This window comes from Caballeronia sp. LZ065, assembly GCF_031450975.1.
Lineage (GTDB): Bacteria > Pseudomonadota > Gammaproteobacteria > Burkholderiales > Burkholderiaceae > Caballeronia.
Map to the genome: position 1 here is coordinate 1,508,072 of NZ_JARUXV010000004.1, position 53,554 is coordinate 1,561,625.

The window sequence follows — 53,554 nt, forward strand, 5'->3', positions numbered from 1 at the left end:
TTCGCGTAACCCGACAGATCGACGTTGCCTTCCGGCGCGCTCGCGATATAGCTGTACAGCGCGACATCGGCGATGGTCGGATGCGCGCTGCCGATGTCCGCGATCCAGTCGCGCTGGGCCAATTGCCCATCGATGACGCCGAGAATCGAATGGGCGCGCGCGATGACTTCTTCCGCGTTGAATTTCGCGCCGAAGACGGTCACGAGCCGCGCGGCGGCGGGTCCGAAGGCAATCTGTCCCGCCGCGACCGACAGCCAGCGCTGGACGGCGGCTTCCTTGGCGGGATCGTGCGGCAGCCAGTTCGTATCGACCGACTTGCGGGCGAGATAGACGAGGATGGCGTTCGAATCGGCGATGACGTGCTTGCCGTCGACCAGAACAGGAACTTGGCCGAAGGCATTCAGCTTGAGGAATTCCGGCGTCTTGTGAGCGCCCTTCGCGAGATCGACGACTTCTTCCTCGTGCTCGATCGCGAGCAGGTTGATCATGAGGCGCGCACGGTGCGCATGCCCGGACAACGGAAAGGTGTAGAGCTTCACGGCAAGATCCCCTGGGTTGATTGTCGGCCGCGTGGCGGGTGCGGCCGGTGAATCAAGTATGGGTTCTTGCCTTCACGGGGAGAATGGGGCGGAAAATCAAATCACTCTTCTCGAAACGAGAATGGTGATGATTGGATCACTCGAAGACTCACCATTTAACCAAGTCAGTTCGACGCCGGCACATTCGCCTTGTTGCCCGCCAGCGGCGAGCCATAGCCGCCGCTGTTGGCGTTGTTCGGCAGGCCGTTGACGAGCTGCGCGCGGGGGTCGGACGGATTGAGGTTGAGCTCGCCGGCCTGTGCATTTCCGTGGGACGGGTATTGGCTGCCTAGCGGCGCATTCGGCATGAGCTTCGTGCTGTTCTGCGGCGCGTACATGTCGGTTTCCGGGCTCGGATGAAGCTGGGCGAACGTGGCGGGCGCCGCCAGGGTTGCGGCAAGTGCAAAGGTGAGGGAAGTACAACGCGGAATACTCACTTTCATGACAGGCTCCTGAGAGGATGGGCCATACAGAAATTCAGTGTAGTCCCGCGGGCGCGGGCAATTCCGCATCACCCTACCGCCGACCAGTCCAGCCTTTGTTCCTTATTTCTTCTTGTGTTTCTTGAACTTGGCCTTGCGTTGCGATTGCTCGTCGATGATCCGCACGCGATGCTTGTCCTTCATCTTCTTCCACTGCTTGCACTCGTCCTTCGTGCGCATGCAACCGACGCAGAAGCCGGTCTTGTCATCGAACTTGCAGATGCCGATACAGGGTGATTCGACTGCCATGATGTCCTTGTATGTCGTTTTGCAGAGTTTGGTAGACGGCGGCCAGACCGTCGCACGGTCTTGACGCAAGCACGACGCGCTCCCGCATGTCCTCACCGTTGCAACGAATGCAGTAAAATCCGGCTCCCGCATCGTCTCACCTCAAGCGCGGTCGAGCAGCGCCCGGCGGCACGCGCCTTGCTTTTGTCCACGGAGCCGGGCATCGATGCCGGCCGCGCCCCGCCACGCGGTGCCCCTCAGCCTATTTCAAGAAGCGAGCCGACTCCATGCCGCAAGCTCCCGGCCCGCGCCGGCCACCCGCCAAAATCCTGCCGCCCGAGGCGCCCGGCGTGCGCGCGCTAGCCTCGCTGATTACGGGCGTCGTCGTCATTTGCGCGCTGTATTTCGGGCGCGCGGTGATGATCCCGATCATTCTCGCCATCCTGCTGAGCTTTCTGCTCGCCCCGTTCGTCGATTTCCTGCGCCGCCTGCGTTTCGGTCAAGTGCCTTCGGTGATCGTCGCGGTGGTGGTCGCGCTGTCGGTGTTGACGGCTGTGGGCGCGTTGATCGGCGCGCAGGTGGCGCAACTCGCCGGCGATCTGCCGAAATACCAGGTCGCCGTCGAGCGCAAGGTCGACGCCGTCCAGCGCGTCACGGTAGGCCGCGCCGACGAGTTCCTCGGCCGCGCCTCGCGCGCGCTGAAGCGGATTTCGCCCGCTCGCGAGCAGGAACAGAAGAACGAAGACAACCCGGCGGCGTCGCCCATCGACCAGCCGATGCCGGTCGAAGTTCACGAACCGACGCCGACTCCGCTCGAACTCGCGCAGCGCTTTCTCTCGCCGGTCATCAGCCCGCTGGAAACCACCGGCATCGTGCTGGTGGTCGCGATATTCATCCTGTTGCAGCGCGAGGATCTGCGCGACCGCCTGATCCGCCTGTTCGGCTCGCGCGACCTGCATCGCGCCACCACCGCCATGGACGAGGCTGCGCGCCGCCTGTCGCGCTATTTCCTCGCGCAGCTCGGCATCAACATGGGCGTGGGCATCGTGATTTCCATCGGGCTTGCGGTCATCGGCGTGCCGGGCGCGCTGCTGTTCGGCGTGATGACCGCGCTGTTGCGCTTCGTGCCGTATGTCGGGACGTGGATCGCGGCGATCGTCGCCGTGGTCTTCGCGGCGGCCGTCGGCCCCGGCTGGGCGATGCTCGTCTGGACCATTGTGCTGTTCGGCGTGACGGACATCGTCGCGGGGCAGGTGGTGGAGCCGCTGCTCTACGGGCACAGCACCGGACTGTCGCCGTTCGCGGTGATCGTCGCGGCAATTTTCTGGAGCTGGATCTGGGGGCCGATTGGCCTCGTGCTCTCGACGCCGCTCACCCTCTGCCTCGTGATTCTCGGCCGTCACGTGGACCGGCTGGAATTTCTCGACGTGCTGTTCGGCGACCGGCCCGCGCTCACGCCCGCCGAGAACTTCTATCAGCGCCTGCTGGCGAACGATCCCGACGAGGCGCTGGTCCAGGCCGAGACGCTGCTGAAGGAGCGCTCGCTGATCGCGTACTACGACGAAGTGGCGCTGGAAGGGCTGCGCTACGCGCACAACGACGTGCTGCGCGGCGTGGTGACGGCGGACCAGTTGCGGCGTATCAACGAGTCGGCGCTCGACATTATCGAAGGTCTTGAAGACGCCGCCGATACCGCCGTGACCGCGATTCCAAAGGAAGAGCTGCCCGCGAGCTTCGAATCCCCCGACGACAGGCCCGCGCTCCGGCCGGAAAGGCCGCCCGCGCGCTTCGATGCGCAGAAGGAAGGGCACACGGCGTCGGTGCTGTGCATCGCGGGCCGCAGCGAACTCGACGATCTCGCCGCGACCATCGCCGTGCAGTTGTTCCGCAAGCACGGCCTGTATGCCGATCTCGCCGGCTACGAGCGCTTCTCGCGCGGCCGCTTCGGCGAAGTGGACCTGTCGGGCGTGACGATCATCTGCGTGGTGTCGTTCGACGCAGCCGAATCGCCGCCGTATCTGCGCAACCTGCTGCGCCGGCTGCATCAGCGCGCGCCCGTGGCGGAGCTGATCGTCGGGCTGGTGTTTCCGGATCGCGAGCTGCAGGGCGAGGTGCTGGTGCGCACGAGTTCGGCGGCGGTGTCATTCCGGCAACTGGTGGAGGCGTGCGTGGCGGCCGCGCGCCGTCAAACCACCGATGGCGCGCCGTGGTCCGGCCTGCGCGGCGCGGACGGCGAAGCCGCGCTCAACGGTCCGCCCGCGCCCGGCGACGCCCGCGAGGACGTACCCGAACTGCGCAACGCGTGATGCCGCTCAGCGATTGCCGTCGAAGAGATCGTTGAGCATGGTGTCGAAGGCGGCTTGCGCGTCTTCGAGTTCCTGAAGCGCGGCGTCAAAGGTTTGCAGCGCCATTTGCGACGGCCGGCCGTCGCCTTCGGGTGGAAACTGGGTTTGCAGCGCCAGGAAGGCGGATTGCACTTGGCGCGTGGCGTTGACGATACGTTCCATCGCTCGCGCTTCTTCCGCGCGATTGTTCTCTGCGGTCATCGGAGACACTCCTCGTGGGTCTTGCTTCAGCAATGCTCCGATAGTACCAAGCCATGCGGGTTTCGCGTTCCCGTCGCAGCGCCTTCCGCTCAGACCCGGGCGACAGTGAAGAGCCGCACGGCTTCGTCGAGCACCACGGCGCGCTCCGCGAGCCGCTGGGCGGTGGCCGCCGCCTGCTCGACGAGCGCCGCGTTCTGCTGGGTTGAATCGTCGAGATGCGCGACGGCCTGATTCACCTGCGCAATGCCGTCCGCCTGCTCGCCGCTGGCCTTCGCCACTTCCATGATGATGGTCGACACGCGGTTCACCGCTTCGTCGATGGCGCGCATCTGGCTCGTCGTGCGCGTGACGAGACTCGTGCCTTCCGCGATCTGCGCGACGCTCGTCGCCACCACGCCCTCGATTTCCTTCGCCGACGCCGCGCAGCGCTGCGCGAGATTGCGCACTTCGGTCGCCACGACCGCGAACGAGCGGCCCGCCTCGCCCGCGCGCGCCGCCTCGACGGCCGCGTTCAGCGCAAGGATGTTGGTCTGGAAGGCAATGCCATCGATCACGTCGGTGATATCCGCGATGCGCCGCGACGCCACCGTGATGCCGGCCATCGTCTGCTCGACCTGGCTCGCGATGCGTCCGCCGTCGTCGGCCGCGGCCTGCGCTTCACGGACGAGTTCCAGCGCGCGCACGGTGGCGTCGGCGTTGCCTTGTACGGTCGTGGTGAGCTGGTCCATCGTCGCGGCGGTCTGTTCGAGCGATGCCGCCTGCATCTCCGTGCGGCGGGACAGATCCGTGTTGCCGCTCGAAATCTCGTTGGCGGCGTCGAGCACGCCGGCAATCTGCCCGCGCACATCGAACACGATGGCCGCGAGATTCGCCTTCAACTGACCGAGCGCGCGTTGCACGTCGCCGAGATCGTCGTGGCGGGCATCGGGCATGTCGACGGTCAGATCGCCGGCCGCCATGCGCGCGGCGAAGCCAGACATCGTGCGGACCGGCGCATCCACTTGTCGCGACAAGGCGAGCCAGCCCGCCAGGCCGACCAATGCGCCCGCTCCGAGCGCGCACCAGAAGGGCAGCGGCGGCGCGCCGCGCCAGCCGGCCAGCGCGGCGAGCAGCATCGCGACGGGCACGGCCACGAAGCCCAGCCCCAGCCGCGCGCGGACCGGCAGGTTCGTAAGCGCCGCGAGTTGTCCCGCGAAGCCGTTTCTCACGAGAGCGCCACGCACCAGCCGATGCGACGCGTCGCCAGTCTTCAGTCGTGCATACAGCGTGGCGGCTTCGCGCACTTCGTCGCGCGTCGGCTTCACGCGCACCGACAGATACCCGACCACCTTGCCGTGCTCCATCACCGGCGTGACGTTCGCGCGCACCCAGTAGTGATCGCCGTCCTTGCGGCGGTTCTTGACCAGCGCGGTCCACGGACGGCCGGCGCGGATGGTCGCCCAGAGATCGGCGAACGCTTCACGAGGCATGTCGGGATGGCGAATCAGATTGTGCGGCTGGCCAATCAGCTCTTCGCGCGAAAAGCCGGAGACTGAGACAAAGGCGGGATTGCAGTACTGGATGTTGCCGGAGAGGTCGGTGGCGGAGACGAGCATCTCCGAGGCGGGAAATTCGAACGCTTGCTGGGTAACGGGTTGGTTGTTGCGCATGATGTCCTTGCTTCGTTCTCGATGCGCGCCGTTCAGCGAGAACAGCGCGCCGTGAATTACAAGGATATAACGGCTATATCCCCACATTCTTGAGGGATATCCGAGCAAAACGCTCAAGTGTGGCGAGCTTTGTGCCGATAACGCGCGCCCGCCGCTGTGCGCTTTTTATTGCGCGCTCCAGCCGCCGTCGATTTGCAGCGCCGAACCGCGCATCTCGCTGGCGGCATCGGAACAGAGGAACACGGCCATGTCGCCGATCTGCTGCGCCGTCACGAATTGCGCCGACGGCTGCTTGTCGCCGAGCAGCTTGGTGCGGGCGGCATCGGCGGAGAGCGACTCGCGGGCGGCGAGATCGTCGATTTGTTTCTGCACCAGCGGCGTCAGCACGAAACCCGGGCAGATGGCGTTGACCGTCACGCCGCTGCGCGCGTTTTCGAGCGCGGCCACCTTGGTCAGGCCGAGAATGCCGTGCTTCGCGGCCACATAGGCCGACTTGCCCGCCGAGCCCACCAGCCCGTGCACCGACGCAATGTTGATCACACGGCCCCAGTTGCGCGTACGCATCTGCGGCAGCGCGACGCGCATCGTGTGGAACGCCGAACTCAGGTTGATCGCGATGATGGCGTCCCAGCGGTCCACCGGAAACTCGTCGATGGTCGCCACGTGCTGGATGCCCGCGTTGTTCACGAGAATGTCGACTGCGCCGAACGTGTCGTTCGCGAAGGCGATCATCGCTTCGATCTCGTCCGGCTTGGTCATGTCCGCCGGGTGATGCACGGCTTTCGCGCCGGCTGCCTCGATCTGCTTGAGCGCGCCTTCGACATCGCCGAAGCCGTTGAGCACGAGGTTCGCACCGGCGCGGGCGAACGCCGTCGCGATGCCGAGACCGATGCCGCTCGTCGAGCCGGTGACCAGCGCCGTCTTGCCGGCGAGCGAAGTGTTCGATGCGATTTGAGTCATACGCGGTGAATTTCCTTCGGTTGAATGTGAGCGTCCGCGAAAGTGTGGGGCGTGGCGCGCGCGACGTGAATTGGGGGTTGCCGTGGGTAAGACCGGCGGCAACCCCGACGTGTCAGACGAGGCCCGTCAGGTAGTAGACCGTGATGACGAAGAACACGGCGAGCGTCTTGATGATCGTCACGGCGAAGATGTCGCGATACGACTCGCGGTGCGTGAGCCCGGTCACCGCCAGCAGCGTGATGACCGCGCCGTTGTGCGGCAGGGTGTCCATGCCGCCGGACGCCATCGCGACCACGCGGTGCAGCACTTCGAGCGGAATGTGCGCGGCCTGCGCGCCGGCGATGAACGTGTCGGACATCGCGGCCAGCGCGATGCTCATGCCGCCCGACGCCGACCCCGTGATGCCCGCGAGCGCGCTCACCGAAATCGCCGCGTTGACGAGCGGATTCGGGATGCTCTTGAGCGCATCGGACACGACGAGAAAGCCCGGCAACGCCGCGATCACGCCGCCGAAGCCGTATTCGGACGCCGTGTTCATGGCAGCGAGCAGCGCACCCGCGACCGCCGCGCGCGTGCCCACGGCGAAACGCTCTTTCACCCGCCCGAACGCGGTCAGCAGCACGAGCACGATGCCGAGCAGCAGCGCGCCTTCCACGGCCCAGATCGCGACGACGGTCTTGACCGCCGTCGTGACGGGCGCGTGGATGCCGGGCAGCACTTCAGGCGCGACGGTGTAGCTCGCGCCGTACCACGTGGGAATCCACTTGGTCAGCGCGAAGTTGGCCACGCCGACGAGGATCAGCGGCGCGACGGCCAGAATCGGATTGGGCAGCGAGGTCGACTCGACGCGTTCCGGTTCGTTCACGAGCGACGTGCCGTAGCCTTCGCCCTTGGCCATCGCCGAGCGGCGGCGCCATTCGAGGAAGGTCAGGCCCACGACGATGATGAACACCGAGCCGATCACGCCGAGCCAAGGTGCGGCCCAGCCGGTCGTCTTGAAGAAGGTGGTCGGGATGATGTTCTGGATCTGCGGCGTGCCGGGCAGCGAGTCCATCGTGAAGGAGAAGGCGCCGAGCGCGATGGCGCCGGGCATCAGGCGCTTCGGGATATTGCTCTGGCGATACATCTCCGCCGCGAACGGATAGACCGCGAACACGACGACGAACAGCGACACGCCGCCATAGGTGAGCAACGCGCACACGGCGACGATCACCGCATTGACGCGCGACCTGCCGATATAGCGGATCGCCGCGGCGACGATCGACTCGGAGAAGCCCGACAACTCGATCACCTTGCCGAACACGGCGCCGAGCAGGAACACGGGGAAGTAGAGCTTCACGAAGCCGACCATCTTCTCCATGAAGATGCCGGAGAACACGGGTGCGACGGCGGCGGGATCGGTGAGCAGGACGGCCGCGAGCGCGGCAATCGGGGCGAACAGGATGACGCTGTAGCCGCGATAGGCGGCAAGCATCAGGAACGCCAGGGCGGCGAGCACGATGAGGAACGACATTGAGTCTCCGTGAATGGATTGTTCTTGAACGTCCCATGCGCCTTTTCTGGAAGCGCCGGAGGCCGTTTTGACGCGGGTGACGCGCCGCGCGGGCAAATGCAGCTTTCGTGCCAGATCAGACGCAGCAAGGCGGGACGCGCTTCCAGCAAGCATGATCGCGCGATATTTCAGGGCGATGTCTCCGAACCGGGACGAATCGAAAGCTGCAAGTTTCCCTTCGACCCGGCTTCAGCCGTCGAAAACTAGTGTCAATGCGGATTGCGCGTCAGTCTCCGAATTGAGATAGTCAGTCTCGAAAACGAGATGAGGAGACATGCACGGCATGCGCAACGACTGGACCAACGTCCCTGCGGACTATAGCGCCGTGATGCGTCGCGCGATGGAATCGCTGTTCAAGACCTTCGAGAACCTGAGCGAAGGCACCTTCATCGTCGATGCGGACGCGCGCGTCGTGTGGATCAACAAGCGCTATGCGGCGCGCTTCGGTTTCGAGGATCCGCTGGATGCCATCGGGCTCGACTGCGAGAGCGTGATCCCCAACAGCCTGATGCGCGAAGTGGTCGCGACCGGCAAGCCGATCCTGCTCGACGTGCTCGAAACTGATCGCGAGCCGCTCGTCGTCACCCGTCTGCCGCTCAAGGACGAGGCGGGTACGACCATCGGCGGCATTGGCTTCGCGCTCTTCGACGAAATGAAGGCGCTCACGCCGCTCTTCGCGCACTATGCGCGCGTGCAGCAGGAACTGATCGCGACGCGGCAGTCGCTCGCGCAGGCAAGGCGGGCGAAGTACACGTTTTCAAGCTTCGTCGGGACGAGTCCGGCGAGCCTCGAAGTGAAGCGACAGGCGCGGCGCGCAGCGCTGGTCGATTCGCCCGTGTTGCTGCTCGGCGAAACCGGCACCGGCAAGGAACTGCTCGCACACGCGATCCACGGCGCGTCGACGCGCGCAGGCAAGCCGCTCGTCACGGTGAACGTCGCGGCGATTCCGGACACGCTGCTCGAAGTGGAATTCTTCGGCGCGGCGGCCGGCGCCTATACGGGCGCGGAGCGGCGCGGGCGCATCGGCAAGTTCGAACTGGCCGACGGCGGCACGCTCTTTCTCGACGAAATCGGCGACATGCCGCTGCCGCTTCAGGGCAAGCTCTTGCGCGTGCTGCAGGACAAGGAGTTCGAGCCGCTCGGCTCGAACCGTATCGTGCGAGCGGATGTGCGCATCATCGCGGCAACCTCGGCGGATTTGCCCGCGCTCGTTGCGGCGGGGCGCTTTCGCGCGGACCTGTTTTATCGTCTGAATGTATTGACCATTCACGCACCGCCGCTGCGCGAGCGGCTCGACGATATCGAAGCGCTCGCCTATGCCATTCTCGAAGACCTCTCGGCGGATACGCGTCCGGGACACGTCGGCCACTTCGTGCTGCACAAGGACGGCTTGCGGCTGCTCGAGGCGTACCCGTGGCCCGGCAACGTGCGCGAGTTGCGCAATACGCTCGAACGGGCGCTGATGCTGTCGGAGTCGCAACACATCGACGCGCACACGCTGAGCACCTTCATCGATGCCAACCGCGTGGTGCTCGCGGCGCAGTCCGAGCCCGCCGTGCCGGACAACCCGGAACCGCCGCTCCTGTCTCATGCAGACGCCATGGCGGATTTCGAGCGGCGCTATCTCTCGGATGCGCTGCGCGCGAGCGGCGGACGCGTGGCGGATGCGGCGGAGCGCATCGGCATCGGGCGCGCGACGCTCTATAAAAAGATTTCGGCGCTGGGCATTGCTGTCTGAGGCTTGCCGCGCACAACAACAGGGGCGCGAAAGCTCCGCGTGGCATACTCGCGAAATCGAAAATAACGACCAAGAATCAAAGGGGTAAGGGATGAAGATCGGCACGGCAATCGGCCTTTCAGTCATGCTCGCGGGCAGCGCGTGGGCGCTCGCCGGATGCAGCAGCGCGCCGCCGCTGTTTTCCGCCGATGGACGTCCCACGCAGCAGATCCAGTGTCCCGGCTACGGCGGCTGGCGCAACTGCACCGACAACGCGAAGGCGCTCTGCCCGAGCGGCTACGATGTCCTCGATCAATCCACCGACAACAATCAGAACACGCTGCTCGTCGCCTGCAAGGCGAGCCAGTAATCCTTCTCGGTTCAATCGTGCTGCGTCTCGCGCAGCATCGTGAGGTCGTAGCCGAGCGCCTGCGTGCGCGTCAGAAGCAGGCGGCGCAGTTCCGCCGATGGCTTCGCGTCTCGCGTGAGAATCCACAGATAGCGTCCGCTCGGCTCGCCGACGATCGACCATGAATAGTCGTCGGCATGATCGAGGATCCAGTAGTCGCCGACGTAGAACGGCCCGAAGAACGACACCTTCAGCTTGGTCCCGTTCGAGCCTGGAACGACCTTCGCCCGTCCCTCGGCGGAACGATAGGGGCCGTCGAGGCCGCCTTGTCGACAGCCATTGATGACCGACACGAGCCCGTCTTCGCGCCGTGCGTAGTTCGCCGTGACCGCTTCGCAATTGCGCTCGAAGCGGTTCTCATAGCGCGCGAACTCGTGCCAGTGACCGAGATAGCGATCGAGATCGACGGCCTTCGACGGTTCCGGAACGTGCTCGTTGCCCTTTTTGCGCGACCCGTTCGATGCACACGCGGTCAGTGCGCCTATTCCGCCGATCAGCACGAGCGCCGTAGCGCCCCAAGCCAGGGCTTTCTTCATTGTCATGTCGCGTCAACGTGTGAGGAGTGTCCGAAAACAGCGTTGCAGCAAGCTTCGTTCCGAATAGGAGCGCTCCCGAAGATTCTCACCTTTGGCGCGATCCATGCCGGCATGCGCGGTATCGTGCGGGTCCGGCAGAGCCTGAATACGCCTGAAAGTGCCCGAAAAAGGCGGATTCAGGGAGCTCGCACGACGGCGGCGGCTCACCTTTCGCGACGTCCCGAATTCCCTCACCTCAAACCGGCTGGAGGATCCGGCGCACGTCACTTCGCCTTTCTGACCGATGGCGAATCGTCGCGACGCACGGCGGCGTCTAAAACTTCTCGCTCAATTTAATGCGTTCTGAAACAGAGACTTGCAAGGCGCACTTAAACACGCAAATCAGCTTGCGCGAATGTTTCGATATCCATAAGGATGGGGCTGGAGTGAGTCGCCCCTGCCTCCGTCGGCTCACCGTTGCCCGCCTCCCGCAACGTCTCACCTTTCTGACTCGCGGTATCCTCTCGCACCTTCCCGGACACGCTCGTCACCGCCTTGCTCAAGCCGCTCTTCACCATCATCCTGCCCGTCTTCGGTCTGATCTTCGCCGGCTACGCGTGTCGCAAACTCAACAAGCTTGGCCCGTCGGCGGCTTCGGAACTCAATCGCTTCGTCGTCTATCTCGCCCTGCCTGCGCTCCTCTTCGACATCATGGCAAGGACGCCGTGGACCTCGCTCGACCAGCCGGCGTTCATCGCTGCTTTCGGCATCGGCTCGGCGGTCATCTTCATCGCGACACTCGTCGTCCGCCTGCTTCAGGCGCGGCCACTCGCGGACGCCAGCATCGACGGACTCAACGCGGCATATCCGAACAGCGGCTTCATCGGTTTGCCGCTCTGTCTGCTGGCGTTCGGCGACGCGAGTCTTGCACCCGCTGTCATCGCGATGATCATGACGGTGTGCGTGTTGTTCGCCATCGCGATCGTGCTGATTGAACTGGGGCTTCAGAGCGAGAAGCATCCGTGGGCAACGCTCGTCAGCGTCGCGAAGTCGCTCGCGAAGAATCCCTTGCTGATCGCGCCGCTGGCGGGCGCGCTGGTGAGTGGTGCCGGCGTGCATGTGCCGCAGGGCGTCGAGGCGTTGCTGAAGCTGCTGGGCAACGCGGCCAGTCCGTGTGCGCTCGTGGCGCTTGGCCTGTTTCTCGGTGCGAAGACCGGCGCGCACGACAAGCGGACCATCGGCGCGCTCGTGCTGCTCAAGCTGATTGCGCAGCCGTTGCTGACCTGGTGGCTGGCCTTTCATCTGTTCGATCTGCCGCCGCTATTGGCCAAGACCGCCGTGATCCTGAGCGCCTTGCCGACCGGCACGGGTCCGTTCATGCTGGCTGAGTTCTATCGGCGGGAGGGCGGCGTGACGTCGAACACGATTCTCGTCTCGACCGCCTGCTCGCTCGTCACCGTGACCGCCTGTCTGACGATGCTGCTTTGAGCCGCTGCCGCCGCGCGGGCAAAAAAACGCCCGGCGCGGGAGCGTCGGGCGAAACCACCTTCTGTTCGATGGTGGAGGAGGGAGGGCTCAGACGGGCTTCCTCTGAATGCGTGGCGCGAGCGTTCAGCGCGTGGTGTGGCCGTTGTCGGCATCGGCGCGCAGTTGCTGCGCATGGCGTTCCTGGTACGGTCGCAGTTGCGGATAGCTCAGTGCGTTGACGGCGTCGAGATCGCCGGCGCTGCGTGCGCTCGCCAGTTCCGCCTTGACTTCAGCCCGCGTCTTGCCGGCAAAAGCCGATTGCGCGAAGGCCGGAGCCGCGGCGAGCAGCGCAGACAGCAGCACACCGCCGATCAACGTAACTTTGGCGTTATTCATGTCAACTCTCCTGAATCCGTTTCTGCGCCGGGGTGACGCTTGAGGAAAAGTCTAGAAGGAAACCTATTGGACAAAAATACCGATTGAGCCAACACATTGTTGTCGAATGCGATTGAATGGCTGATGCCCCATTGTTGCGACAACCGTAATGATTAGCCAATCCCCTGAGATTTTGTATGTAGAAGCTTCACAGATGCGCTCGAATGCGCGACTTGTCGCGAAATTGATTCGGCGTATCAAATGAAGCGGTTTTTTGTCACATTGATTGCATCGGTGGCGTCATTCGCCGCAGCAGACGCCGCTTTTATCCTTCGATCGCAGCGGCACGTGGTCAGCGTCCAGAACAGCGCTGCACGGCGCTCGCCAGCCGGTGAGCGGCTTGAATCGCGCAATTGAATCCGCAGTTGATTCGTTTGCGCGAGGTGCTTTGTTTCGTTTGCGTATCAAAACTAAACATGCTGTAGGCCTGCGTTCAACTTATCCACAGTTTCTGTGGATAAAGATGGGGATAGAGGGGCGCGAACCGCGTCGCAGTGCGGTCCGGGCTGGATTGCTCAATTCCTCGCAAAAATAGGCGCGCGACGAAATCCAGGCGTTTTCAGCTTTCATGCGATCCGCCTATCATGGGCACGCGCGTGTCGACCTCAACCTCGACCGCGAATGCGGACCGCTTTATCGTCCGTGTCACCCACCTTTGCATTCTTTGACGGGGAGATCTCATGGCCTTGAAGATCGCGGTGATCGTAGGAAGCCTGCGGCGCGAATCGTTCAACAAGCAGCTGGCGCACGCACTCGTATCACTCGCACCGGACGATTTCTCATTCGAGTTTCTCGATATCGGCAGCCTGCCGCTGTACAGCCAGGACTACGACAGCGACTACCCTGAGCCGGCGCGCGCATTCAAGCAGAGGATCGCGGAGGCTGACGGGCTGTTGATCGTCACGCCCGAGTACAACCGCTCGATGCCGGGCGTGCTCAAGAACGCGCTCGACTGGGGCTCGCGGCCGTGGGGCCAGAGCGTGTGGGGCGGCAAGCCGGGCGCGATCATCGGGACCTCGGTGGGAGCGATCGGCACGGCGATCGCGCAATCGCACCTGCGCGGCGTGTGCGCTTACCTCGATATCGCGCTGATGAATCAGCCGGAGATGTACATCAAGCACGATGACAAGCGCATCGATGCCAGCGGGAAGATCGTCGCGGACGACACGCGCCAGTATCTGCAAGCCTTCGTGGACAAGTACGTCGCGTGGGTGCGAGAGCGCGTGGCGGCCTGATAGCGGACTACCGCCGTCCGCTCGGCGATGGAAAAAAAAGCGGCCCGCGCGAGCGGGCCGATTCTGTTTGGGCGAACCGTGCTTCAGACGTGATGATGTCCCGTCACGCGATCCCAGCCATGACGCACGGCAGCCTTGAAGCGCTCCCACGTATGGCCTTCCGGATGACGGCCTTCCCAGTCGCGCTGCATCTCGTATTCCATCTGATCGTCCCACGCGCGGCTGCGGAACCGGTCGTCATTGCCGAGCATCGCGCCATAGCGGTACGCGCCCTGATAGTCCTCATAGGGCTCGCCGGTCGCCATATATTTCGCGTCGTAGTCCGCGCGGAAATCCTCCTCGTATTCCATGTACTCGTTCGGCACGGCTGAAGGCGCTGCCGATCCGCCCGGACCGACCGGGCCGGCGGCCTGCGTTCCGGCGGAAGCGATCACCGGGTCCGGCGACGACCCCACTGCGCGCGCCGTGGACGCCTGATACGGCGCGGCCGGTTCGTCGAGCGGGCTCAGCGGCTCGACCGAGCGCCATTCCGATCCTGTGTCCGTGCGCACGCCCGGCACCGGTTCGCGTTGCGTCATCGATTCGTCCAGCGCGGCACGTTCCGGAGGAACGGCTCCGGTCGTGCGCAGCGGATCGCGGCCGGCGAGGGCATCGCGCTCGGACAGCGAGTCGCTTCGCAGTCCGCCCGTGGTTCCGGTCAGCGGATCGCGCGCGCTGCTCATCGACGGACTTTGCGTTTGTGACCGCACCTCACGCCCGAGCAGCGGATCGTCGGCGGGATCGCTGATGTAATCACGCGGCGCCAGCGCGGCGGCGTCGCGACGCGTCAGCGGGTCGCCCAAAGGATCAGCGAGCGGGTCCAGAAGCGGTTCCGCGGCCACGTCGGAAGCATCGGTGCGCGGATAAGCGCGGGCGCCCGACCAGGTCATGCTCGGATCATTCACCGGCTCGCGGCCCGGCACGGCGCTGCCGCGTCCGAGGCCCAGTTCGTCGAGCACCGAGTGATCGCGCTCGTCCTCGGCGCGCAACGGCGCATCCGCCGCGCCGTGTTCGAGCGTGGTCCAGCGGGCGGCGCGTTCGTCGATGTCGATGGCACCCTGGTCCGTCAATGTGGCGCGCGCGATATCGGCCTGCTCGACGCTGGGCGTATCCACTGCCACCAACACCGCACCACGCCGCACGGCCTCCGAGTAATGCGCCACTTCGGGCGGCTGATCGCGGCCGCCGAACAGCATGCTGAAAAAGCGCTCGATGCTCGCCAGCATGCCGGGCTGCTGATGGGTTTCGGCGTCGGGCATGTCGGAGGGCGCGGCGGCATCGTCGCGTTTCGGGTTGGCCTGAAGTTCGATATCCGCGCGCGCGAAGCCTGCGGTCATGAGCGCCGAGCGTGCATCCTCGGCCTGCGCGTAGGTGTCGAAAACTCCGATAACGGTATGTCGCATGTGCGCCTCCTGAGGATGGGCGAAAGGTCGTACCGGCGGAAGAGTGCCGCCGCACATGGACGAGTTCACGCAACTCGCGTGCCGGATGCCTGCACCCGTTGGACGGCCGCGCGGACGCTCGGCAGCGGGCGCGGCTTTTACAACATCGTGTGCAAAAAGCCGGCTTTCGGAGACGTGGATTAACGGTCGATGGAACGCGCGTCGCGTTCGGCAGCGGAGGAGAGATCCACGCCCTGCGTGCGTGCGAGGATCGCGCGCAGCAGCGAGTCCAGCAAGGCGATGTCGAAGGGCTTCGACAGCACGCGCGCCCCCACTTGCCGCGCGCGGTCCAGTTCCTCGGCGTAACCGGTGACGAGAATCACCGGAAGATGCGGCTCGAAGTGCTGCAAGCGTTCCGCCAGATCGATGCCGTTCAGCTTCCCCGGCATATGGATGTCGGACAGCACGACATCGAATGGAAAGTCCGCGGGCGCCTGCTTGCGCGCGGCTTCGAGCACCGTCACGGCGGTATCGGCGTTGAAGACGTAAGTGACCTGGTGGCCCATCATCGTGAGCAGCGCCTCCGTGCCGGCCGCGACCTCCTCGTTGTCCTCGACCAGCAGCACGCGCAAGCCCTCCGCTTCCCCGGTGGCCGTCGCCTGTCCGGCAACCGGCGCGCCCTGCGCGGCCGGCGCGGCGCGCGGCAGGAACAGGCGCACGGAAGTGCCCGCGCCGATCGCGCTGTCGATCGTCGCAAGCCCGCCCGCGCGTTCGCAGAACGCAAAGACCTGTGGCAGTCCAAGCCCCGTGCCCATGCCCTTCGGCTTGGTGGTGAAGAGCGGCTCGAACGCGCGCGCGAGCACCTCGGCGCTCATGCCGACGCCGGTGTCCTCCAGCGCAAGCCGCGTGAAGTCGCCAGTGATCGGAAAGCCGTCTTCATGGCGGAACTGCACGTTGTCGGCGCGCACGGTGAAGGTGCCGCCGTTCGGCATGGCATCGCGCGCATTCACCGCGACGTTGATGAGCGCCAGCTCCAGTTCGGCCGGATCGACGCGCACAGGCCACACGTCCGGCGCGACATCGACGCTCAACGCCACCTTCGCGCCGAGCGAGGCGCGCAGCAACTCGCGCACCGACGGCACCCATTTACCGAGGCCGATCGTCTCGCTGCGCAGCGGCTGCTTGCGCGCGACGCCGAGCAACTGCCGCGTGAGCGACTGGCCGCTCTTCAGCGCCCGTTCCATCGCCGTAAGTTCGCGGTCGAGTCCGGGTGCGCCGCGCCGCCGCGCAATCTGCACGTTGGTGGAGACGATCATCAGCAGATTATTGAAGTCATGCGCCACGCTGCCGACGAGATTGCCGAGCGCTTCCATCTTGCGCGCCTGACGGTAGGCGGATTCGATCGAGCGGCGCATCGACGCTTCCGCCTGCCAGCGTTCCCAGGCTTCCTCCTCGATGGCGAGACGCCGCAGCGATTGGGCGATCACGCCCCACAGGACGATGCAAGGCGCGAAGATCGACAGCGCGAGCACGCTGAGATGGCGGTACCAGTCGGACCAGATCGTCGCGATGGGAAAGCCGCTCGACACGTAGAGCGGATAGTTGCCGATCCGGCGGAACGCGACGATCTTCAACTGGTTGTCGAGTCCCGACACCATCCGCACGACGCCGCTGCGAAGTCCGGCGCGATAGGCGTCGCGCAGCGGCGAGGCGGGCGCGAGCGACATGCGGCCGGGCGGCCGGGGCGGATACCACGCGAGCACTTCGCCGTCGATGCGCGCGAGGCCGAGCGACACGCTCGGATTTTCGCCGATCAGCTCGCGATAGAAGTCGGAGAAGTAGGCGGGGCGCAGCGCGATCGACACCATGCCGTCGAACTTGCCCGCCGGCGTGGTGCGGGCGACGGCCGTATTGAAGACCTGTTCGCCCGCGACGCGTCCCGTCATCACGCGCGAGATCTGCGCGAGCTGCTGGCCCGCGCGCAGGCTGGTGAAGTCGTCGCGGGTCGCGACGGATATGTCGGGCGTGGGAAACGTGCGGCTGGTCGCGAGCAGGGCGCCGTCGGCCCCGAACACCGACGCCGCGGCCACTTGCGGATAAGCCCCCGCGATCCCCTTCAGGCGCTGATGCAGGACCGCGCTATCGCGGCGAATGGCGCCGGCGTCGAGGTCGTCGAGCAGATCGACGATGCGCGCATTGAGCGTGACATTGAGGTCGAACACCTTGAGCGCATGCTCTTCGGCGACGCGGGCGCTACGGGCAACGAGTTCGGATGCGTTGGCGACGCGCTCGTGATAGCTGGTCCACGCGATGACCGCGACATAGATGCACGGCAGGACGATCGCGGCGATCAGCAGCGCGTAAAGCGTCATGCGCTGCGCGCTGAAGTTGCGCTCAGGAACCGCCGGCAGCGGCGATTCGTCCTGCCGCATGTCAGCGGCAGGTCCGGCGTCGGACTCGTCACGTTGCAGCGTCATTTTTGGCAGCGAGTTGGAAACTTTACCCGGGCAAATTGCTTCCGGGCGTCGTGCAAACGGGCGGAACGGCCGTCACACCGTCGTTTCGACGGTCCAACCGCAACGAGCACGCACGAAACATGCCGACGAGACCCTGCGCAAGAATCCGCCAGGTGCCAGAGCCCATGGATCAGCAGGCAAGTTAGCGAGATTATGGGCAGCGCAAACGTACACAAAAGTGACAACTTAACGTTACTCGCCACTGTCTGAGATGAATCATCTCATGAAAATGAAACTTGTATCGATTAAATCCTCGCCGTGGCCTTCAACGAGTTGCTTTGACATTCTGATAGTCAGACAATGTAATCCTCCGATGTATTCGCCGTCAGAGCGTCTCGGAGAACAAGCAGCCTCGCGGCGCGTACGGGGGAAGCAAAGGGCTCGAAAAGGCACAAGCCGGGCGAGCCACGCGACCAGACGAGGGACAAAAGGCCACGGTCCGTCCATCAGCCGGACCATGCAGGGGGGCAGGCAACATGACGCCGTTCGAGACCCACACCGCCGCGCGCCCCATGCACATGGCCGCTGCGCCGCGCACGCCCGCAGGCTGGCGCGCTTACGTCCACATGCGCCGCGCCTGGCTCATCGCCGACGACCTCTCCCGCCGACAGCGTTCCTCCGGCCGCCGGGCCAAGGCCTGCGCACCGGTCGATCCATGAAGTGCCTTCTTAAAGATCGCCCCGTGGATGCCGTAATGAACTGCGAGTGCATGCCGTGTCGGTCGACATGAATGTCCTCAGCCCGAAACCGCCCAACCATTCCGCCGCCCATGCCGTTGCCGATTGTCATTGCCGATGATTCCCTGCTCGCGCGCAAGGTGCTGACACGCGCGCTGCCGCCGGACTGGGACGTCGAGATTTCCTACGCCACCAATGGGCGGGAGGCGCTCGAGCACTATCGGGCGGGCCGCGCGTCAGTGATGTTCCTGGACCTGACGATGCCCGACATGACCGGCTATCAGGTGCTCGATGCCTTGCAGCACGAGGATCTGAATACCTTCGTGATCGTCGTCTCCGCCGACGTGCAGCCGCTCGCCCAGGAGCGGGTTCGCGCGCTTGGCGCGATCGCCTTCCTGCCGAAGCCGGTGACGCCCGAGGCGCTGCGTCCCGTTTTGAAGGAGTACGGTATCCATGGCTGACACCGCCCTGAATGAAGCCCTGAATGAAGCCCTGAACGAAGCCCTGAACGAAGATCAGCGCGACGCGCTGCAGGAAGTCGCCAACATGGCGATGGGCCAGGCCGCGACGCGCCTCTCGAAGCTGCTCGGCACCTTCATCGAGCTCTCGGTGCCGCGCGTGCGCGTGGTGAGCGTGGCCGAGGCGTCCGCCGCGCTGAGCGAGATGACCGGCATCACGGATACGGTCACGGCGGTGCGCCAGGGCTTTCGCTCCGACATCAAGGGCGAGGCCATCGTGCTCTGCAAGAGCGCCAGCGTGGAGCAATTGTGCGCGCTCGTCGACGATCCCTACACGCAGTCCACCTACGAGGCGACCACCCGCACCGAGCTCGTCTTCGATGTGGCGACCGTGCTGATGGGTGCGTGCGTGTCGTGCATCCTCGACCAACTGGGGCGTTCGCCCATCTTTTCGCCGCCGGGCATGCTTGGCGAAGACATCGGGCTGGACGAGGTCTTTCAGCCCGCGATGCTCGCGTGGAAAACCGCGCTGCTGCTCGAAGTGAATTTCGCGCTGGAAGATCACAGCTTCCGCGCTCATCTCGTGATGCTGATGGCCGAAGACGCCATCGCGCATATGAACGAAGCGCTCGACGCGCTTCTTTCCAGTCTCTGAACGCGCCAGGATCCGGGCATGAACGAATTGCGCCACGTGCTGAGTGAACTGGTGATCGAGCGCGTGGGTTTCGGCATTTTCGTGCTGGACCGCGATCTCAACGTGCTGATGTGGAACCGCTTCATGGCGGATCACAGCGGCAAGACGGCCGAGCAGGTGATCGGCAAGTCGATCTTCCTGAGCTTTCCCGAGCTGCCGCGCGTGTGGTTCACGCGCAAGGTGGAGAGCGTGTTCCAGCTGGGCAGTTTCACGTTCAGCTCGTGGGAACAGCGGCCGTATCTGTTCAAGTTCGATCACGACCGGCCCATCACGGGCGGGGTCGACTACATGCAGCAGGACTGCACCTTCATGCCGCTCACGCACGAGCGCGAGGTGCGCGCGGTCTGCGTGACGATCTCCGACGCCACCCACGCGAGCATGATGCAGCGCGCCCGCGACGAAGCCGTGGCCAAGCTGCAGGAGTTCGCCGACCGCGACGGCCTCACGGGCATCGCGAACCGGCGTTATTTCGAACTGCGCCTCGCTGATGAATTCCAGCGCTGGCAACGCTACGGCGGCGAACTGGCGATGCTGCTGTTCGACCTCGACCACTTCAAGCGCATCAACGACGAGCTGGGCCATCTCGTCGGCGATACCGTGCTGCGCGTGATGGCGGAGCGCGTCGCCCGGAGCGTGCGCGTGCAGGACGTGTTCGGGCGTTTCGGCGGTGAAGAGTTCGCACTGCTGCTGCCGTGCACGAACTTCGAGGACGCGATGATCGTCGCGGAGAAAGTGCGCCGTGCGATCGGCGAGACGCCCGTGGACGTGCAGGGCGCGCGCGTGCCGGTCACGGCGAGCGTCGGCGTGGCGCGTGCTCGCGCGGGCGTGACGTCGTCCTACGAGGCGCTGATCAACGAGGCCGACGCGGCGCTTTACACGGCCAAGCGGGAAGGACGCAACCGCGCGATCGGGTTCGCCTGACGGGCCGCGGTTCGCCGCAGCGCCCGACGGGCGCGGCCCGGGCGCAATCGTCAAAACTATTGATATACTCTGAGCCGCTTTCCGGCGCAGTCGCAGCCGGTTCGCGCCGGCCTTCCTTTTCGATCAGCCCCCGGTATCACACAAGCGCCAGGTTGTTCCGCGCGCATCGGGCTGTTTCCGAAGCCGGCGCACGATCCCTAAATTTGCCCGTGGGGGCGCCACAGCGGAGTCCGTCTTGGCCGTTTCCAACATCGTCGCTGAAGAACCCGCGCCCGACGCCGCCAAGGCATCGTCGGGCAGCTCGTTCTATCTGGCGATGCGCATCCTTCCCGCCCGTCAGCGGGACGCGATGTACCAGATCTACGCCTTCTGCCGCGCGGTCGACGACATCGCCGACGAAGGCACCCTGCCGCGCCGCGAACGCGCGCTCGCGCTCGACCGCTGGCGCGAAGACATCGACGCCTGCTATGCGGGCGCGCCGAAACCGTCGCTGCAGGCGCTCACGCAGCACATCCAGGCTTTCCAGCTGTCCCGCGACGACTTCCAGGCCGTCATCGACGGCATGGCGATGGACGCCGCCGGCGACATCGTCGCGCCCGACGAAGCCACGCTCGACCTGTATTGCGACCGCGTCGCGAGCGCCGTGGGGCGTCTTTCGGTGAGGATCTTCGGGATGCACGAGGACGCCGGCCGGCGCCTCGCGCACCATCTCGGGCGTGCGCTGCAACTGACCAACATCCTGCGCGACATCGACGAAGACGCCGACATCGGCCGCGTGTACCTGCCGCGCGAACTGCTCGCGCGCGAGGGCATCTCCACGAGCGACGCGGCGAGCATCGTCGCCGACGCCCGTCTGCCGCGCGTCTGCGCCGTCGTAGCCGAGCGCGCCAAGAGCCACTATGCCCAGTCCGACGCGATCATGGCCGCCTCGCCGCGCGCCCAGGTGCGCGCGCCGCGCATCATGTCGGCCGCGTATCGCACGGTGCTCGACGCCAATCTGAAACGCGGCTTCGACCTGCCGCGCAATCGCGTGCGCACGCCGCGTTCGCGCCTGCTGTGGATCGTGGCGCGCAATCTGTTCTGATGTCCCGGCGGGTCCATGTCATTGGTGCGGGCGTGGCCGGTCTCGCCGCGGCGGTCCAGGCGCAGCGGCGCGGCGCGCGCGTCGTGCTCCACGAGGCCGAGCCGTTTGCCGGCGGCCGGTGCCGCTCGTTCTTCGACGCCAGACTCGGCGCAACCATCGACAACGGTCATCATCTGCTGCTGTCCGGCAATCAATCGACGATGGCGTATCTGCGGGCCATCGGCGCGACGGATGCGCTGACCGGGCCGGCACACGCGGACTACCCGTTCCGGGATAGCGCAAGCGGCGACGCGTGGTCCATCCGCATGTCGCCGGGGCGGCTGCCGCGCTGGATCTTCGACGCTCACGCGCGCGTGCCCGGCACCCAGCCCGCCGATTATCTGTCGCTGCTGCCGCTGTTCTTCCTGCGTCCGGGACGCACCGTCGAGGAAGCCGTGCGCAGGAAGGATCGCGCGTGGGAGTTGCTGGCGCGGCCGCTGCTGCGCGTCATGTTGAACGCCGATCCCGCCGAAGCCAGCGCCGAAACGGCAGCCAGCCTGCTGCGCGAGACGGTCATGGCCGGCGGTCACGCCTGCCGGCCGCTGGTGGCGAAGAGCGGCTTGTCGCACGCGTTCGTCGACCCGGCGCTGCGGCTCTTGCAGTACGGCGGCGCGGATATCCGGCTGGGCGTGCGGGTGGCGGGCATCGGGGTATCGGGCACGGATTCGAATGAGCGTGTAAGCTCGCTGGCTTTCGAGCGTGCGCCGGGAAGCCTCGGCGGCGCAGCGGAGCCGCTGGAACTCGCGCCGGACGACGGCGTCGTGCTCGCCGTGCCGGTGGCTGCGGCGCGCCGGCTCGTACCGGGCCTGAACGCGCCGGACGCGTCGCGGGCCATCGTCACCGTGCATTTCCTGACCGGTGCGCCGCATGGATTCGAGCCGCTGACGTGTCTCGTCAATGGCCTGTCGGACTGGCTGTTCGTCGCCGACGAACGCGTGACGGTGACATTCGCGAGCGCGGATCGCTGGCTCGCGACGCCGCACGAGGAACTGGCGCGGACCGCGTGGCAGGAAGCCGCCCGGGCGATGCGCCTGCCGGCCGCGCCCATGCCGCCCTGGCAGGTCGTCGCGGAAGCGCACGCGACCTTTGCCGCGGTGCCGGCGCAGGAAGGTTTGCGGGCCGCGACGCGCACGCGCTGGCCGAATTTCACACTCGCGGGCGACTGGACGGCGACCGGCCTGCCCGCGACGATTGAAGGCGCGATCCGCTCTGGCCAGAAGGCCGCGGATGCGCTGCTGAACCCATCGATGGAACGCAGATGAACGACTTGTCCCTGTCGGCCGTGGGCGCGCAGGTTTCGAAATCCACACTCGATACCGCGATCAACCAGGCCACCGACACGCTGCTCGCGGGGCAGCACCCTGACGGCTACTGGCTTTATGAACTCGAAGCGGACGCGACGATTCCCGCCGAATACGTGCTGCTCGTGCATTACCTCGGCGAGACGGCGGACCTGACGCTCGAAGCGAAGATCGGCCGCTACCTGCGCCGCATCCAGCGCGAAGACGGCGGCTGGCCGCTGTTCGACGGCGGCAAGACGGACGTTTCCGCCACCGTGAAGGCGTACTTCGCGCTGAAGATGATCGGCGATTCGCCGGATGCCGACCACATGCAGCGCGCACGCGGCGCGATCCTCGCCGCCGGCGGCGCGGAGAAGGTCAACGTCTTCACGCGCATCCTGCTGGCACTGTTCGGCGTGGTGTCGTGGCGCGCGGTGCCGATGATGCCGGTCGAGATCATGCGCCTGCCGATGTGGTTCCCGTTCCATCTGTCGAAGGTGTCCTACTGGGCGCGCACGGTGATCGTGCCCATGCTGGTGCTCAACGCCAAGCGTCCGCGGGCGCGCAATCCGCGCGGCGTGCGCATCGACGAGGTATTCACGAATCCGCCGGTCAACACCGGCATGCCGGCGCGCGCGGGGCATCAGAAGCGCGGCTGGTTTGCGTTCTTTCGCGTGGTGGATTCGGTGCTGCGCGTCACCGATCCGCTGCTGCCCAAAGGCGGGCGCGAGCGCGCGATCGATGAAGCGGTGCGTTTCGTCGATGAGCGGCTGAACGGCGAAGATGGTCTCGGCGCGATTTTCCCGGCGATGGCCAACTCGGTGATGATGTACGACGTGCTCGGCTATCCGCCCGAGCATCCGAACCGCGCGATTGCGCGCAAGTCGCTGGACAAGCTGCTGATCGTCGATCCCGCCGACGATGGCGAAGCGTATTGCCAGCCGTGCCTGTCGCCGGTGTGGGATACGTCGCTGGCGGCGCACGCGCTGCTCGAAACCGGCATGCCGAAGGCGCGCGCGGCCGTGAAGCGCGGTCTCGACTGGCTGGTGCCGCTGCAGATCCTGGACGTGCGCGGCGACTGGATTTCGCGCCGCGCGCATGTGCGGCCGGGCGGTTGGGCATTCCAGTTTGCCAATCCGCACTATCCGGATGTCGACGATACGGCGGTCGTCGTCATGGCGATGGAGCGCGCCGATCGCGAAAACGGCACGGCCATGTACGGCGAGGCGATCGCCCGGGCGCGCGAATGGGTCGTCGGCATGCAGAGCAGCGACGGCGGCTGGGGCGCGTTCGAGCCGGAGAACACCCAGTTCTACCTGAACAACATTCCGTTCTCCGATCACGGCGCGCTGCTGGATCCGCCGACTGTCGATGTCTCGGCGCGTTGTCTGTCGATGCTCGCGCAACTCGGCGAAACCTCGTTGAACAGCGAGCCCGCGCGCCGTGCGTTCGAGTACATCGTCAACGACCAGGAGCGCGACGGCAGCTGGTACGGACGCTGGGGCATGAACTACATCTACGGCACCTGGTCGGCGATGTCCGCGTTGAACGCCGCCGGCGTCGCGCCGACGGACCCGCGCATGAAGCGCGCGGCGGACTGGCTGATCGGCATCCAGAACGCCGATGGCGGCTGGGGCGAGGACGGCGAAAGCTACAAGCTCGACTATCACAGCTACGAGCCGGCGATCAGCACCGCCTCGCAGACGGCCTGGGCGCTGCTCGGCATGATGGCGGCGGGGCTGGTGGAGCATCCGGCGGTGGCGCGCGGCGTCGACTATCTGATGCGCACGCAGCAGACGCATGGCCTGTGGGACGAGACGCGCTTCACCGCGACCGGCTTTCCGCGCGTGTTTTATCTGCGCTACCACGGCTATCGCAAGTTCTTTCCGCTGTGGGCGCTGGCGCGCTACCGCAATCTGACGCGCGAAGGCCTTACGCGCGTCGTGGCGGCCATGTGAGCGCTGACGCGAGTCGTGCTTCTGCCGGCAGGCCTGTCGTGGCCGTGACCGGCATGGCGTTCGAGGCGAAGATCGTGCGGGGGCCGGGCGTGGATGTCGTGTTCGCCGCGCGCAGCGACTGGCTCGAACGCGCGCTGTCCGACGCCATCGCACGCGGCTGCTCCGGCATCATCAGCTTCGGCACGGCGGGCGGTCTGGCGCCGGATCTCGCGCCGGGCGCGTTAATCATTGCGGATAGCGTCTGCGGGCCGCTAGGCGAAGTGCCGACCGATCCCGCCTGGTCCGCGCGCATCGTTGCCGCGTTGACGGGCACGCCGATGGAGCGGCTCACGCGGCGAGGCAAGATGGCCGGCGTCGCGGCGCCGGTCACGAGCGAAGCCGAAAAGCACGCACTGCATCATGCGACAGGCGCGCTGGCCGTCGATATGGAATCGCACGTGGCGGGCAGCATGGCGTTGGCGCGGGGTTTGCCGTTCGCCGTGTGCCGCGCGGTCATCGACCCGGCGTGGCGCACCTTGCCGCCCGCCGCCACGGCCGGTCTACGCGATGACGGCACCACCGCCATCGGTCCAATCCTGCGCGAGTTGCTGCGCCAGCCGTCGCAACTCGGCGGCCTGCTGCGCCTCGCCGGCGACGCGCGCGACGCCCGCAACACCCTCGTTCAGGCTCGCCGTGCCCTCGAAACGGCGCAAGCGCTCGTCGTCAACTGAAGCTTCATTTATTTCTTGTTTTCTGCGGGTTAACCCCTATCGCGATATAATCAGGGAAAACCCTAATTATCCGCGCCAGCTGATCTCGGTCGAGATCGCGGTGCAGGCAGCAGAAAGTGAGGTAACAGATGAATTTTCATACTCGCAAGTGGGTCAAGCCGGAAGACCTGAATCCCAATGGCACGTTGTTTGGCGGCAGCCTGTTGCGCTGGATCGACGAAGAAGCCGCCATTTACGCCATTTCCCAGCTGAACAATCAGCGCGTCGTGACCAAGTTCATGTCGGAGATCAACTTCGTCAGCTCGGCGCGGCAAGGCGACATCATTGAACTGGGCATCGCCGCGACGCATTTTGGCCGCACGTCGATCACACTGCGCGCGGAAGTGCGCAACAAGATCACGCGCAAGAGCATTCTGACGGTCGAGAGAATGGTGTTCGTGAACCTGAGCGCGCAGGGCGAGCCCGCGCCGCACGGCCGCACGAAAATCCGCTACGCCGATGAACTGTTCGAAGCCTATCGGCGCGATCAGGGCCCGGTCGAAGCGCCCGCCATGTCGGGCGATGACCTGTTCGAAGCCCAAGCCGAAGAAGCGGCCCATTGAGTGAAAAGGGCGCCGTCGAACGGCGCCCTTTTCATGTGGAGGGGACTTACTTGGCGGGCTGCGCCGCCGGATCGTCGTACTGCGGCAGGCCTTGCGCCTTGCTCGAACTGGGCGAGGGCGCGCCCTTCGGCGCATTTTCCGCAGGAGCCGGCGACTTGCCGCCGACGCCGCCCGCCGGCGAAGCCGCCGCGCCCGGATCGTCATACGTCGGCAAGCCTTGCTCCTGGCTGCTTCCGCCGCTCTGTCCCGGCGGCGCACTGGCGCCTTCCGGCGCGCTCGCGCCCTCGTCGCCGTAATCGGGCAGCGTGGACGCGCCGCCGCCGGTCAGCAGATACTGGCGGCGCTGCGTGTAGGCATCGCGGACGAACGCATATTTGTCGAGCGCGGCCGCCGAGAGCAGATCGGTCGCGCCGATCAGATCGGCCCGCGCGCTGACGAAGTTCACGCCATACAGCGGCCAGCGGATCTCGGCATCGGTATAGCTGAGCGGGTTCACGCGCCAGTCGACCAGCCAGGTGGTCGAGTCGCGGACGGAGCTCGGGCCGAGCAGCGGCAGCACGAGATACGGACCCGACGGCATGCCGTAATGCCCGAGCGTCAGGCCGAAATCCTGATGATGCTTGGGCAGGCCCGCCGGCGACGCGATATCGATCAAACCGCCGAGGCCGAACACCGAGTTCATCGCGATGCGCATCAGATCCTCCGTGGCATCGGTGATCTTCAGCTGCAGCAGGTTATTGGCGAAGTTGGAGAAATCGCCGAGATTCGAGAAGAAGTTGCTGACGGCGGTGCGGAACGGGCTCGGCGTGTAGTCCACGTAGAACTGCGCGACGGGCTTCGCCACGTAAGTGTCGAGCGTGTCGTTGAACGTGAAGATCTTGCGGTTCATCGGCTCGAGCGGATCGCGCGGATTGCGATCCGGGCCGGTCGCGCAGCCGCTGGTGGCGAGCACGCCCGCGATCGCCAGTCCCATCCCCAGGTTGCGCACTGCACGAGGGGTCAACGCCGTCGATCCCGACTTCATTCTTTAATTCCTCTTAGGTTGTCATGTCGTTGTGCAGCGCGCAGCCTGGCCCGGTCCGCGGCGCGTACGCGGCGCGGCTTGCCCATCAGGACAGGCTGGAAGACCACCGCGCCGACCAGCGTGCAGAAGAGCGACAACGCCAGCAGCCGCCCCATGCTGGAGGTGCCCGGATGATGCGAGAACCACAGGCTGCCGAACGCAGTGGCGGTGGTGGCCGCGCTGAACATCACGGCGTGCGTGAGGCTCGACTGCAGCAGCCGCGTCTGGCCAGAGCGCCACGCCATGACGAAGTAGATCTTGAACGCGACGCCCACGCCCAGCATGAGCGGCAGCGCGATGATGTTAGCGAAGTTGAGCGGCATCCTGAAGACAACGCACAGCTCCAGTGTCACGATCGCGGAAACGAGCAACGGTACCAAAGTTCTCAGAACGTCGCCAAAACGGCGAAGCGCGATCCACAGCAGCACCGTGATGGCGGCCAGCGAGTACAGCGCCGCCTGCTGGAACGACTTGATGATGGTCTCCGCCGAATGGCGCACCGAGATCGGCCCGCCGATCGCATCCGGCTCGGCCTTCTGGACGGCATCGGCGAAACGGGCGAGCAGCGCGTCGTTGTTCGGATCGGCGCCCGGTGGAATCTTCGGCGAGACATCGACCAGCGCCTGACCCTGCGGCGTCACCCAGGTCTCGACCATCTGCGCCGGCAGACTCGCGCGGGTGATTTCGCTGGGCGTCAGCAGCGAACGCAGTTGCGCAAGCGCGATGCGCAACGGGTCGGCCAGCGCGTGTTCGGCTCGGTCGCGGGTGGCGGCGTCGGCCTGGGCGAGCTTCGCGAGCGTCTGCGACAACTGCTTCGCTTCCTTGTCGCCGGGGCCGGGATGCTCGTCGGCGGCGAGCGACAGCTGGCTCGACACGCGTTTCAGCGCCGCGACCCTGATCTCGTCCGTCACCGGGGCGGCGGTGGGCTGATCGAGCGCGGGCAGCAGCGGGTCAGCGGCCGCCTTGATGAGCGCGAGCTTTTGCGGCTGGTCGCCGGGAATCAGCGAGGACAGCGTGGTCGCGCGTCCGACTTCCGGCAGCTTGTCCAGTTTCGCCGCGATGCGGTCCGCGTCGGCAAGCGACGGCGCGAGCACGGCGACATCGTTGACCGCGCCTTCGGGCGAATCCTTGAGCGAAAGCAGCGTTGCCATCGACTCGGTGTGCGGATCCTTCAGATGGAGCGGATTGAAGTCGAAACGCAGATTGAACAGCAGCGGCAGCGCGCCGATCACCACGACCAGCGTGCCGATCAACACCGGCTTGCGATGCTTGTCGAGGAATTCATCGACGGGCGCGAGCACCGGAAAGCCCGGCGAATGCGCCTCGCCGGGCGGCGCGAACACCTTGATCAGCGCGGGCAGCAGCGTCATGTTGGTGAGGTACGCGACGAACATGCCGACGCCTGCGATCAGGCCGAGTTCCGACACGCCGCGATAGGCCGTCGGCAGGAACGAGAAGAAGCTCGCGGCGGTCGCGGTGGCGGCGAGCGTCAGCGGCACGGCCACATGGCGCGCGGTTTCCGCGAGGGCGACATCGAGCCGCTTGTGCTTGTACCGTTCCTCGCGGTATTTCACGCCGAACTGGATGCCGAAATCCACGCCGAGCCCGACGAACAGCACCATGAACGCAACCGAGATCATGTTGAGCGCGTGGACCATCATGAGGCCGAGCGCGGCCGTGATCGCCAGGCCGACGAACAGCGTGATGAACACGGCCAGAATCATGCGTTTCGAGCGCAGCGCGACCCACAGGATCATCAGCACGACCAGAAAGGTCAGCACGCCGTTAAGCGCCGCGCCGTCCTGCACCGACGCGAATTCCTCGTCGGCGAGCGGCTGGGCGCCGGTCAGATGCAGGCTGGCGCCGTACTTTTTGTCGAGGCCGAGTTCGGCGGCTTTCGCGCGGATCTCGTCGGAGGTGCCCGCCGCCGCCTTCAGCGCATTGAAGTCCAGGTCGGGCAGGACGGTGATGAATGCGCGTCCCGGAGCATCCTTGCTCGACGACCCCGAATCCGCCAGCTGGCGCCACGAAAACGCGGCCGGCTGATTGGCCAGCACGCGTGTCAGCACCGTGTTGGCATGGCCGAGCAAGCCGGCCATTTGGCCGAGGTTGACTTGTCCGAGCGTCAGCGGCAGGTTGAGCGTGGTGTTGAGGGTTTGCGCGAGGCCGGTGAGCGTCGGGTCGTGAGCGAGCGTGTTGATGAGCGGACGCGCCGAGACGAGCTGCTTCGTCACTTGCTCGACCTTGTCGGCAGGCAGGTAGAGCAGGCCTTCGTGCTCGAAGAACGGGCCGCCGGAAGGCTGTGACACCGACTTGAAACGCTCCGGCTCCTTGGCGAGCGCGGCAGCGAGCTGGTTCGCGGCGGCATCGGCGAACTCTTGTGCGGGCGCCTCGACGACAATCAGCAACGTGGCGCCGCGCTGCGGAAAGGCCTGGTCGATGGCCTTGCTGCGCGCCGCCCACTCGGGCTCGGTCTCGATCAGCTGGCTGACGTCGGTGCTGATCCTGAAATGATGAACGACGTAGATCGCGCTCAGCACGCCGAGCAGCAGCGAAACGGCGATAATCCAGACCGGGCGGCGGATGGCGAGTGTGACGAAACGAGTAATGTTGGACGTCAGCATGAAGACGCTACCTGTGTGTCCTGTTATTTTTGCGCATTGCTGTGCGCGAAGTGCATGATGCCGATCGCCGGAAAGCGCATCGTCCGGGTAAAACGACGCGGTGTGCCGCGCAAGTATAGCGGGCGCCTCGACCGCGTCTGTCTTGAACTGTTGCAGCGCTGCGGTGTCGGTATACTGATTTCACCAACCGGCGGCTGCCGCAGTCCCCTTGCAACGCCCGAGGGCCGCAGAGCCCGCGCCAACAAACCAGATCAGAGAACGGGTGCCATGAAACGCTATCTGTCCATTTGCTTCGCTTTCCTCCTTGCCTCAGTGGCCTTCACGGGCGAGGCAGCCGCACAAACGAGTCCCGACGCCGTCGTCAAGAACGCGGTGGAGGGCACGGTCGACGCAATGAAGGCCGACCCGCAAGCACGCGGCGGCGACATGGCGAAGATCACGCAGCTCGTCGAAACCCGCTTCCTGCCCGCCACCGACTTCCAGCGCACGACGCGCATCGCGGTGGGCAAGGCCTGGGCCAGCGCCACGCCCGAGCAGCAGAAGCAGCTTTATGACCAGTTCCAGACGCTGCTGGTCCGCACGTATGCCGCGTCCCTGTCGCAACTGCGCGACCAGGACGTGAAGTTCAAGTTCGACTCGCCCAACGTCGATGCCAACACCAAGGACACAGTGGTCGAATCGCACGTCATTTCCACGGGCGGGGACAACCCGGTGCGCTACCGTCTGCAGAAGACCCCGCAGGGCTGGAAAATCTACGACATCGACATGATGGGCGCGTGGCTCATCCAGGTCTATCAGCAACAATTCGCGGGGCAGTTGCAGAAGGGCGGCGTCGATGCCCTGATCAAGTTCCTCGCCGAGCATAACGCCCGCTCGGCGGGCTGACGCGCTAGCGTCGGCGGTGCTCCACCGCAAACTTGATCAGCTCGGCCTGTCCGTCTATGTCCAGTTTGCGCTTCAAGTTCAGCCGGTGCGTTTCGACCGTGCGCACCGACAGTCCGTGCTGTTGCGCGATCTGCTTGCTGGAGAGGCCTTCCGCGAGCGCGTCGAGAATCTCGAGTTCGCGCGGCGTCAGGCGGTCGAGCGGGGTTTGCATCGAACGTGCCTGGATCATGCGCGCCGCCACGCCGGCGCTGAAGAAGGTCCTGCCGGCGAGCACCGCGTCGATGGCCTGAATGATCTCCGTCGCCGGCGAATCCTTCAGCACGTAGCCGCTCGCGCCCGCGCGCACCGCCTGCGTGACGTACTCCACGTTGTCGTGCATCGACAACATCAGCACGCGAATGTCCGGAAAGCGCTCGTGGAAGCGCGCCGCCAGTTCAATCCCGCTCATGCCCGCCATGCCGACGTCCATCAGCACGAGATCGGGCGGATTCGCCTCGTCGGCGGCGAGGGCGAGCGCGTCCGGGCCGTTGCCCGCTTCACCGATCACCCGCAGATGTGGCACGGATTCCAGGCGCGCGCGCAGGCCGTCGCGCACCAGCGGATGATCGTCGACGAGAATCAGGCGGGCGGGTTCAGCGCTCATCGGCGTGTCCTTGGAGATTGGGTGCGGCGAGCGGCAGCGGCACGCTCGCGACAATGACCGTGCGGCCCAGTTGCGAGTCGATGCGCAGCGCGCCGCCCAGCGTATCGAGCCGCTCGCGCATGTTGCGCAGGCCGAGGCCGCGCATGGGATCCGACAGCACGGCGGGCACGTCGAAGCCGACGCCGTTGTCCGTGATGTCGAGCGTCACCGCGTGCTTCGCAACAGCAAGTGTCAGTTGCACGCGTGAAGCCCTGGCGTGCCGCGTGATGTTGTTGAGCGCTTCTTGTGCAATGCGGAACAGCACGGTGTTGACAGTGTCCGGCAGGCTTTCACCCTGAGCGCTCACGTTGATACGCACTTCGATGCCGTCCTGCCCGTCGGATTCGCGCGCGAGTTGTTCGAGCGCGGCGGCGAGGCCGAGATCGTCGAGCATCGCGGGGCGCAGCGCGTGCGAGATGCGCCGCACTTCGCGCAGCGTGCCGGCGAGGCGCCCGAGGCCGGTCGAGAGCGCGGCTTCGGCGGTGGGTTCGCGCGCCGCGCCGCGTTCGAAGCGCGCCAGCGCCGATTCGAGCAGCAGCTTCACCGACACCAGCATCTGACTGATGCCGTCGTGCAGCTCGCGCGAGAGGCGCGCGCGTTCCTGTTCCTGAGATTCCACCACTTGCCGCGCGAGGCGCCGGAGCTTGGCGTCCGCGCTGCGATGTTCGCTGATGTTCAGCACGGCGGCGCAGATCGCGATGACGGCGAGCGCCGCCAGTGCAATGACGCCGATCCATGTCAGCGTGCGCGCGATGTTCGAGGCGGCGCGGTCGTCGATGCGCGCGAGCGTCGTCTCCACGTCTTCCAGATAGATGCCGGTGCCCTTCATCCAGCCCCAGCGGTCGAGCGGTACGACATAGCCAAGCTTTGGCGCGAGCAATCCCGTCGATGGCCTGCGCCACACGTAGCGCACATAGCCGCCGCCTTGCGAGGCTTGACGGATGAGTTCCTGGATGGTCAGCGCGCCGTGCGGATCGCGCATCAGCCACAGGTCGCGGCCGACCAGATCGGGCTGGCGTGGATGCATCAGCGACAGGCCGTGCATCGTGTAGACGAAGAAATAGCCGTCCTGGCCGAAGTCGAGCCTTTGCAGGGCTTCCAGTGCGAGGCGGCGGCGCTCGTCATCGCTGCGCGGGTCGCTCGCAGGCGCGTCGTAATACGGCGCGATGGTGCTCTTCGCGATCTCCACGTAATGCCGCAGTTCGATCTCCTTGCTCGAGATGTACGCCGCCTGCGTGGTCGCGTGCTGAACCTGCGCGAGCGACTGCGCCTGCTGCCGCACGCCATAGGTGATGCCGCCGATCGCGAGCGCGAACGGCACGATGGCCAGCAGAAAGATTTTTGCCTTGAGATTCATCGAAACAGGGTTTTCCGCTACGTGAAGGCACGCAGCGCGCGTACGTAGTCATGCGCTTGTAAGCGTTCCAGCGAAAGCGAATACTACCGCCCAATGCGTCATCGCGGCGCATGCCACGACCACGGAGCCTGGCTCTCAAGGTCATACAATCAAGGAGACACCATGAATCGGGCTTCAGGATTCCTGGTCTGGATCGCGCTCGCGCTGCTGGGCGCGTTCGCATTCGGCACCATCGCGCTCGCGCACGGCGAACGCATCAGCGCACTGTGGATCGTCATCGCGGCGGTCTGTGTCTATCTCATCGCTTACCGGCTCTATTCGCGTTTCATCGCAGGCAAGGTGCTGCAACTCGACGGCCTGCGCATGACGCCGGCCGTTCGTCACAACGACGGCCTCGACTACGTTCCCACCAACAAATACGTGCTGTTCGGACATCACTTCGCGGCCATCGCGGGCGCCGGCCCGCTGGTGGGTCCGGTGCTGGCCGCGCAGATGGGCTACACGCCCGGCATGCTGTGGATTCTTGCCGGCGTCGTGTTCGCGGGCGCGGTGCAGGACTTCGTGATCCTGTTCATCTCGACGCGCCGCGACGGCCGCTCGCTCGGCGATCTCATCAAGATGGAACTCGGCACCGTGCCCGGCGTGATCGCGCTGTTCGGCACGTTCCTCATCATGGTGATCATTCTGGCGGTGCTCGCGTTGATCGTCGTGAAGGCGCTGACGAATTCGCCGTGGGGCACTTTCACCGTCGCCGCGACGATTCCCATCGCGATCTTCATGGGCCTGTACACGCGCTATATCCGTCCGGGACGGATCGGCGAAGTGTCCATCGTCGGCTTTGTGTTGCTGATGCTCGCGATTACCTTCGGCGGACATGTGGCGGCATCGCCGGCCATCGCGCCGTGGTTCACGTTCACCGGCACGCAGCTCGTGTGGATCCTGATCGGCTATGGCTTCGTTGCGTCGGTCCTGCCGGTGTGGCTGCTGCTCGCCCCGCGCGATTACCTGTCGACCTTCCTCAAGATCGGCACCATCGTCGGCCTCGCGATCGGCATCCTGATCGTCGCGCCCGAACTCAAGATGCCGGCTTTCACCAAGTTCGTCGACGGCAGCGGTCCGGTGTGGTCGGGCAATCTGTTCCCGTTCCTCTTCATCACGATTGCGTGCGGCGCGGTGTCGGGCTTTCATGCGCTGATCTCGTCGGGCACGACGCCCAAGATGATCGACAACGAAATCAACATGCGCTTCATCGGCTATGGCGCGATGCTGATGGAATCGTTCGTCGCGATCATGGCGCTGGTGGCAGCGTGCGTGATCGAACCGGGTATCTACTTCGCGATGAACAGCCCGGCCGCGTTGCTCGGCAGCACGCCGGAGGCGGTCGCGCAGACGGTATCGGGATGGGGCTTCATGCTGACGCCGGACATGCTGACATCGACGGCGAAGGCGGTCGGCGAGACCACCATCGTCGCGCGGGCCGGTGGTGCGCCGACACTCGCGGTCGGCATGGCGCACATTCTTCATCAGGTGATCGGCGGCGAGACGATGATGGCGTTCTGGTATCACTTCGCCATCCTGTTCGAGGCGCTCTTTATCCTGACGGCCGTCGATGCCGGTACGCGCGCCGGCCGCTTCATGCTGCAGGATCTGCTCGGTACGTTCCATCCGGCACTGCGCCGCACAGAATCGTTGCCGGCGAACCTGATCGCGACGGCGCTGTGCGTGGCCGCCTGGGGTTACTTTCTGTATCAGGGCGTGGTCGATCCGTTCGGCGGCATCAATACCTTGTGGCCGTTGTTTGGCATCTCGAACCAGATGCTGGCGGGAATCGCGTTGATCCTCGGCACTGTCGTGCTGTTCAAGATGAAGCGCGAGCGCTATGCGTGGGTGACGCTCGTGCCGGCCGCATGGCTGCTGATCTGCACGCTGACCGCGGGCTGGCAGAAGATCTTCGATGCCAATCCGAAGATCGGTTTCCTCGCGCACGCCGGCAAGCTGCGCGACGCCTACGACGCGGGCAAGGTCATGGCGCCGGCCAAGTCGCTGCCGGAGATGCAACGCATCATCTTCAATGACTATGTCGATGCAGCGCTTGCGGGCCTGTTCATCTTCGTGGTGTTGAGCATCGCGGTGTACGGCGTCATGACGGTGCTGCGCGCGCGTCGCGAAGCCCGGCCGACAGTGCGCGAAACGCCGTTCGAGCCGATGCCCTCGGGAGCGGGCGCGGCAGTGCGCTCGGGACATTGAGGAAGCGGCGATGTTCGACGATCTTCGACAAGCGGGACGGTATCTCGGCCAGACAATGCGCCTGATGGTCGGGATGCCCGACTACGATGCCTACGTCACGCACATGCAGGCGACGCATCCCGACAAAGCGGTGATGTCGTACGCGGAGTTTTTTCGCGAGCGGCAGGAAGCGAGGTATGGGACGGGGGCGGGGAAGTGTTGTTGAGGTGAAGCCGATGCTTCGCTGATATCGAGAACGCGACGGTGATGAGCCGTCGCGTTTTTGTTGGGCACCCGAAAATGTCCGCTTTGCCTAACCCATTCGGACGAGGCTAAAATGACCACTTGCAAGTGACCATAGAAGCTATCATGACTTTCAAGCGAGTTTCGAAATCGGAGTTCAAGGCAAAGGCGCTCGAATACTTCCGGCTCGTCGAATCCACAGGAGAGAGCATGATCGTGACGGACCATGGAAAGCCGGTTCTCGAAATACGGCGGTACGAAGGTTCATCGCTTACGCCGCTGGAAGAACTGCGGGGAAGCGTGTTGTTCTGCAAGGACGCTTTCGAGCCTCTCGGTCCAGATGACTGGGAGGCGTATAAATGATCGTGCTGGACACGCACACACTGCTTTGGTGGCTGGGTGGCGGCACGCTCAGCAAACCGGCAAGTGCAGCGATCAATGACGAAGCCAGCGAAGGCGGAGAAATCATCATCTCGGCCATCAGCGCGTGGGAAATTGCGCTACTGGTCAGGCGAGGCAAGATCGCCTTGTCGATGGATGTCAGCGACTGGGTGGAGAAAGTTGGCCGCATAGCCGCGGTTCAGTTCATGCCGGTGGATAACAGCATCGCCATCCGGTCAATCGATCTGCCCGGGCGGTTTCACAACGATCCGGCTGATCGCGTCATCGTTGCAACGGCGCGCGCGTTGTCTGCTCCGGTGGTCACCAAGGATCGTTTGATCCGCAGGTATGAGCACGTCGAAACGATCTGGTAGATAAAAGCAAAAAAGCGGATGACCGAAGCCACCCGCTTTTCGCAGATCGGAACCGACAACCGCCGCCTTAATTCGCGACAGCCGCCGTTTTCGCGCCCCTGTTCTTCTTCATGCGTCCGATCTCTTCCAGCTTGATTTCCACATGCTTCGAGAACACGAATTCAGCCGGACGCTGCTTGTCGAACGGCAGGTCCTTCGCGAACGCGCCTGTCGTGCGCGGCCCCCGAAGCGCAATCTTCGCCGCCTTGAGCGGATGCGCCACCGTGTCCATCACGGCAGTCGCTTCGAAGCCGCAGTGGACCATGCAGTCCGCGCACTTCTCATACTTGCCCGTGCCGTACTTGTCCCAGTCGGTGGTTTCCATCAGTTCCTTGAAGGTCTTCACATAACCTTCGCCGACCAGATAGCACGGCTTCTGCCAGCCGAACACCGTGCGCGCCGGGTTGCCCCACGGCGTGCATTCATACGTCTGATTGCCCGCGAGGAAGTCGAGGAACAGCGTCGACTGGCTGAACGACCAGTTCTTGCCGTTGTTGCCGCGCTTGAAAATCTCGCGGAACAACGTCTTGGTCTTGTCGCGGTTCAGGAAGTGCTGCTGGTCCGGCGCGCGTTCGTACGCATAGCCCGGCGACACCGTGATCCCGTCCACGCCGATCGGACCCAGCGTGTCGAAGAACTTCGCCACGCGCTCCGGCTCGGCGTCGTTGAACAGCGTGCAGTTGATGTTCACGCGGAAGCCACGGCGCTTCGCTTCCTTGATGGCCGCGACCGCCTTGTCGTACGTGCCCGGCTGCGACACCGAGTGATCATGCGCTTCGCGGTCGCCGTCCAGATGCACGGACCAGACGAAATACGGGCTCGGCTCGTAATCGTCCATCTTCTTTTCCATCAGCAGCGCGTTCGTGCAGAGATACACGAACTTCTTGCGCGCCATGATGCCCTTCACGATCTGCGGCATTTCCTTGTGCAGCAGCGGCTCGCCGCCCGCGATGGAAACCACCGGCGCGCCGCATTCGTCGACCGCGCCGAGACACTCTTCCAGCGACAGGCGCTGGTTCAGGATCGGATCCGGATAGTCGATCTTGCCGCAGCCGTTACAGGCGAGATTGCAGCGGAACAGCGGTTCGAGCATCAGCGCGAGCGGATAGCGCTTGTTGCGGCTCAAGTGCTGCTTGAAGATGTAGGCGCCGACACGCGCCTTCTGAAGCATCGGAATAGACAATTGCCTGCTCTCCTTATTCTTCGCGAATGGCCGTGGCCGCAACGGCGGCGAGCGGCTGCATGAGCTTCGCGGGGAGTTTGAATTCGACCTTTTCCTCGCGGCCGTTCATCGTCGTGACTTCGACGGGTCCGAACGCGCGCAGGGCATCGATCACATGTTTGACCATTTCTTCAGGCGCCGATGCGCCCGCCGTGATGCCGACCGTCTGCACGTCGGCGAACCATTCCGGCCTGATCTCCGAACCGTCCGCCACGAGGTAGCTCGGCACGCCGCTTTCGGCGCCGATTTCCCGCAGACGGTTTGAATTGGAACTATTGGTGGCGCCGACCACGAGCAACACGTCCACCTGGTCCGACAGCTCGCGCACCGCAGCCTGCCGGTTTTGCGTCGCGTAACAGATATCGCGCGTGTCCGGCCCGACGATATCGGTAAAACGGCGCTGCAAGGCGTCGATGATGCCGCGCGTGTCGTCGACGGACAGCGTGGTTTGCGTGACGTACGCCATCGGGGTATCGATGTCGAGCGTCAGCTTCCCGACTTCCGCCTCGCTTTGCACCAGCACGACCTTGCCCGGAATCTGGCCGACAGTGCCTTCCACTTCCGGATGTCCCGCGTGGCCGATCAGAATCAGCGTGCGGCCCTGCGAGACATATTGCCGCCCTTGCACGTGAACCTTGGTGACGAGCGGGCAGGTGGCGTCGAGCACGTCGAGACCGCGCGCGTCGGCATCTTCCTCGACGCTGCGCGCCACGCCGTGTGCACTGAAAATGGCCACCGCGCCATGCGGCACCTCATCCAGTTCCTCGACGAAGCGCGCACCCTTGCTGCGTAAATTGTCGACCACATGACGATTGTGAACGATCTCATGACGCACATAGACGGGTGCGCCATGCCGTTCGAGGGCCCGATCGACGATCTCGATCGCACGGACCACGCCCGCACAAAAGCCGCGGGGTTGAGCAAGGATGATACGCATATTCGAACGAACTCCGACTGACGCGGGTTTCGGGGTTGGCCGGCGGCGAGCTCGCAAGGTTCCGGCGCGCTTTTCCAGCAATTCAGGCTGCATGACGACTGTTGAACTCGACAGTGGAACCCACGGCGAAGAAGCCAAAATAGCAGACCGGAAAAAAAGACATGTTGGGGATCGATCTGCGCGCCGAAGTTGACCGCGTATTCTAACGCGTTCCCTTTTTGGGTGCTCACTGCCTGCCATGGCCGCCGGTGCGCCGCGGCGCATGCAAATACGGCGCTTTTCAGAACCCAGTAGACTGTCGGTCGTTTTCGGCCACGCGCGGCCGCGCGGGTGGCGTTTCAAAGCGCTTCCACGCGCCGGCAAGGCCGGTGTGTCGCCCGCGCAACGCCCGCAGCCCGCGCCGGGACCCGGTTCAAACCGCTCCGCCATGCTCTTCCCGTTCCTACCCAGCTAAACACCTGAAACATGCTACTGATTGCCTGGCTGTCCCTCCTGATCTGGCTCGTGCTGCTGTTCGCGCGCGGCGGATTCTGGCGTGCCGAGCCCGCGCCGGCGCTGTCCGGCACGACCATTCACGCCGTCGGCAGCGCGGAAATCGCGCGGCGCGGCGCGTGGCCGGCGCTCGTCGCGGTGGTGCCGGCGCGCAACGAAGCCGATGTCATCGGCCGGGCGGTCGGCTCGCTGCTCAAGCAGGACTATGCGGGCGCGTTCCACGTGATCGTCGTCGATGACCACAGCACCGACGACACCGCCGGCGTCGCGCTCGCCGCCGCCCGCGATCTCGGACTCGAAGACCGCCTGACCGTGCTGACCGCGCAGCCGTTGCCGCCGGGCTGGTCCGGCAAGGTGTGGGCGCAGTCGCAGGGCATTGGCGCGATCGATTCGCTGGGGCTGCCCGCCGAATATCTTCTGCTGACCGACGCCGACATCCACCATCCCGCCGACGCGGCCACGCAACTCGTTGCGCGCACGATTCTCGAAGACCGCGATCTGGTGTCGCTGATGGTCCGTCTGCGCTGCGATTCGCTGTGGGAAAAGGCGCTGATTCCCGCCTTCGTGTTCTTTTTCGCGAAGCTGTATCCGTTTGCCTGGGTGAACGACGTGCGCAAGGCCACGTCGGGTGCTGCGGGCGGCTGCATGCTGGTGCGGCGTTCGGCACTGGCCGAGGCGGGCGGGATCGAATCGATCCATCAGGAACTGATCGACGATTGCAGTCTCGCCGAGCGCATCAAGCATCGTTTCGGCCGCAACGCCGCGCGTCCGATCCGTCTCGACCTCGCGCAGACCAGCGAATCCCTGCGTCCCTACGACAGCTGGCGCGACGTCTGGAACATGATCGCGCGCACGGCTTTCACGCAGCTGCGTTATTCGCCGCTGCTGCTGATCGGCACGGTGATCGGCATGGAGGTCATCTATCTGGCGCCGCCGCTGCTGGCCCTGACGATGGGCGCACGCGCGTGGCCGGCGTGCGTGGCCTGGGCGCTGATGTGCATCGCCTACGGGCCGATGCTGCGTTATTACCGCAGGTCGCTGCTGTGGGCGCCGCTGTTGCCGCTGGTCGCGTTGTTTTATGTCAGCGCGACGATCGGCTCGGCCGTGCGTTACTGGAGCGGGAAGGGCGGGCAGTGGAAGGCGCGGGTACAGGCGCCGACGCAGGAAGGTTCGTAGTACCCGGGCGGCTTCGTGACGAAGCCGCCTTACTTCTTCGTCAGCATGGCGTACAGCTCGATCACCATGTTCGGCGAAAACGTGAACGGTACCCAGCCGTGTCCGCCGTGGCGCAGGACCAGCAGCCGGTCGCCGTTGGCGTACTTCTGCGAAGCCATGACCGGGTTCTTGGTCGCGGCGAAGCGCCAGCCCGGCGCAATTCCGGCGGGCTGTTCCGGCGACATCGACGCGCGCACGTTCGACAGTTCCTCGATCAGTTCCGATACCCCTTCCGGCCCCAGCTTGACCGTTTTTCCCGCAATCGTCATCTCGATGGCATCGCGATCCGGCCGCGACACGACGAGCCTCTGCGCTTCGTTCAGCGCGGGCGGTTCAGCGGGTGCGGGCGCGTCGCGGTTGAGCGCGGGCGGTTCGGCGGGGGCGCTGTCGGCGGCAGAAGCGGTGACAGAGGCAGAAGCAGAGGCAGAAGCGGAGGCGGTCTGGAGGAGCGTGTCGAGGCTCGACTCCAGCGCGCCGAGCTGGTCGTGTAGGTTCATGCGAATGGTGTCTTTGACTGGCGAGCTTGCGGCGAGGCACCGATTCTACCCGCTCGTCTTTGGCGAGGCCGGTGCAGGTTGTAACCAATTGCTCTGAGCGTGCGGATCACGCGACAGTTTTCCGCCGCCACAAAAAACAAGACCGGCGTCCCTGCCGGGAGGCCGGTCCATCGGAAGCGCATCCGCATGACGCGGATACGCCCGTACTGCCTTACTTCGCGCTGGCCTGCTCCAGCGCGGCGTTGAGCGTCTTGCTCGGACGCATGACGCTTTCAAGCTTCTTCGCGTCCGGCTGGTAGTAGCCGCCGATATCCGCTTCCTTGCCCTGCACGGCGTTCAGTTCGTCGACGATCTTCTGCTCGTTCTCAGCAAGCGTCTTCGCGAGCGGCGCGAAGCGTTCGGCCAGTTCGCGGTCTTCCGACTGCGACGCGAGTTCCTGCGCCCAGTACATCGCGAGATAGAACTGGCTGCCGCGATTGTCGAGCTGGCCGGTTTTCGGCGACGGGCTCTTGTTGTTGTCGAGCAGCTTGCCGGTGGCGGCATCCAGCGCCTTCGCGACGAGCTTCGCACGCGCGTTGTCGTTCTTGATGCCGAGTTCTTCGAGCGACACCGCCAGCGCGAGGAATTCGCCCAGCGAGTCCCAGCGCAGGTGGTTTTCCTGCACGAGCTGCTGAACGTGCTTCGGCGCCGAGCCGCCCGCGCCCGTTTCATACAGGCCGCCGCCAGCCATCAGCGGGACGATGGACAGCATCTTCGCGCTGGTGCCGAGTTCCATGATCGGGAACAGGTCGGTGAGGTAGTCGCGCAGGATGTTGCCCGTGACCGAGATGGTGTCCATGCCGCGGATCACGCGTTCGAGCGAGTAACGCATCGCGCGCACTTGCGACATGATGTGGATCTCGAGGCCCGTCAGGTCATAGTCCTTCAGGTAGGTCTCGACCTTCTTGATGAGTTCGTTTTCGTGCGGACGATACGGGTCGAGCCAGAACACGGCCGGCATGCCCGAGTTCTTCGCGCGCGTGACGGCAAGCTTGATCCAGTCGCGGATCGGCGCGTCCTTCACGAGGCACATGCGCCAGATGTCGCCCTTTTCCACGGGCTGCGTGAGCGCTTCGATGACTTCGTTCGTCGCGTTGTCGACGATGCGCGCCGTGCCGTCCTGCGGAATCTCGAAGGTCTTGTCGTGCGAGCCGTACTCTTCGGCCTTCTGCGCCATCAGGCCGACGTTCGGCACCGTGCCCATGGTCTTCGGGTCGAACGCGCCGTTGGTCTTGCAGAAGTTGATGATCTCCTGATAGATGCGCGCGAACGTGCTTTCCGGGATCAGGCATTTGGTGTCTTGCGGACGGCCGTCGGCGCCCCACATCTTGCCGCCGGCGCGGATCATCGCGGGCATCGATGCGTCGACGATCACGTCGTTCGGCGCGTGCAGGTTCGAAATGCCCTTGGCCGAATCCACCATGGCCAGCGCCGGACGATGCTCGTGGCACGCGTGCATGTCGCGGATGACTTCGTCGCGCTGCGATTCCGGCAACGCCTCGATCTTCGAATACAGATCGACGAGGCCATTGTTGACGTTGATGCCGAGTTCCTCGAACAGCTTGGCGTGCTTGGCGAACGCGTCCTTGTAGAACACCTTCACGGCGTGACCGAAGACGATCGGGTGCGAGACCTTCATCATGGTCGCCTTCACGTGCAGCGACAGCATCACGCCCGTCTTGCGCGCATCTTCCATCTGGTCTTCATAGAACTCGACCAGGGCCTTCTTGCTCATGAACATGCTGTCGACGATCTCGCCGTCCTGCAGCTTGACCTTCGGCTTCAGCACGATGCTTTCGCCGCTCTTCGTAACGAGTTCCATGCGGACTTCGCGGGCTTGGTCGTTCGTGATCGACTTTTCGCCGTGATAGAAGTCGCCATGCTTCATGTGCGCGACGTGCGTGCGCGAGGCCATGCTCCACTCGCCCATGCTGTGCGGATGCTTCTTCGCGTAGTTCTTGACGGCGAGCGGCGCGCGGCGGTCCGAATTGCCTTCGCGCAGCACCGGGTTCACCGCCGAGCCGAGACACTTGGAATAGCGCTGGCGAATCGACTTTTCTTCGTCGTTCTTCGGCTCTTCCGGAAAGTCGGGCAGCTTGTAGCCCTTCGACTGGAGTTCCTTGATCGCGCTCGTCAACTGGTGCTGCGAGGCGCTGATGTTCGGCAGCTTGATGATGTTGGTGTCGTCGAGCTGGGTCAGGCGGCCGAGTTCGGCGAGGTTGTCGGGGACTTTCTGCGCATCGCTCAAAAATTCAGGGAATTCGCCGAGAATGCGCGCCGCGACCGAAATGTCGCTGGTCTCGACATTGACGCCGGCCGGCGTCACGAAAGTACGGATGATCGGCAGAAAGGCGCTGGTTGCGAGCAGCGGAGCTTCGTCGGTCAGGGTATAGATGATGGTGGGTTGCTGATTGCTCATCGCTTGTCTCGACATCCGAAAACGGGTTGGAAAAAACCGCCGGCCTGAACCGCCCCTCCGGCAACAAACCGCTATTCTGCCTGAAATTGCGTGGCTCGCGTGCGAAAGAAGCCCCGTGAACACCGCGAAAACAGGCGTTTATCTTGCTTTATCAATAACTTAACATTTTTCGAGTCTTATAGAAGACTTGCTATGTTTGCTGCTCAGGACCGATGCTGGCCCGTTTCACGAAATGATTCGATGCTTCACACCGTGAGATATCCGTGCGTGCGGAACCAGTCGAGCGCGTCCTTCAGCCCTTCGCGATACGGCCGCGCGCGATAGCCGAGTTCGCTTTCGGCGCGCGCCGACGTGAAGTACATCTTGTTCTTCGACATACGTAGTGCGTCGACGGTCACCATCGGTTCCTTGCCGCTGAACTTCGCGAACAGTTCCGCGCCGATCGCGACGGGATACAGCGGTCCGCGCGGTAGTTTGATGGTCGGCGGCTTGCGGCCGACGAAGCCCGCGATGTCAGTGAGCATCTGCTGCAAGGGCAGGTTCTCGCCGCCCAATATGTAGCGTTCGCCGATCCGACCGCGTTCCAGCGCCAGAAAATGACCGTTGGCGACGTCATCGACGTGGACGAGATTCAGGCCCGTATCGACGAAAGCCGGGATCTTGCCCGTCGCCGCTTCCACGATGATGCGCCCGGTCGGCGTGGGACGCACGTCGCGCGGTCCGATCGGCGTCGACGGATTGACGATCACGGCGGGTAGCGCGTTCTGCGCGACCATGCGTTCGACGGCGCGCTCGGCCAGTACCTTGCTGCGCTTGTAGGCGCCGATGGTGCTCTGCGGGTTTGAGGGCATGGTTTCATCGGCGATGGCGCCCGAACTCGTCACCTTGAGCGTCGCGACGCTGCTCGTATACACAATGCGTTCCACGCCTTCCGCCAGCGCGGCGCGCATCGTGGCCTCGGTGCCTTCGAGATTGGCGCGTTCGATCTCGCTCGGGTCCGGCGCCCAGATGCGGTAATCGGCCGCGACGTGGAACAGGAAGCGCACGCCCTTGAGCGCGGCGCGCATCGAGGCTTCGTCGCGCATGTCGCCAATCACGATCTCCGCGTTCAGCGACTCGACGTTCTTGCGCGGGCTGGTCTTGCGCACGAGCACGCGCACGTCGAAACCGCGTTCGATGGCGAGCCGCGCGACCGCGGACCCGACGAATCCCGAAGCGCCGGTGACGAGCACGCGGGAGCCGGAAAAATCAGTCATTCTTACCTCTTTGAAAAAACGCCTGCGGGGTTGTTTGTAACATCTGCCTCGCCGAAAAGCGGGCCTTGCGGGCCGCGGAGCCCGATGTGACAAGGCCTTGCGCGGCGTGCTATGGTCCGTGCCTGCTACCGGCGCGAGCTTCGCGCAAAATTCGAACATAACCGGTGAACGATGCCTCAAGCCACTCGGAACCTCTCTTCCTGGATCTATTTCGCGATTGCGGTCACGCTGGCCGTGGTGTTCGCCATCGACGTGCTGACGCCGATGCGCGTCGCGATCTGGGTGTTCTACATGCTGCCGGTCGTGATGTGCGTCTGGGTCGACCGGCCATCGGTGCCGATCGTCACCGCGGTGGCTTCTTCGGCGCTGATGATCGCGGGATATGTATTTTCCGTCGCCGATCCGAGCGCCACGCACGACGTGCTGCAACTCAACCGCGCGATGGGCATTCTCGTGCTGCTCGTGCTGGCGGCGGTGGCGCACCTGTATATCAAATCGCGGCTCGCGGTACAACGCACCGCCTGGCTGCAACAGGGCATCGTGCAGCTCGGCCGGCAACTGCGCGGCGAGCAGTCTCCCGCTTCGATCGGCGTGAGCATTCTGCGTTCTGTCGTGCCGTATGTGGAAGCCAAGGTCGGCGTGGTCTACGCACTCGACGGCGACGCGCTGGTGCGGGTCGCGGGCTGGGCGCTGCCGGAGGACGATAGCGCGCCGCGCCGTATCGCGCGCGGCGAGGGGCTGGTCGGTCAGGCCATCATCGAAGGGCGTCCGCTCGAATTGCGCGACGCGTCGTCCCATTATCTGAAAGCCGGCTCCGCGCTCGGTTCGGCGGCGGCGACGCGCGTCGTGATCGCGCCGCTGTTCGCCGACGGCGAGGCGACCGGCGCGCTGGAGCTCGGTTTCGTCGGCAATGAAGGACGTTTCGACGATGCCCGCGCGCTCCTCGACATGGCGGCGGAGCCGATCGGCATGGCGTTGCGTTCGTCGCGCTATCGCGCGCGTCTGGTGGAACTGCTGGAGGAAACGCAGCGCCAGAGCGAGGAATTGCAGGTGCAGCAAGAAGAGCTGCGTGTGTCGAACGAGGAACTGGAGGAACGCGGCCGGGCGTTGCAGGATTCGCAGGCGCGTCTCGAACAGCAGCAGGCCGAGCTCGAACAGACCAACGTGCAGCTCGAAGAACATACGCAGCATCTGGAGCGGCAGAAGGCGGAACTGTTGCAGGCCCAGCAGGAACTGACGGCCAGCGCGCTGGAGATGGAGCGCGCGAGCCAGTACAAGTCGGAATTCCTCGCCAACATGTCGCACGAACTGCGCACGCCGCTCAACAGCTCGCTGATCCTCGCGAAGCTCCTGCAGGACAACAAGCAGGGCAATCTCTCCGACGAACAGGTGCGTTACGCGGCGACCATCCATTCGTCGAACAGTGACCTGCTGGCGCTCATCAACGACATTCTGGATTTGTCGAAGGTCGAAGCCGGGCAGATGGATGTGCAGTTCGCGCCCGCCGCCGTCGTTTCCCTCCTGGATGCGCTCAAGCAATCCTTCGCGCCGGTCGCCGGCAGCAAGGGACTGGAGTTTCTCACCGAGCGCGGCGCGGGCGTGCCGGATTATTTCGTCACCGACAGCCAGCGGCTCTTGCAGGTTCTGCGCAATTTGCTGTCGAACGCGTTCAAGTTCACCGAGCGTGGCAGCGTCACGGTCGCGGTGCAGCGATCGGGCGACAATGCGCTGCGCTTCGAGGTGCGCGACACCGGCATCGGCATCGCGCGCGACAAACAGGATTTGATCTTTCAGGCGTTCCAGCAGGCCGACGGCACCACGAGCCGCAAGTACGGCGGCAGCGGCCTGGGGCTGTCGATCTCGCGGGAGTTCTCGCGTTTGCTGGGCGGTTCGGTGGCGGTATCGAGCGAACTGGGCCGGGGCAGCGTATTCTCCGTCACCCTGCCGATGAGCGCGCGCGAAGGCATCGTCACGGCGAAGCTCGAATCGGCCGCTCCGCTGAGCGAGCCGGCACCGGCGCTGATCGCGCAGGTTGTTCCCGCACCTGCACCCGCGCCCATGCCGGTGCAACCGGTCGCCACGTTTCACGAAGCCGTCGGCATCGCCGACGATCGCGCGCAACGGCGTCATCCCGATCGCGTGATCCTGGTCATCGAAGACGATCAGCCGTTCGCGCACATCCTCTACGACCTCGCGCACGAACTCGAATTCGACTGCGTGCATGCCGCCACCGCGACGCAAGGCGTGGAGCTCGCGCGCTCGCTGCAACCGAACGGCATCCTGCTCGACATCGGCTTGCCGGACCAGTCCGGTCTGACGGTGCTCGAATGGCTCAAGCACGATCCGCTCACGCGCCATATCCCGATCCACATCGTGTCCGCGACGGATCATGCCGATGTCGCGCTGCATCTCGGCGCCATCGGCTACACGCTCAAGCCGAGCGCGCGCGACGATCTCGCCAACGCGATCCGCAAGCTGGAGGCGCGCTCGTCGCAGGGCGTGCGCCGCGTGCTCGTGATCGAGGACGATCCGGCGCTGCGCCAGAGCATCCACGCGCTGCTCAAGAGCGAAACGGTGGCGATCGTCGAAGCGGGATCGATTGCCGAGGCGCTCGATGAAATGCAGCGCGGCGTGTTCGACTGCATCGTCATGGATCTCGCGCTGCCCGACGGCTCCGGCTATGAACTGCTCGAACGCGTGTCCACGACAAGGGGGGGCGTCGCGCCGCCGGTGATCGTCTATACGGGGCGTCTGCTGTCGCAGGAAGAGGAACAACGCCTGCGCCGCTATTCGAAATCGATCATCATCAAGGGCGCGAAGTCGCCGGAACGTCTGCTCGACGAAGTCACGCTGTTCCTGCACAGTGTCGAGAGTGCATTGCCGCCCGAGCAGCAACGCATGTTGCGCGCGGCGCGCCAGCGCGACGACGTATTCGAAGGGCGCACGATCCTGCTGGCGGAAGACGACGTGCGCAACATCTTCGCGCTGTCGCGTGTGATCGAGCCGCTGGGCGCGACGCTCGAAATCGCGCGCAATGGCCGCGAGGCGCTGGAGGCGCTGGCGCGCCGCAGCGACATCGACCTCGTGCTGATGGACATCATGATGCCGGAGATGGACGGCCTCACCGCGATGACCGAGATCCGCAAGCGCTCGGAGCATGCGCGCCTGCCGATCATCGCACTGACCGCGAAGGCCATGCAGAGCGATCGCCAGAAATGTCTCGAGGCGGGTGCGGACGACTACATATCGAAGCCCATCGACGTGGATAAGCTCGTGTCGCTGTGCCGCGTGTGGCTGCGGCAGCGATGAGCGGACCAAACTCTGCAATGAACGACGCCAGGAACGAGGAAGAAGCGACGTTCGACATTGAACTGAAGCTGATTCTGGAAGCCATCTACCTGCGCTATCAGCACGACTTCCGGCATTACTCGGTGAGTTCGCTGAGGCGCCGGCTCGCGCAGGCCGTGCATGATTTCAACGTGCCGACGCTGTCGCATTTGCAGGAGCGCATCCTGCGTGACCCGGCGCTGTTCGCGCGGCTGTTCCAGTACCTGACGGTGCAGGTGAGCGAGATGTTTCGCGACCCGCAATACTTCCGCGCGATCCGCGAGCAGGTCGTGCCGATCTTGCAGACGTATCCGTCCATCAAGGTCTGGGTGGCGGGTTGCAGCAGCGGCGAGGAATTGTGGTCGCTGGCGGTGCTGTTCGCGGAGGAGAAGATCGCGGAGCGCACCGTGTTCTATGCCACCGACATCAACGCCGAGGCGCTGCGCCAGGCGGAAAGCGGCATCTATCCGCTGGACCGCATGGCGGGCTTCAGCCAGAACTATCTGGCGGCGGGCGGCAAGCGGTCGCTCTCCGACTACTATCACGCGGCTTACGGGGCGGCGAAATTTTCGCAGACGCTCAAGTCGCGCGTGGTGTTCGCGGATCACAGCCTCGCCACCGACAGCGTGTTCCTCGAAGCGCATCTGGTGTCGTGCCGCAATGTGCTGATCTACTTCGATCGCGCGTTGCAGGATCGCGCGCTCGGCCTGTTCAGCGACTCGCTCGTGCGGCGCGGGTTTCTCGGTCTCGGCAGCAAGGAGAGCCTGCGCTTTTCGACCCATGCCGATCGTTTCGCGGACTTCAATCCGCGCGAACGGCTCTACCAGAAGGTGTGACGATGTTCGACGCGCAGCGTATCGAAGCGGTCGTGATCGGCGCCTCGGCGGGCGGCGTCGAGGCCTTGAGCCAGTTGTTGCCCGCCTTGCCGGAGACGTTCGCCGCGCCGGTGCTGGTGGTCGTGCATGTGCGCCAGGGACAGCCGAGCCTGCTGCCGGGACTGTTCGCGTCGCGTTGCGCGCTCGAGATCGCCGAGCCGTTCGACAAGGACGAGATCGCGCCGGGCCGCATATATTTCGCGCCGCCCGGCTATCACATGCTGGTCGAGGCGGAGGGCGGCGCGGCGCCGTCGATCGCCTTGTCGGTGGATCCGCCGGTGCGCTTTTCGCGGCCGTCCGTGGACGTGCTGTTCGAATCGGCGGCGCATGCCTGGCGTGAGCGGCTGCTCGGCATCGTGCTCTCGGGCGCGAACGACGACGGCGCGCGCGGCGCGCGCGCGATCCGCGCGGCGGGCGGCGTGTGCTGGGCGCAGGACCCGGCGACGGCCACCGCGCCCGCGATGCCGCAGGCGGCGATCGCCGAGGGCGAAGTGAGCGAAGTGCTGACGCTGGACCAGATGGCGCTGCGGCTCGCGCAGTGCACCGGCAAGGCGCCTGGGGCACGCCAATGAGCACATCCATGAGCACGGTTACGAACGCAGCAAACGACACAGGCAAGGCAAGGAGTCACCCGATGACGCAACCCATCCACGTGCTGATCGTCGACGACATCCGCAACAACATCACGGCGCTCGAAGCCTCGCTGGCGCGGCCCGATCTTTCGGTGCTGAAGGCCGAGTCGGGGCCGGCGGCGCTCGAACTGTTGCTGAAGCACGAAGTCGCGCTCGCGATCCTCGACGTCAACATGCCCGGCATGGACGGCTTCGAGCTTGCCGAACTGATGCGCGGCAGCCCGCGCACCGCGCACGTGCCGATCATCTTCCTCACGGCCACGGCGCAGGAAGCAAATCGCACTTTCCGTGGCTACGAGGCGGGCGCGGTGGACTTCCTGTACAAGCCGTTCGACTCGCGCATCCTGAATTCGAAAGTGGATGTGTTCATCCAGATGGAACGGCAGAAGCAGCAACTGGCGACGCAACTCGCCACCGTGCAGCAACTGCTCGACGCCAACGAAATGCTGATGGCCGTGCTCGGCCACGACTTGCGCACGCCGCTGTCGGCGGTGATTGCGTCGGCGGAATATCTCGCGCGCTTCGTGCAGGACGAGAATGTCGCCAACATCGGCACGCGCATCAAGTCGAGCGGCATGCGCATGGTGCGCATGGTCGACCAGCTGCTGAACCTCGCGCGTCTGCGCGGCGGTCGCGTGACCTTGCAGCCGCGCGCGGTCGAACTCAACACGCTGGCGAAGAACATCGTCGATGAGTACGAGGCGCGCGTAGGCAAGGGGCGTATTTTCGTGCTGCGTCAGGGCGACACGCTGTTGCAGGGCGACGGCGACCTGCTCTCGCAAGTATTCTCGAACCTGATCGGCAATGCGCTTCAGCACGGTCTCGAAGGATCGGCCATCCAGGTGCGTCTGGACGGTCATGCCGACGACGTGACCATCACCGTGCAGAACGCCGGCGCGATCCCCGCCGACGTCCTGCCGACGATCTTCGCGCCGTACCGCTCGGGCCGCCGGCAGAATGAGTCGAGCGGGCTGGGACTCGGGCTCTACATCACGCGCGAGATTGCCGAGATGCACGGCGGCGAGGTGCGCGTGCGCTCAACCAATGACACCGGCACCGTGTTCGAAGTGACCTTGCCGCGCGTGCCGCGTCCGCGCACGGGCGAGAGCCCCGATGTCGCGCAGCCGTTCCGGCTGAGCTGAGCGCCGCGGGTCGGCCGGCCGCGACGCGCGTCGCCGCGCGTGTCTACAATGCGGCCTATGACCAGCAAACAAGGGAGAGCGCGATGACCGTTCCAGACCTGGATACGAGACTCGAAACCTATTACGTGCATGTGCGAGGCGTTGTGCAGGGCGTCGGCTTTCGTCATCACACGGTGCGCCGCGCGCATGCGCTCGGCGTGCGCGGCTGGGTCGCCAATCTGGAGGACGGCTCGGTCGAGGCGGTTGTGCAGGGCGCGGCCAATCAGGTCGACCTGATGCTCGAATGGCTGCGGCGCGGACCGCCGCATGCCCGCGTCACCGAATTCCACAGCGAAGAGCGTCACGTCGAGAAGCGTTACGAGCGCTTCGAACAGCACTGAACGCCGCGCTTCGACGCGGCGCGACCCGCACCCCCTCAACGCACTAACGCGCCACCAGCAGACTTTCCGCGAACTGCCATTCCTCGTCGAGCCATTGATGCGTGCATTCGAAGCCCGCGTCGGCGGCGATCGGCGCGACTTCCTCAGCCGCGTACTTGTGGCTGCTTTCCGTCCAGATCGTCTCGCCTTCGCGGAATCCGATGCGCAGATCCGCGCCGCGCACTTGCACCGTGAGCGCGCGTTTGGCGCGCAGGTGCATTTCGATGCTGCGCGCGTCCGGATTGAAACGCGCGACGTGCTCGAAGGCGTCGATCGGGAAATCGCCGCCCAGCTCGCGATTGATGCGCGCCAGCATGTTCAGGTTGAACGCGGCGGTGACGCCGATGGGGTCGTCATAGGCGGAGATCAAAACCGGCAGCGGCTTGATGAGATCGGTGCCGAGCAGGAGCGCGTCGCCGGGCTGGAGCATGCTGCGGATCGAGCACAGGAAGCGCGTCGCGGCGAGCCGCGCAAAATTGCCGATGGTGCTGCCGAGAAACAGCACGAGCAGGCGCTCGCCGTCCTTGCGTTTCGAGCTGACTTCGGAGAGGCCGGCGAGGTAATCGCGCTCATGTCCGACGATGGACACCCGTTCGATATCGCCCAGTTCGCGCCGGCACAATTGCAAGGCGGTGCGCGAAATTTCAATCGGATGGTAAGCGGTGGGCTGTTTCTTACACAGCGCTTCAAGAATGCGGCGCGTCTTGCGCCCGCTGCCGCTGCCCAGTTCGGCGACCTGGATGTCGCCGGGCATGGCCGCGACGATGTCGGTGGCGTGATCCTTCAGCACGCGTTCCTCGGCGCGCGTCACGCCGTATTCGGGCAAGGCGGTGATGACTTCGAAGAGCGCCGAGCCCACTTCGTCATACAGATACATCGACGGCAATTCTTTCTGCGGCTGCTTGCTGAGGCCGGTGTGGACCGCTTCGGCGAAGGCATTGGGAAAGCGGGGCGACAGGGCGGGTTGAGTCATGACGTCTCCATTCATGCGGCGTTTCGTGAGCGCCGTCGCGGGCATCGGCGACGGCGGCGCGGCGTGGGCGTGCGGACGATGCCGCGGATGCTGTGACGTGAACGGGAACGAGCCGGCAGGCTGCCGGTTCGCCAAGGATGACCGGTCGTCGTGACCGGCCGAAGACACATCGGACCTTCGTGAGCCGTCAGAGACACGGCTCGCGCGGCGAGGTTCAAGCCAATTCGTGACACCCCGAGCGTGCATGACGAGCAAGACGGGAAGCAAGAAGCGGGCACGCCGCCGCGCGATTCCGGAAGGCGTTGCCTGGGGGCGCAGGCCTCCCGGGCGTTTAGAATGCGCCTTTCTCGTCATTCCGGCAGCGATGGCGGGCCTACCCCTTCTGCGCGCGGCGCTTCTCTCGATGAATCAGCATGACCTGGGGCGCGGCATCGCGCTGTCCGTAAGCGCCTCGGCGCTGTTCGCGCTCATGTCCGGCTACACGAAGTGGCTCACGCCGCTCGACGGACTCGATATCTTCGCCTGGCGCATCGTCTGGACGCTGCCGGGTGCGTTCGCGCTCGTTGTCTTGCGCAAGCGCTGGCCGCAATTTCGCGCGCTCGCCGGGAAGCTCGTGCGCACGCCGCAGTTACTGGCCGGTTTCGTGGTGGCTGCCGCCCTGCTCGGCGTGCAGTTGTGGATCTTTCTCTGGGCGCCGCTGCACGGGCGCGCGCTCGAAGTGTCGCTCGGCTACTTCCTCCTTCCCCTCGCGATGGTGCTGCTCGGCCGCTTCCATTACGGCGAGCGGCTCGACGGCTTCCAGTGGGCGGGCGTGGCGGCCGCTGCGGTCGGCGTGGCGCACGAGCTTGCCATGACGCATGCGTTCGCCTGGCCGACGCTCGTCGTCATGCTGGGCTATCCGCCTTATTTCATGATCCGGCGCCGGCTCGACGTCGACCCGCTCGTCTCCTTCGCGATGGAGATTCTGTTCATCGCGCCAATCGCGGTCATCATGCTGTGCGTGCGCGGTTCGTTCGGCGTGGTTGCCGGCGCGCCGCACCTGTGGCTGCTGCTGCTTCCCGGACTCGGCGCGCTGAGCACGCTGGCGCTGGCCTCGTACCTGCGCGCGAGCCGGCATTTGCCGCTGGCGCTGTTTGGCATTCTTGGTTACGTGGAGCCAGTGCTGCTGGTCGGCGTCGCGGTGCTGTTGCTGGGCGAGCCGTTTTCGGCGGGGCAACTCGGCACTTATATTCCGATCTGGCTCGCGGTCGTGCTGACGGGCATCCACAGCGCGCACCTGCTGATACGCGAACGCGCGACCCGGCGGATGCTGCCGGTGAGCGAACACCATGCGGGCGTCGAACACGAGACGGTTGCTGAGGAGATCGAGCGCACGGACTAATCAGCGCGTGGCGGAATCGGCCGCGTGGATGGCGACGTGCAGATCGCGCCGAAGTCCCCATGCCGACAGCAGCTCGACCAGAATGAAGAGCGGTCCGATCAGAAGGCCGATGACGTCATCGACAAAAGCGGGTTTGCGATGTTCGAAGCGGAGATGCCCGACCAACTGGAAAGCCCAGCCCGTCACGAACAGACCGATGCCGGTTGCCAGCCAGAGCGTTGTGGTCTGCATCGCGAGCCAGTGTCCGAACCACGCGCTCGCCGCCGACACGATGCCCATACCGAAGCCAAGCGGAAGGTCGAGCTTGAGATAGAACATCGTGGCAAGCGCGAACAGGATCGCGGCGGGCGTGACGGACAAGGCGCCGGAGAAGACGGGCCATGCGGGCCGGCTCAACAACGCGGCAATAGCCAGAACAATGAGCGGAATGCCGACGACATGCGTCGCGACGTTGCGCGTGTCGCGATGATAGGCCGCGTACTGCGACAGATGCTCGGTCAGCGTGCGCATGATGGTCGTCTCCCGGTGCGGTGAGTTGCCATCATGATATGCCGCGAGAAAGCATTGCTCTGAAGCTGCCGACGCGTCAAACAAAAAAGCGAGCCCGAAGGCTCGCTCCCAGCTAAGGCAACGCTGAACAAGCCGTTGTATTTATCAAATTGGGCGCGAACACAGGTGGGCTTATCGTGAGTGAAGCTTTGCCGCTGCATTTTCTTGCCCA

48 protein-coding genes and 1 pseudogene (1 of these 49 only partly in view) are annotated in these 53,554 nt (G+C 65.0%); 26 read left to right on the plus strand and 23 right to left on the minus strand.

What is annotated here, in order from left to right:
- The 3 genes from QCE63_RS33450 to QCE63_RS33460 form a co-directional block, all read right to left on the minus strand.
- Positions 1-539, minus strand: the 5' portion of a protein-coding gene (locus QCE63_RS33450; protein WP_309839172.1) for a glutathione S-transferase. The gene continues 82 nt to the left of window position 1, outside the view; only the first 539 of its 621 coding nucleotides appear in the window; its start codon is at positions 537-539; its stop codon lies off the left edge, out of view.
- Between the two features lie 164 nt (positions 540-703).
- Positions 704-1,021, minus strand: a complete 318-nt coding sequence (locus QCE63_RS33455; protein ID WP_404990217.1) for a hypothetical protein — start codon at positions 1,019-1,021, stop codon at positions 704-706.
- 102 nt (positions 1,022-1,123) lie between these two features.
- Positions 1,124-1,309 (minus strand): DUF1289 domain-containing protein, encoded by a 186-nt coding sequence (locus tag QCE63_RS33460; RefSeq protein WP_309839174.1) that lies wholly within the window; start codon positions 1,307-1,309, stop codon positions 1,124-1,126.
- Positions 1,310-1,575: 266 nt separating this feature from the next.
- Here QCE63_RS33460 and QCE63_RS33465 point away from each other — a divergent pair, with 266 nt between their 5' ends.
- Positions 1,576-3,594 carry an AI-2E family transporter gene (locus QCE63_RS33465; RefSeq protein ID WP_309839175.1) on the plus strand — a complete coding sequence of 673 codons (2,019 nt, stop codon included), beginning with the start codon at positions 1,576-1,578 and terminating at the stop codon, positions 3,592-3,594.
- Between the two features lie 6 nt (positions 3,595-3,600).
- Here the strand turns inward: QCE63_RS33465 and QCE63_RS33470 are convergent, their stop codons facing one another.
- From QCE63_RS33470 to QCE63_RS33485, 4 genes are all read right to left on the minus strand, one after another.
- Positions 3,601-3,834: a hypothetical protein gene (locus QCE63_RS33470; protein WP_061120011.1), complete on the minus strand. Its 234-nt coding sequence runs from the start codon at positions 3,832-3,834 to the stop codon at positions 3,601-3,603.
- Between the two features lie 89 nt (positions 3,835-3,923).
- The gene (locus QCE63_RS33475; protein ID WP_309839177.1) at positions 3,924-5,483 is read right to left on the minus strand and encodes a methyl-accepting chemotaxis protein; all 1,560 of its coding nucleotides are present in this window, start codon (positions 5,481-5,483) and stop codon (positions 3,924-3,926) included.
- Positions 5,484-5,648: 165 nt separating this feature from the next.
- On the minus strand, positions 5,649-6,443 hold the full coding sequence (locus tag QCE63_RS33480) for a 3-hydroxybutyrate dehydrogenase (RefSeq protein ID WP_309839179.1): 795 nt from the start codon (positions 6,441-6,443) through the stop codon (positions 5,649-5,651).
- A gap of 112 nt (positions 6,444-6,555) precedes the next feature.
- Positions 6,556-7,956: a GntP family permease gene (locus QCE63_RS33485; RefSeq protein ID WP_309839181.1), complete on the minus strand. Its 1,401-nt coding sequence runs from the start codon at positions 7,954-7,956 to the stop codon at positions 6,556-6,558.
- A 322-nt stretch (positions 7,957-8,278) separates the two neighbouring features.
- Between QCE63_RS33485 and QCE63_RS33490 the strand changes: the two genes are divergently transcribed.
- Positions 8,279-9,733, plus strand: coding sequence for a sigma 54-interacting transcriptional regulator (locus tag QCE63_RS33490; protein ID WP_309839183.1), 1,455 nt, complete (start codon positions 8,279-8,281; stop codon positions 9,731-9,733).
- Positions 9,734-9,824: 91 nt separating this feature from the next.
- Positions 9,825-10,082: a hypothetical protein gene (locus QCE63_RS33495; protein ID WP_404990218.1), complete on the plus strand. Its 258-nt coding sequence runs from the start codon at positions 9,825-9,827 to the stop codon at positions 10,080-10,082.
- A gap of 11 nt (positions 10,083-10,093) precedes the next feature.
- On the opposite strand, the gene QCE63_RS33500 is transcribed toward QCE63_RS33495, so the two are convergent.
- Positions 10,094-10,657, minus strand: a complete 564-nt coding sequence (locus QCE63_RS33500; RefSeq protein WP_404990219.1) for a lipocalin family protein — start codon at positions 10,655-10,657, stop codon at positions 10,094-10,096.
- Between the two features lie 534 nt (positions 10,658-11,191).
- Here QCE63_RS33500 and QCE63_RS33505 point away from each other — a divergent pair.
- Positions 11,192-12,124 carry an AEC family transporter gene (locus tag QCE63_RS33505; RefSeq protein WP_309839187.1) on the plus strand — a complete coding sequence of 311 codons (933 nt, stop codon included), beginning with the start codon at positions 11,192-11,194 and terminating at the stop codon, positions 12,122-12,124.
- A gap of 123 nt (positions 12,125-12,247) precedes the next feature.
- Here QCE63_RS33505 and QCE63_RS33510 read toward each other — a convergent pair whose 3' ends face one another.
- Complete coding sequence (locus QCE63_RS33510; protein WP_309839190.1) at positions 12,248-12,499, minus strand: DUF4148 domain-containing protein; 252 nt, start codon at positions 12,497-12,499, stop codon at positions 12,248-12,250.
- A gap of 719 nt (positions 12,500-13,218) precedes the next feature.
- On the opposite strand from QCE63_RS33510, the gene QCE63_RS33515 reads away from it, so the two are divergent.
- Positions 13,219-13,773 carry an NADPH-dependent FMN reductase gene (locus QCE63_RS33515; RefSeq protein ID WP_309839192.1) on the plus strand — a complete coding sequence of 185 codons (555 nt, stop codon included), beginning with the start codon at positions 13,219-13,221 and terminating at the stop codon, positions 13,771-13,773.
- Between the two features lie 83 nt (positions 13,774-13,856).
- Here the strand turns inward: QCE63_RS33515 and QCE63_RS33520 are convergent, their stop codons facing one another.
- Both QCE63_RS33520 and QCE63_RS33525 read right to left on the minus strand, forming a co-directional pair.
- Positions 13,857-15,215: a hypothetical protein gene (locus QCE63_RS33520; protein WP_309839194.1), complete on the minus strand. Its 1,359-nt coding sequence runs from the start codon at positions 15,213-15,215 to the stop codon at positions 13,857-13,859.
- A 179-nt stretch (positions 15,216-15,394) separates the two neighbouring features.
- Positions 15,395-17,671, minus strand: a complete 2,277-nt coding sequence (locus QCE63_RS33525; RefSeq protein WP_309839196.1) for a response regulator — start codon at positions 17,669-17,671, stop codon at positions 15,395-15,397.
- 515 nt (positions 17,672-18,186) lie between these two features.
- Here QCE63_RS33525 and QCE63_RS33530 point away from each other — a divergent pair.
- The 9 genes from QCE63_RS33530 (at position 18,187) to QCE63_RS33570 (ending at position 26,133) form a co-directional block, all read left to right on the plus strand.
- The gene (locus QCE63_RS33530; protein WP_309839198.1) at positions 18,187-18,369 is read left to right on the plus strand and encodes a hypothetical protein; all 183 of its coding nucleotides are present in this window, start codon (positions 18,187-18,189) and stop codon (positions 18,367-18,369) included.
- A 110-nt stretch (positions 18,370-18,479) separates the two neighbouring features.
- Positions 18,480-18,848: a response regulator gene (locus tag QCE63_RS33535; RefSeq protein WP_309819094.1), complete on the plus strand. Its 369-nt coding sequence runs from the start codon at positions 18,480-18,482 to the stop codon at positions 18,846-18,848.
- Positions 18,841-19,500, plus strand: a complete 660-nt coding sequence (locus tag QCE63_RS33540; protein ID WP_309839199.1) for a chemotaxis protein CheC — start codon at positions 18,841-18,843, stop codon at positions 19,498-19,500. The genes QCE63_RS33535 and QCE63_RS33540 overlap by 8 nt, the downstream gene beginning before the upstream one ends.
- Positions 19,501-19,518: 18 nt before the next feature.
- Positions 19,519-20,460, plus strand: a complete 942-nt coding sequence (locus QCE63_RS33545; RefSeq protein WP_309839200.1) for a diguanylate cyclase — start codon at positions 19,519-19,521, stop codon at positions 20,458-20,460.
- Positions 20,461-20,695: 235 nt separating this feature from the next.
- The gene (hpnD, locus tag QCE63_RS33550; protein ID WP_309839202.1) at positions 20,696-21,544 is read left to right on the plus strand and encodes a presqualene diphosphate synthase HpnD; all 849 of its coding nucleotides are present in this window, start codon (positions 20,696-20,698) and stop codon (positions 21,542-21,544) included.
- Complete coding sequence (hpnE, locus tag QCE63_RS33555) at positions 21,544-22,845, plus strand: hydroxysqualene dehydroxylase HpnE (protein WP_309839205.1); 1,302 nt, start codon at positions 21,544-21,546, stop codon at positions 22,843-22,845. Before hpnD ends, hpnE begins: the two co-directional genes overlap by 1 nt.
- A complete protein-coding gene (gene shc / locus QCE63_RS33560; protein WP_309839207.1) occupies positions 22,842-24,821 on the plus strand; it encodes a squalene--hopene cyclase in 1,980 nt (659 codons plus the stop codon). Before hpnE ends, shc begins: the two co-directional genes overlap by 4 nt.
- Before the next feature lie 53 nt (positions 24,822-24,874).
- Entirely contained in the window at positions 24,875-25,531 is a 657-nt protein-coding gene (locus tag QCE63_RS33565) for a phosphorylase (RefSeq protein ID WP_309839386.1), read from the plus strand.
- Between the two features lie 128 nt (positions 25,532-25,659).
- On the plus strand, positions 25,660-26,133 hold the full coding sequence (locus tag QCE63_RS33570) for a hotdog domain-containing protein (RefSeq protein WP_309839209.1): 474 nt from the start codon (positions 25,660-25,662) through the stop codon (positions 26,131-26,133).
- A 46-nt stretch (positions 26,134-26,179) separates the two neighbouring features.
- Here QCE63_RS33570 and QCE63_RS33575 read toward each other — a convergent pair whose 3' ends face one another.
- Positions 26,180-27,157: an MlaA family lipoprotein gene (locus QCE63_RS33575; protein ID WP_404990220.1), complete on the minus strand. Its 978-nt coding sequence runs from the start codon at positions 27,155-27,157 to the stop codon at positions 26,180-26,182.
- Positions 27,154-29,820 carry an MMPL family transporter gene (locus tag QCE63_RS33580; RefSeq protein ID WP_309839211.1) on the minus strand — a complete coding sequence of 889 codons (2,667 nt, stop codon included), beginning with the start codon at positions 29,818-29,820 and terminating at the stop codon, positions 27,154-27,156. Before QCE63_RS33580 ends, QCE63_RS33575 begins: the two co-directional genes overlap by 4 nt.
- Before the next feature lie 267 nt (positions 29,821-30,087).
- On the opposite strand from QCE63_RS33580, the gene QCE63_RS33585 reads away from it, so the two are divergent.
- Complete coding sequence (locus tag QCE63_RS33585; protein ID WP_309839389.1) at positions 30,088-30,705, plus strand: ABC transporter substrate-binding protein; 618 nt, start codon at positions 30,088-30,090, stop codon at positions 30,703-30,705.
- Positions 30,706-30,709: 4 nt separating this feature from the next.
- Here the strand turns inward: QCE63_RS33585 and QCE63_RS33590 are convergent, their stop codons facing one another.
- On the minus strand, positions 30,710-31,348 hold the full coding sequence (locus tag QCE63_RS33590) for a response regulator transcription factor (RefSeq protein ID WP_309839212.1): 639 nt from the start codon (positions 31,346-31,348) through the stop codon (positions 30,710-30,712).
- The gene (locus QCE63_RS33595; RefSeq protein WP_309839214.1) at positions 31,338-32,744 is read right to left on the minus strand and encodes a cache domain-containing protein; all 1,407 of its coding nucleotides are present in this window, start codon (positions 32,742-32,744) and stop codon (positions 31,338-31,340) included. The genes QCE63_RS33590 and QCE63_RS33595 overlap by 11 nt, the downstream gene beginning before the upstream one ends.
- Before the next feature lie 162 nt (positions 32,745-32,906).
- Here QCE63_RS33595 and QCE63_RS33600 point away from each other — a divergent pair, with 162 nt between their 5' ends.
- From QCE63_RS33600 to QCE63_RS33615, 4 genes are all read left to right on the plus strand, one after another.
- A complete protein-coding gene (locus QCE63_RS33600; RefSeq protein WP_309839216.1) occupies positions 32,907-34,991 on the plus strand; it encodes a carbon starvation CstA family protein in 2,085 nt (694 codons plus the stop codon).
- 10 nt (positions 34,992-35,001) lie between these two features.
- Positions 35,002-35,196, plus strand: coding sequence for a YbdD/YjiX family protein (locus tag QCE63_RS33605; protein ID WP_309839218.1), 195 nt, complete (start codon positions 35,002-35,004; stop codon positions 35,194-35,196).
- 140 nt (positions 35,197-35,336) lie between these two features.
- The gene (locus tag QCE63_RS33610; protein ID WP_404990237.1) at positions 35,337-35,576 is read left to right on the plus strand and encodes a type II toxin-antitoxin system Phd/YefM family antitoxin; all 240 of its coding nucleotides are present in this window, start codon (positions 35,337-35,339) and stop codon (positions 35,574-35,576) included.
- A complete protein-coding gene (locus QCE63_RS33615) occupies positions 35,573-35,968 on the plus strand; it encodes a type II toxin-antitoxin system VapC family toxin (RefSeq protein ID WP_309839222.1) in 396 nt (131 codons plus the stop codon). Before QCE63_RS33610 ends, QCE63_RS33615 begins: the two co-directional genes overlap by 4 nt.
- Positions 35,969-36,035: 67 nt before the next feature.
- On the opposite strand, the gene hpnH is transcribed toward QCE63_RS33615, so the two are convergent.
- Together hpnH and ispH are read right to left on the minus strand one after the other, a co-directional pair.
- Positions 36,036-37,190, minus strand: a complete 1,155-nt coding sequence (gene hpnH / locus QCE63_RS33620) for an adenosyl-hopene transferase HpnH (protein ID WP_309839227.1) — start codon at positions 37,188-37,190, stop codon at positions 36,036-36,038.
- 13 nt (positions 37,191-37,203) lie between these two features.
- The gene (ispH, locus tag QCE63_RS33625) at positions 37,204-38,166 is read right to left on the minus strand and encodes a 4-hydroxy-3-methylbut-2-enyl diphosphate reductase (protein ID WP_309839228.1); all 963 of its coding nucleotides are present in this window, start codon (positions 38,164-38,166) and stop codon (positions 37,204-37,206) included.
- A gap of 465 nt (positions 38,167-38,631) precedes the next feature.
- Here ispH and QCE63_RS33630 point away from each other — a divergent pair, with 465 nt between their 5' ends.
- Positions 38,632-39,834: a glycosyltransferase gene (locus QCE63_RS33630; RefSeq protein ID WP_309839230.1), complete on the plus strand. Its 1,203-nt coding sequence runs from the start codon at positions 38,632-38,634 to the stop codon at positions 39,832-39,834.
- 29 nt (positions 39,835-39,863) lie between these two features.
- Here QCE63_RS33630 and QCE63_RS33635 read toward each other — a convergent pair whose 3' ends face one another.
- The 3 genes from QCE63_RS33635 to hpnA form a co-directional block, all read right to left on the minus strand.
- Positions 39,864-40,370, minus strand: coding sequence for a hypothetical protein (locus QCE63_RS33635; RefSeq protein ID WP_309839232.1), 507 nt, complete (start codon positions 40,368-40,370; stop codon positions 39,864-39,866).
- Positions 40,371-40,581: 211 nt separating this feature from the next.
- Positions 40,582-42,828 (minus strand): NADP-dependent isocitrate dehydrogenase, encoded by a 2,247-nt coding sequence (locus QCE63_RS33640; RefSeq protein WP_309839233.1) that lies wholly within the window; start codon positions 42,826-42,828, stop codon positions 40,582-40,584.
- A 245-nt stretch (positions 42,829-43,073) separates the two neighbouring features.
- Positions 43,074-44,084: a hopanoid-associated sugar epimerase gene (hpnA, locus tag QCE63_RS33645; protein WP_309839235.1), complete on the minus strand. Its 1,011-nt coding sequence runs from the start codon at positions 44,082-44,084 to the stop codon at positions 43,074-43,076.
- A 171-nt stretch (positions 44,085-44,255) separates the two neighbouring features.
- Here hpnA and QCE63_RS33650 point away from each other — a divergent pair, with 171 nt between their 5' ends.
- The 5 genes from QCE63_RS33650 to QCE63_RS33670 all read left to right on the plus strand — a co-directional run bounded on the left by QCE63_RS33650 (position 44,256) and on the right by QCE63_RS33670 (position 50,440).
- Entirely contained in the window at positions 44,256-47,393 is a 3,138-nt protein-coding gene (locus QCE63_RS33650; RefSeq protein WP_309839237.1) for a response regulator, read from the plus strand.
- Between the two features lie 17 nt (positions 47,394-47,410).
- On the plus strand, positions 47,411-48,247 hold the full coding sequence (locus tag QCE63_RS33655) for a CheR family methyltransferase (protein WP_309839239.1): 837 nt from the start codon (positions 47,411-47,413) through the stop codon (positions 48,245-48,247).
- A 2-nt stretch (positions 48,248-48,249) separates the two neighbouring features.
- Positions 48,250-48,858, plus strand: coding sequence for a chemotaxis protein CheB (locus tag QCE63_RS33660; RefSeq protein ID WP_309839241.1), 609 nt, complete (start codon positions 48,250-48,252; stop codon positions 48,856-48,858).
- 62 nt (positions 48,859-48,920) lie between these two features.
- Complete coding sequence (locus tag QCE63_RS33665; protein WP_309839245.1) at positions 48,921-50,060, plus strand: hybrid sensor histidine kinase/response regulator; 1,140 nt, start codon at positions 48,921-48,923, stop codon at positions 50,058-50,060.
- A gap of 83 nt (positions 50,061-50,143) precedes the next feature.
- Positions 50,144-50,440 carry an acylphosphatase gene (locus tag QCE63_RS33670; protein ID WP_309839247.1) on the plus strand — a complete coding sequence of 99 codons (297 nt, stop codon included), beginning with the start codon at positions 50,144-50,146 and terminating at the stop codon, positions 50,438-50,440.
- Between the two features lie 43 nt (positions 50,441-50,483).
- Here the strand turns inward: QCE63_RS33670 and egtD are convergent, their stop codons facing one another.
- Positions 50,484-51,452, minus strand: coding sequence for an L-histidine N(alpha)-methyltransferase (gene egtD, locus QCE63_RS33675; protein ID WP_309839249.1), 969 nt, complete (start codon positions 51,450-51,452; stop codon positions 50,484-50,486).
- A 403-nt stretch (positions 51,453-51,855) separates the two neighbouring features.
- Here egtD and rarD point away from each other — a divergent pair, with 403 nt between their 5' ends.
- Positions 51,856-52,833: an EamA family transporter RarD gene (gene rarD / locus QCE63_RS33680; RefSeq protein ID WP_309839251.1), complete on the plus strand. Its 978-nt coding sequence runs from the start codon at positions 51,856-51,858 to the stop codon at positions 52,831-52,833.
- On the opposite strand, the gene QCE63_RS33685 is transcribed toward rarD, so the two are convergent.
- The gene (locus QCE63_RS33685) at positions 52,834-53,343 is read right to left on the minus strand and encodes an Mpo1-like protein (RefSeq protein WP_309839253.1); all 510 of its coding nucleotides are present in this window, start codon (positions 53,341-53,343) and stop codon (positions 52,834-52,836) included.
- Positions 53,331-53,554: pseudogene (locus QCE63_RS33690) on the minus strand (hypothetical protein); the annotation flags it as partial. The gene QCE63_RS33685 and the pseudogene QCE63_RS33690, both read right to left, overlap by 13 nt.

What these genes read in the sequence shown, in the direction of transcription:
- QCE63_RS33455 (WP_404990217.1), bottom strand. Translation starts at nt 1,021, where the DNA reads ATGAAAGTGAGTATTCCGCGTTGTACTTCCCTCACCTTTGCACTTGCC.
- QCE63_RS33460 (WP_309839174.1), bottom strand. Translation starts at nt 1,309, where the DNA reads ATGGCAGTCGAATCACCCTGTATCGGCATCTGCAAGTTCGATGACAAG.
- QCE63_RS33465 (WP_309839175.1), top strand. Translation starts at nt 1,576, where the DNA reads ATGCCGCAAGCTCCCGGCCCGCGCCGGCCACCCGCCAAAATCCTGCCG.
- QCE63_RS33470 (WP_061120011.1), bottom strand. Translation starts at nt 3,834, where the DNA reads ATGACCGCAGAGAACAATCGCGCGGAAGAAGCGCGAGCGATGGAACGT.
- QCE63_RS33475 (WP_309839177.1), bottom strand. Translation starts at nt 5,483, where the DNA reads ATGCGCAACAACCAACCCGTTACCCAGCAAGCGTTCGAATTTCCCGCC.
- QCE63_RS33480 (WP_309839179.1), bottom strand. Translation starts at nt 6,443, where the DNA reads ATGACTCAAATCGCATCGAACACTTCGCTCGCCGGCAAGACGGCGCTG.
- QCE63_RS33485 (WP_309839181.1), bottom strand. Translation starts at nt 7,956, where the DNA reads ATGTCGTTCCTCATCGTGCTCGCCGCCCTGGCGTTCCTGATGCTTGCC.
- QCE63_RS33490 (WP_309839183.1), top strand. Translation starts at nt 8,279, where the DNA reads ATGCGCAACGACTGGACCAACGTCCCTGCGGACTATAGCGCCGTGATG.
- QCE63_RS33495 (WP_404990218.1), top strand. Translation starts at nt 9,825, where the DNA reads ATGAAGATCGGCACGGCAATCGGCCTTTCAGTCATGCTCGCGGGCAGC.
- QCE63_RS33500 (WP_404990219.1), bottom strand. Translation starts at nt 10,657, where the DNA reads ATGAAGAAAGCCCTGGCTTGGGGCGCTACGGCGCTCGTGCTGATCGGC.
- QCE63_RS33510 (WP_309839190.1), bottom strand. Translation starts at nt 12,499, where the DNA reads ATGAATAACGCCAAAGTTACGTTGATCGGCGGTGTGCTGCTGTCTGCG.
- QCE63_RS33515 (WP_309839192.1), top strand. Translation starts at nt 13,219, where the DNA reads ATGGCCTTGAAGATCGCGGTGATCGTAGGAAGCCTGCGGCGCGAATCG.
- QCE63_RS33520 (WP_309839194.1), bottom strand. Translation starts at nt 15,215, where the DNA reads ATGCGACATACCGTTATCGGAGTTTTCGACACCTACGCGCAGGCCGAG.
- QCE63_RS33525 (WP_309839196.1), bottom strand. Translation starts at nt 17,671, where the DNA reads ATGACGCTGCAACGTGACGAGTCCGACGCCGGACCTGCCGCTGACATG.
- QCE63_RS33530 (WP_309839198.1), top strand. Translation starts at nt 18,187, where the DNA reads ATGACGCCGTTCGAGACCCACACCGCCGCGCGCCCCATGCACATGGCC.
- QCE63_RS33535 (WP_309819094.1), top strand. Translation starts at nt 18,480, where the DNA reads ATGCCGTTGCCGATTGTCATTGCCGATGATTCCCTGCTCGCGCGCAAG.
- QCE63_RS33540 (WP_309839199.1), top strand. Translation starts at nt 18,841, where the DNA reads ATGGCTGACACCGCCCTGAATGAAGCCCTGAATGAAGCCCTGAACGAA.
- QCE63_RS33545 (WP_309839200.1), top strand. Translation starts at nt 19,519, where the DNA reads ATGAACGAATTGCGCCACGTGCTGAGTGAACTGGTGATCGAGCGCGTG.
- hpnE (WP_309839205.1), top strand. Translation starts at nt 21,544, where the DNA reads ATGTCCCGGCGGGTCCATGTCATTGGTGCGGGCGTGGCCGGTCTCGCC.
- shc (WP_309839207.1), top strand. Translation starts at nt 22,842, where the DNA reads ATGAACGACTTGTCCCTGTCGGCCGTGGGCGCGCAGGTTTCGAAATCC.
- QCE63_RS33565 (WP_309839386.1), top strand. Translation starts at nt 24,875, where the DNA reads ATGGCGTTCGAGGCGAAGATCGTGCGGGGGCCGGGCGTGGATGTCGTG.
- QCE63_RS33570 (WP_309839209.1), top strand. Translation starts at nt 25,660, where the DNA reads ATGAATTTTCATACTCGCAAGTGGGTCAAGCCGGAAGACCTGAATCCC.
- QCE63_RS33575 (WP_404990220.1), bottom strand. Translation starts at nt 27,157, where the DNA reads ATGAAGTCGGGATCGACGGCGTTGACCCCTCGTGCAGTGCGCAACCTG.
- QCE63_RS33580 (WP_309839211.1), bottom strand. Translation starts at nt 29,820, where the DNA reads ATGCTGACGTCCAACATTACTCGTTTCGTCACACTCGCCATCCGCCGC.
- QCE63_RS33585 (WP_309839389.1), top strand. Translation starts at nt 30,088, where the DNA reads ATGAAACGCTATCTGTCCATTTGCTTCGCTTTCCTCCTTGCCTCAGTG.
- QCE63_RS33590 (WP_309839212.1), bottom strand. Translation starts at nt 31,348, where the DNA reads ATGAGCGCTGAACCCGCCCGCCTGATTCTCGTCGACGATCATCCGCTG.
- QCE63_RS33595 (WP_309839214.1), bottom strand. Translation starts at nt 32,744, where the DNA reads ATGAATCTCAAGGCAAAAATCTTTCTGCTGGCCATCGTGCCGTTCGCG.
- QCE63_RS33600 (WP_309839216.1), top strand. Translation starts at nt 32,907, where the DNA reads ATGAATCGGGCTTCAGGATTCCTGGTCTGGATCGCGCTCGCGCTGCTG.
- QCE63_RS33605 (WP_309839218.1), top strand. Translation starts at nt 35,002, where the DNA reads ATGTTCGACGATCTTCGACAAGCGGGACGGTATCTCGGCCAGACAATG.
- QCE63_RS33615 (WP_309839222.1), top strand. Translation starts at nt 35,573, where the DNA reads ATGATCGTGCTGGACACGCACACACTGCTTTGGTGGCTGGGTGGCGGC.
- ispH (WP_309839228.1), bottom strand. Translation starts at nt 38,166, where the DNA reads ATGCGTATCATCCTTGCTCAACCCCGCGGCTTTTGTGCGGGCGTGGTC.
- QCE63_RS33630 (WP_309839230.1), top strand. Translation starts at nt 38,632, where the DNA reads ATGCTACTGATTGCCTGGCTGTCCCTCCTGATCTGGCTCGTGCTGCTG.
- QCE63_RS33635 (WP_309839232.1), bottom strand. Translation starts at nt 40,370, where the DNA reads ATGAACCTACACGACCAGCTCGGCGCGCTGGAGTCGAGCCTCGACACG.
- QCE63_RS33640 (WP_309839233.1), bottom strand. Translation starts at nt 42,828, where the DNA reads ATGAGCAATCAGCAACCCACCATCATCTATACCCTGACCGACGAAGCT.
- hpnA (WP_309839235.1), bottom strand. Translation starts at nt 44,084, where the DNA reads ATGACTGATTTTTCCGGCTCCCGCGTGCTCGTCACCGGCGCTTCGGGA.
- QCE63_RS33650 (WP_309839237.1), top strand. Translation starts at nt 44,256, where the DNA reads ATGCCTCAAGCCACTCGGAACCTCTCTTCCTGGATCTATTTCGCGATT.
- QCE63_RS33655 (WP_309839239.1), top strand. Translation starts at nt 47,411, where the DNA reads ATGAACGACGCCAGGAACGAGGAAGAAGCGACGTTCGACATTGAACTG.
- QCE63_RS33660 (WP_309839241.1), top strand. Translation starts at nt 48,250, where the DNA reads ATGTTCGACGCGCAGCGTATCGAAGCGGTCGTGATCGGCGCCTCGGCG.
- QCE63_RS33665 (WP_309839245.1), top strand. Translation starts at nt 48,921, where the DNA reads ATGACGCAACCCATCCACGTGCTGATCGTCGACGACATCCGCAACAAC.
- QCE63_RS33670 (WP_309839247.1), top strand. Translation starts at nt 50,144, where the DNA reads ATGACCGTTCCAGACCTGGATACGAGACTCGAAACCTATTACGTGCAT.
- egtD (WP_309839249.1), bottom strand. Translation starts at nt 51,452, where the DNA reads ATGACTCAACCCGCCCTGTCGCCCCGCTTTCCCAATGCCTTCGCCGAA.
- rarD (WP_309839251.1), top strand. Translation starts at nt 51,856, where the DNA reads ATGAATCAGCATGACCTGGGGCGCGGCATCGCGCTGTCCGTAAGCGCC.
- QCE63_RS33685 (WP_309839253.1), bottom strand. Translation starts at nt 53,343, where the DNA reads ATGCGCACGCTGACCGAGCATCTGTCGCAGTACGCGGCCTATCATCGC.